General features: G+C 65.7%; 29 protein-coding genes and 4 pseudogenes. 16 read left to right on the top strand and 17 right to left on the bottom strand.

Annotated elements, in window-relative coordinates; translation table 11 throughout:
- Positions 1 to 270, top strand: a 270-nt coding sequence (locus WJW29_RS06700; RefSeq protein ID WP_075243407.1) for an IS5/IS1182 family transposase, incomplete at its 5' end; no start/stop codon positions are given.
- Between the two features lie 142 nt (positions 271 to 412).
- Here the strand turns inward: WJW29_RS06700 and WJW29_RS06695 are convergent.
- The 13 genes and pseudogenes from WJW29_RS06695 to pqqA form a co-directional block, all read right to left on the bottom strand.
- Entirely contained in the window at positions 413 to 3,121 is a 2,709-nt protein-coding gene (locus tag WJW29_RS06695; RefSeq protein WP_113084400.1) for a TonB-dependent receptor, read from the bottom strand.
- A gap of 101 nt (positions 3,122 to 3,222) precedes the next feature.
- Positions 3,223 to 3,447 carry a glucokinase gene (locus tag WJW29_RS06690; RefSeq protein WP_012445340.1) on the bottom strand — a complete coding sequence of 75 codons (225 nt, stop codon included), beginning with the start codon at positions 3,445 to 3,447 and terminating at the stop codon, positions 3,223 to 3,225.
- Between the two features lie 43 nt (positions 3,448 to 3,490).
- Positions 3,491 to 3,918: pseudogene (locus WJW29_RS06685) on the bottom strand (glucokinase).
- Positions 3,843 to 4,154 carry a glucose kinase gene (locus tag WJW29_RS06680; protein WP_250637369.1) on the bottom strand — a complete coding sequence of 104 codons (312 nt, stop codon included), beginning with the start codon at positions 4,152 to 4,154 and terminating at the stop codon, positions 3,843 to 3,845. Before WJW29_RS06680 ends, WJW29_RS06685 begins: the two are co-directional and overlap by 76 nt.
- Positions 4,155 to 4,562: 408 nt before the next feature.
- Positions 4,563 to 6,077, bottom strand: coding sequence for a PhoPQ-activated protein PqaA family protein (locus tag WJW29_RS06675; protein WP_041182063.1), 1,515 nt, complete (start codon positions 6,075 to 6,077; stop codon positions 4,563 to 4,565).
- Between the two features lie 428 nt (positions 6,078 to 6,505).
- Positions 6,506 to 7,018 carry a hypothetical protein gene (locus tag WJW29_RS06670; RefSeq protein WP_011408171.1) on the bottom strand — a complete coding sequence of 171 codons (513 nt, stop codon included), beginning with the start codon at positions 7,016 to 7,018 and terminating at the stop codon, positions 6,506 to 6,508.
- 62 nt (positions 7,019 to 7,080) lie between these two features.
- Complete coding sequence (pqqE, locus tag WJW29_RS06665) at positions 7,081 to 8,199, bottom strand: pyrroloquinoline quinone biosynthesis protein PqqE (RefSeq protein ID WP_011408172.1); 1,119 nt, start codon at positions 8,197 to 8,199, stop codon at positions 7,081 to 7,083.
- Positions 8,196 to 8,351: pseudogene (gene pqqD, locus WJW29_RS06660) on the bottom strand (pyrroloquinoline quinone biosynthesis peptide chaperone PqqD); the annotation flags it as partial. The gene pqqE and the pseudogene pqqD (WJW29_RS06660), both read right to left, overlap by 4 nt.
- On the bottom strand, positions 8,347 to 12,795 hold the full coding sequence (avrBs3, locus tag WJW29_RS06655) for a type III secretion system effector avirulence protein AvrBs3 (RefSeq protein ID WP_011407859.1): 4,449 nt from the start codon (positions 12,793 to 12,795) through the stop codon (positions 8,347 to 8,349). The gene avrBs3 and the pseudogene pqqD (WJW29_RS06660), both read right to left, overlap by 5 nt.
- A pseudogene (gene pqqD, locus WJW29_RS06650) lies at positions 12,789 to 12,923 on the bottom strand (pyrroloquinoline quinone biosynthesis peptide chaperone PqqD); the annotation flags it as partial. The gene avrBs3 and the pseudogene pqqD (WJW29_RS06650), both read right to left, overlap by 7 nt.
- Positions 12,920 to 13,672, bottom strand: coding sequence for a pyrroloquinoline-quinone synthase PqqC (gene pqqC, locus WJW29_RS06645; RefSeq protein WP_041182064.1), 753 nt, complete (start codon positions 13,670 to 13,672; stop codon positions 12,920 to 12,922). The pseudogene pqqD (WJW29_RS06650) and the gene pqqC, both read right to left, overlap by 4 nt.
- The gene (gene pqqB / locus WJW29_RS06640) at positions 13,669 to 14,568 is read right to left on the bottom strand and encodes a pyrroloquinoline quinone biosynthesis protein PqqB (RefSeq protein WP_011258497.1); all 900 of its coding nucleotides are present in this window, start codon (positions 14,566 to 14,568) and stop codon (positions 13,669 to 13,671) included. The genes pqqC and pqqB overlap by 4 nt, the downstream gene beginning before the upstream one ends.
- A gap of 83 nt (positions 14,569 to 14,651) precedes the next feature.
- Entirely contained in the window at positions 14,652 to 14,732 is an 81-nt protein-coding gene (pqqA, locus tag WJW29_RS06635) for a pyrroloquinoline quinone precursor peptide PqqA (protein ID WP_002812057.1), read from the bottom strand.
- 289 nt (positions 14,733 to 15,021) lie between these two features.
- Here pqqA and WJW29_RS06630 point away from each other — a divergent pair, with 289 nt between their 5' ends.
- Positions 15,022 to 17,208 carry a bifunctional (p)ppGpp synthetase/guanosine-3',5'-bis(diphosphate) 3'-pyrophosphohydrolase gene (locus WJW29_RS06630; protein ID WP_012445331.1) on the top strand — a complete coding sequence of 729 codons (2,187 nt, stop codon included), beginning with the start codon at positions 15,022 to 15,024 and terminating at the stop codon, positions 17,206 to 17,208.
- A gap of 268 nt (positions 17,209 to 17,476) precedes the next feature.
- Positions 17,477 to 18,919 carry a hypothetical protein gene (locus tag WJW29_RS06625; protein WP_027703398.1) on the top strand — a complete coding sequence of 481 codons (1,443 nt, stop codon included), beginning with the start codon at positions 17,477 to 17,479 and terminating at the stop codon, positions 18,917 to 18,919.
- A 332-nt stretch (positions 18,920 to 19,251) separates the two neighbouring features.
- On the opposite strand, the gene WJW29_RS06620 is transcribed toward WJW29_RS06625, so the two are convergent.
- A complete protein-coding gene (locus tag WJW29_RS06620) occupies positions 19,252 to 21,354 on the bottom strand; it encodes a glycosyltransferase (protein ID WP_011408177.1) in 2,103 nt (700 codons plus the stop codon).
- Positions 21,355 to 21,595: 241 nt separating this feature from the next.
- Here WJW29_RS06620 and mrcB point away from each other — a divergent pair, with 241 nt between their 5' ends.
- From mrcB to WJW29_RS06595, 5 genes are all read left to right on the top strand, one after another.
- Positions 21,596 to 24,040, top strand: a complete 2,445-nt coding sequence (gene mrcB, locus WJW29_RS06615; RefSeq protein ID WP_011258501.1) for a penicillin-binding protein 1B — start codon at positions 21,596 to 21,598, stop codon at positions 24,038 to 24,040.
- 13 nt (positions 24,041 to 24,053) lie between these two features.
- Complete coding sequence (locus WJW29_RS06610; RefSeq protein WP_011408178.1) at positions 24,054 to 24,578, top strand: hypothetical protein; 525 nt, start codon at positions 24,054 to 24,056, stop codon at positions 24,576 to 24,578.
- Positions 24,579 to 24,777: 199 nt separating this feature from the next.
- Positions 24,778 to 26,805, top strand: a complete 2,028-nt coding sequence (locus WJW29_RS06605; RefSeq protein WP_011258503.1) for an ATP-dependent DNA helicase — start codon at positions 24,778 to 24,780, stop codon at positions 26,803 to 26,805.
- 13 nt (positions 26,806 to 26,818) lie between these two features.
- Positions 26,819 to 27,538 (top strand): tRNA (adenosine(37)-N6)-threonylcarbamoyltransferase complex dimerization subunit type 1 TsaB, encoded by a 720-nt coding sequence (gene tsaB, locus WJW29_RS06600; protein ID WP_011408180.1) that lies wholly within the window; start codon positions 26,819 to 26,821, stop codon positions 27,536 to 27,538.
- Positions 27,535 to 28,449: an ADP-ribosylglycohydrolase family protein gene (locus WJW29_RS06595; RefSeq protein WP_011258505.1), complete on the top strand. Its 915-nt coding sequence runs from the start codon at positions 27,535 to 27,537 to the stop codon at positions 28,447 to 28,449. Before tsaB ends, WJW29_RS06595 begins: the two co-directional genes overlap by 4 nt.
- Before the next feature lie 293 nt (positions 28,450 to 28,742).
- Here the strand turns inward: WJW29_RS06595 and WJW29_RS06590 are convergent, their stop codons facing one another.
- Together WJW29_RS06590 and gshB are read right to left on the bottom strand one after the other, a co-directional pair.
- On the bottom strand, positions 28,743 to 29,618 hold the full coding sequence (locus WJW29_RS06590) for a TonB family protein (protein WP_011258506.1): 876 nt from the start codon (positions 29,616 to 29,618) through the stop codon (positions 28,743 to 28,745).
- Positions 29,615 to 30,565 carry a glutathione synthase gene (gshB, locus tag WJW29_RS06585; protein WP_011408182.1) on the bottom strand — a complete coding sequence of 317 codons (951 nt, stop codon included), beginning with the start codon at positions 30,563 to 30,565 and terminating at the stop codon, positions 29,615 to 29,617. Before gshB ends, WJW29_RS06590 begins: the two co-directional genes overlap by 4 nt.
- A 249-nt stretch (positions 30,566 to 30,814) precedes the next feature.
- Between gshB and pilG the strand changes: the two genes are divergently transcribed.
- The 8 genes from pilG to WJW29_RS06545 all read left to right on the top strand — a co-directional run bounded on the left by pilG (position 30,815) and on the right by WJW29_RS06545 (position 43,863).
- Positions 30,815 to 31,216: a twitching motility response regulator PilG gene (gene pilG, locus WJW29_RS06580; protein WP_005913706.1), complete on the top strand. Its 402-nt coding sequence runs from the start codon at positions 30,815 to 30,817 to the stop codon at positions 31,214 to 31,216.
- 17 nt (positions 31,217 to 31,233) lie between these two features.
- Complete coding sequence (locus WJW29_RS06575; RefSeq protein WP_011258508.1) at positions 31,234 to 31,596, top strand: response regulator; 363 nt, start codon at positions 31,234 to 31,236, stop codon at positions 31,594 to 31,596.
- The gene (locus WJW29_RS06570; protein WP_003482487.1) at positions 31,596 to 32,126 is read left to right on the top strand and encodes a chemotaxis protein CheW; all 531 of its coding nucleotides are present in this window, start codon (positions 31,596 to 31,598) and stop codon (positions 32,124 to 32,126) included. Before WJW29_RS06575 ends, WJW29_RS06570 begins: the two co-directional genes overlap by 1 nt.
- A 39-nt stretch (positions 32,127 to 32,165) precedes the next feature.
- A complete protein-coding gene (locus WJW29_RS06565; RefSeq protein WP_011258510.1) occupies positions 32,166 to 34,202 on the top strand; it encodes a methyl-accepting chemotaxis protein in 2,037 nt (678 codons plus the stop codon).
- A 113-nt stretch (positions 34,203 to 34,315) separates the two neighbouring features.
- On the top strand, positions 34,316 to 41,269 hold the full coding sequence (locus WJW29_RS06560) for an Hpt domain-containing protein (RefSeq protein WP_113084401.1): 6,954 nt from the start codon (positions 34,316 to 34,318) through the stop codon (positions 41,267 to 41,269).
- A 7-nt stretch (positions 41,270 to 41,276) separates the two neighbouring features.
- On the top strand, positions 41,277 to 42,479 hold the full coding sequence (locus tag WJW29_RS06555) for a chemotaxis protein CheB (RefSeq protein ID WP_011408184.1): 1,203 nt from the start codon (positions 41,277 to 41,279) through the stop codon (positions 42,477 to 42,479).
- A 33-nt stretch (positions 42,480 to 42,512) separates the two neighbouring features.
- A complete protein-coding gene (locus WJW29_RS06550) occupies positions 42,513 to 42,989 on the top strand; it encodes a chemotaxis protein CheW (RefSeq protein WP_011258512.1) in 477 nt (158 codons plus the stop codon).
- Positions 42,990 to 43,239: 250 nt separating this feature from the next.
- The gene (locus WJW29_RS06545) at positions 43,240 to 43,863 is read left to right on the top strand and encodes a GNAT family N-acetyltransferase (RefSeq protein ID WP_011258513.1); all 624 of its coding nucleotides are present in this window, start codon (positions 43,240 to 43,242) and stop codon (positions 43,861 to 43,863) included.
- Positions 43,864 to 43,874: 11 nt separating this feature from the next.
- Here the strand turns inward: WJW29_RS06545 and WJW29_RS06540 are convergent.
- Positions 43,875 to 44,112 (bottom strand): annotated as a pseudogene (locus WJW29_RS06540) (IS630 family transposase); the annotation flags it as partial.

The following is a 44,112-nucleotide window of genomic DNA, read 5'->3' as shown; positions in this document are numbered from 1 at the left end:
CATCTGCTGATGGATCGCGCTTACGAAGGCAATGAAACCCGCCAGTTGGCGCTCGATCTTGGCTTCGTGCCGGTGGTTCCGCCCAAGTCCAATCGGGTCGATCCTTGGGAGTACGACAAGGAAATGTACAAGCGGCGCAACGAAGTGGAGAGGCTGTTCCGTCGCTTGAAGGGCTACCGACGGATTTTCACGCGCTTCGAGAAGCTGGATGTCATGTTCCTTGGCTTCCTCAGCTTCGTTCTGGTCGTTGATGGGCTTCGGATGTGTTAACAGGCCCTAATAAACCGTAGCAAGCAGTCGCTCGGTCGGCGTGGACGGCGCACTCGGAACCGGCGCGTACAAGGGAGACGCGCCGATTCCGAGCATCGGCCGCGCTCGCCTGGCCGTGAGCGCGGGCATGTTGCCAGCTGCGCTAAAACTTCAGATGCAGGCTGGCCATGTAGCGGCGTCCACTCCTGTAGCGGCCGGTCAGATGGTCCTTGTCGCCCAGATACTGCAGGTATTGCTCGTCCAACAGGTTCTGCGCGTCGACCTGCAGCGACCAGTTCGGGCTGAACGCATAGCCGACGCTGGCGCAGAGTTCGGCGTAGTCGTCCACGCTTGCCGGAGCCGCACCGGCCACATACCCGCCCGCCAGATAGCTGTCGCGCCAGTTGTAGGTCAGCCGTGCATTGAGTGGGCCTTTTTCGTAGTACGGGCTGAAGGCGATGCTGTTGCGCGATTGATAGGGCAGGGCATCGCCGGTGTTGTTTTCGCCGGCAGCATAGGTGTAATTGGCGGTCAGGCCGAAGCCGCTGTCGCCGAACGGCTGCTGGAAGGAGATGTTGAAGCCCTTGACCTTGCCATCGCCGGCATTGCGCGGCCGCTGGATGCTGTAGTCGCAATAGCCGTCGGCGGTACAGCCATTGCTGCCCACCAGCTGCGCCCAGCTTTGCGGTGCGGTATCGCGCAGTGCGTTGTATTGGCGTTCCACGCTGGCGCTGGTGTCGATGTAGTTGTTGATCTTCTTGTAAAACAGCGACCACGCCACCACCGCTTGTTGCGCGAAGTAGTACTCGGCAGAGAGGTTGAAATTCCAGGATTCATACGGCGACAGCTCTGCATTGCCGCCGCTGCCGGTCAACGTGGTGTCGTTGAGAAAGGTGTTGTTGACCATCTGGTTGTACGGTGCCCAGGCGATGACCTTGGCCGCAGCGAAGCGGAATACCCAATCGTCGCTGGTGTCGTACGACAGCGTCAGCGAAGGCAGCAGAAAGTCTTCCTTGCGGGTACGGGTCTGCCACAGGCTATCGGCGTTGGCGAGCGAGGGCGTACCGCTGTAGACGAAGCCGCTGCCTTCAGTCTTGGAATCCACATAGCGCACGCCGAGATTGCCGCGCAGACCGCCGCCGGAAAAGTTCAGCTGCGCATAGGCCGCGTTGTTGGTCTGCTCCAGCGCCCAGCTATTGTTGAGATAGCTGGCCGGGTCGGGGGCGTTGTCGTCGATCGGACTGTTGCGGATCCAGTTCAGCACATTGTTGCGGCCCGCCTGCACATGCTGGCCGTGATCGGGATAGAAATCCTGCAGATCGGTCAGCCCGATGGTGCCGACATCGGCCAACTTGCCTGGGGTGACGCCGCCATCAACATTCAGTTCGAAGCGCTCGTCATGCTTGCCGTGGCGCACGCCGAACAGCAATTGATTGAATACCCCATCGAACTGCAGATTGAAATCCAGCTGGCCGTACGTGTCTTTGCTCTCGGTGGAAAAAATACCTTTGTTGCCGAACCAGCCGCCGGCCGAACCCCAGTTGGCTGGGTCGCGTGCCGCCGCCGGATCGTCGAAGCGGATGCCGCGGCGGGTGTCCCAGCTGAAACCGCCGTTGTAGAACGGCTCGATGAAGTATTGCGAGAGATCGTTGTTCTCGGACTTGCTCTGTCCCACCTGTCCATTTAAACCCCAAACGTCGCCGCGGAAGGCACCGCGCAAGTCCAGCCCTTTAGTGGTTACTTCCGATTCGCGTACGTTGTTGTCGTAGATCACCGTGCCGCCTAGCGGGCTGGCATTGGCATTGGCATTGGCACTGGCATTGGCATTGGCATTGGCATTGGCATTGGCATTGGCATTGGCATTGGCATTGGCACTGGAGTGACCACTGGTGACCACCCCGTTACGGACGCCGCCGAGCTGGTCCACCGCGGCCACCGTCCCGGGATTCCAAGTGAGAAAGCTGTACATCGACTGGTTGTAGTTGTCGAAGTTTTCGTTGATGTACAGGCCGCTTAGATTGAACTCCAGCGCATCGCTGGGCGTGAGCTGCAGGTTGACCACGGCACTATCGCGCTCGCGATCCTGCTGGAACCAGGCCGCGTTGATGGAGTTCGGCACATCCGCATCGGCCGGCACGCCACCTGCGGCATTGGCGAAGGTCCTGGCCGGTACATAGCCAAAGACTTCCATGCCGCGGCGGTCCACGCGTTCTTCGTAATGCTGCGCCGACACTGCGATGCCGAAGGTCTCGGCCGCGTTCTTCCAGCTGTAGAGCAGTGCGGCGTTTGGTTTGTCCTGACTGGCTTGGTCGCTATCGCTGTAGCCGATGGACGCGGCCACTTCGTTGACCTTCAGATCCAACGGCTGTCGTGTATGCATCAGCACCGTGCCGCCCAGGCTGCCTTCGGTGAGGCGCGCTTCGGACGACTTGAGGATTTCTGCACGGCCCAGGATCTGCGGGGCCAGCAAGGTGTAATCGAAACCGCGGCTGGGCTGTTCGCCGTACAACCAGATCGCCTGTGCGAGCGGGTGCCCATCCAGGAACGACAGATTGAGGCTGGGGTCGGTGCCGTCGATACTCACGCGCTCGCCTTGCCCGAAGCGTCTGTCCAAGGTGACGCCGGGAATCTGCGAGAGCGCTTCGGCCACGTTGGTACTTGGGAATTTGCCGATGTCCTCGGCGGTGATCGCCTCGGAAATGCCGGTGTTGTTGCGTTTGGTATCGAGCGATTTTTCCAGGCTGGCACGGATGCCGACCACCTGGACGGCGTCCAGATCGGTGGCTTGCGCACCAGCGCTGTCCTGGGCTTGCGCAGCGAATGCCAGCGACATTGCAATGGCGCTGGGCAGCAGGGTCGTGCTGTATTTCATGATGTCTCTCCTCATCACGCACAGGGATGGACGGCGGGCTGCTGCTCGCCGGATGCGGGTCTTGCAGACGCGTGCTCGGGGTAGAGCGCGTAGTGGATCGCTTACGCCAGGTGAGTATGGTGTTGCAGATACCAGTTCGCCGCGCCAAGCACGCCCAGTTGCCCGTGCTCGACCAACCTGATCGGGATACGTTCGAGCACTGCGCGCATGTTGCCCTTGGCCAGAAAGCGTTCGGCGAATGTGCTGCCGGCCAGGAACTGGCCGATCGTCGGCAGGAAACCATCAGCCAGATAGATACCGCCGGCAGCGTCGCAGGCCAGCGCCATGTCGCCGACCGCGCTTCCAAGCAGGCCGCAAAAAAAGCTGCAATCATGCGCGCGCCAGCGCATCGTCTTCGTACAGCGCCGCGTGCGTCACGGCGGCGGGCAGGCGATGACGCGGTGCTGCGGCATGCAGCTCGCACACGGCGTGATCCAGATGCAGCAGACCCGGGCCGGAGAGTACGTGCTCAAGCGGCAGATAGTGCCGGCCGCGTAACAGGAGTTGCAGCAATGCGCGTTCTTGCTCACGCGTGCCGGCCAGCGCGAGCTGACCGGCTTCGGTGGCCAGCACGAGATCGCGCGCGGCGTGGCATCGATCCACACTGCTGCCCCCAAACCCGTGCCGGGGCCGACCACCAGAATCGGCCCGGTGGTGCGGGCGTGGCGCGGCGTAGGCCCGCTCAGTTGCAGCACGGCCCGTTGTTCCATCTGCGGTGCCGGGTAGGCGACTGCGTCGAAGTCGTTGACCAGGTGCACGTTGCGCACCGTGAGCGCGGCGCCGATGCGGCTTGGCGAGATCGTCCACGGCAGGGTGTTGCTGAGAGGAAGCTGCCATCGTCCAGTGCCACGCCGGCGTTGGCGATCACCACCGCATCGACAGCACGCTGTTGCTGCAGAAAGTCCCCGAGGATGGCTTCCAGACTGGCGTGTTCGGCGCAGCGATAGCTGCGGTAATGCGATAGCGCGATCGCTGCATCGCTGGCCTGCACCATATGATCTAGACGCACATGCGCGCCGCCGACATCGGCAGCGATGAAGCTGGTAGCAACCGGGACAGCGGGCGAAGCAGAGACGTCAGCGGAACGCGAAATCGCAGCCACATTCAGTCCTTCGGTCCGTCTGGTGGCCGATGCCGTCAGCGAGTACGGGCCTGTGTAGAAGTCGGTGACAACGATGTTAATGGATCAGTTGGGTTGGATCGATCTTGCTGGCGTGCTCAAGTGAAAAAATGTGCAATTTGGCGTTGTCTGTGCGGACTGCGTTGCGCAAGGCGGACAAATACGTCCAACGCACACCGTGGTCAAATACCAGGCGGGCCCGGTAAGCGCGTGCGTTGCGCTCAGCTGGCCGCCACGCGTTTTAGTCGGCTGTCGCTAACTCCCGAAACGTCAAAGCGTGCTTCAACGCACAGCAGCACCGCTGGTCGCCCCAGGCAACGTGCTGCAGGCCGCGTGGTCGGTGGGCGGCGCCTGGGTGGGGTAGCGCTGCTTGCCGAGCACATAGGTCTGGCTGGTGGAAACAAACCCATCCGCGTAGGTGGCTTCGACGAAGTACGCGCTCCAGCCGTCGTCCGGAACCTGGACCGGCACCGAGACCGTGCCGCCGTTGGCGTGTGCAATAGGCGTGGAGCTGTAGCGAATGCCGCAGGCGTAGCGAAAGTCGCGCGCTTGCGGATTGGTCGCGCTCCACAGCTGCAGCTGCGTTGGCGGCTCGGAGGAGCGGAAGCGGATCTGCGGCGCCTTGCCCGGATGCAAGGTATCGCTCACCTGCGGCAGCGGGCGCTGCTGTTGCAGCCGCGTGATAAACGGCGCCAGAGTGTCGACGATGGAGGCGCGGATGTTGTGCGCGCTGTTGGGCAGTACGCGCAGCGCCTTGATGCCCGGCAGCGCGTTGTAGAAGAACTGGGTGTTGTCCGGCAGGAAGAAATCGTCGCCGCTGGCATTGACGATGTACTTGGGTACTGCCAGCCGCTTGCGATAGGGGGTGTCCAGATAGCGCAGTGGATCCTGCAACTGCACCAGTTGCGCGAAGGCCGGCGTCTGCAGTTGCGAGGTGATGCCCTGTTTCGCGTAGGCGTCGAAGGCAATCGGCCAATTGCCGCCATAAGTACGCGACATATGCTCCAGCACTGCCGGCATGTTGAGGATGTCGATCACGAACGGCACCACCGCCTCCACACGCTGGTCGGCGATGGTGGCGTGCCAGCTGGCCCAACCGCGTTTGGAAGCGCCGGCAAGGACGAAGCGATGGATTCGCAACGGTGCCAATTCGCGCTCGGCAAGGCTCATGGTGCGTGCAATCGCAGCGGCCATCGGCACATGCAGCGGCATGGTCATACGTTGCTGCGGCGCTTTCAGAAACAGCGACCAGGTATAGGCCACGCTGTCATCTTCGCGACGTGGGTTGGCATCGCCTTGGTAGTTGAGCGCTTGGTTGGGAATATCGCTGAGCGCGATCACCACGGTGCGGGTGCGCTGCGCCAAGGCCGCCAATGCCTCGGGCGGCAGTTCGCTGGACGGCTGCGCTGTGCTGCCATCCAGCGGATGACGCGTGCCGTTGGTTGAGATCAACACAGCGCGGGTAGGCAGCGCCTCTTTCGGCACGTAGATCGCCACGTCGTGCTGCCAACGTGCCGGCGTGACCAGTCCTTCGGGCGACCAGTCTTGCGAGGTCAGCAGGTAATCGCGCCGCTCGACACCGGTAACGTTGCTGGTGCCAACGCGCGTGTAGATCAGTGGCTGTTGTTCGATGGCGTCGTGGTAACACACCAGCGCCTGGGCGAAGCCCACCTCGGGTGCACGCGCGCAGCGCTCCACCGGTGGCGCGGCAGGAACGGCTGAATCAGCGGGCGCGACGCCTGCGAAAAACATCAGGGACGTCAGCAAGGCGACGCTGCAACGGGTCATCGGGCACATGCATATTCTCCGTATGTCGGGCGGCGGCCCGCGTGTTTGCGGGCAATCGCGCGGGAAAGACGTGGCCAGCAGGCGCGTCAGCTGGGTGTGTTGGGCGCAGTGTGAGCGGAAGTGTACGTGGTATCTAGTGCTACCGAGCACCGCAGCTATCGCTGTCGCGCAGGGGCTGCGTCTTCACTGATGCTGAGTGCGATGATCGCGTGCGTCGCTTCAGCTGCGCCGAGCGTGGTGGGGTCGCGGCCAGGTTTGCGGCTCGTCTGCCGGGATCAACGCTAACTTGCGCGTGCACTGCTCTGCAGCAGGCGATCAATGCAGCGGTGGCAGTTGCATGTCACGGGCGCAACGCGTGGCGGCCGGATTCGCGTAGCGCGTGTCACTTCCAAGCGCGGCGCCCGCCATCGGCAGCCGCGCGATGTGAGCTCGTGGGCTTACTTGATCCGCCGCACCTTTGCCGGTGTGTTGTAGCCCTCGATCTGCAGATACCACACGCCGACCAGACCCGGCTTGATCTTGACCTTGGGGGCGTCCTTGCGCACACCGGACAGGCTGGCAGCATCGGTCTGCTCCCACTGCTGATCGTTCGCCAGCGTGTAGACGCTCCCCTTCGAAAAGCCCCTGAACTCGCCAACCAACGTGCTCTCGATCGGCTCCTTGCTGCCGAAGTCGAAGAAACCGCGGTTCTTGACGATCACTTCCTGGCGCCCGGCTTCCTTGGCCTGTTCGACCACCACCGCGGCCTCCTTGGCGACCTTGCCTTGCAGCCAGTCATTGAGCGCGGCCAGCTCGCTGGCATTGAGCTTGTCCAGGCCGGCGGCCTTGAATTGTTCGGCGCTCATTTGCGATTGCAGATCGCCTTGCACCGCGCGTTGCGCCAGGGCGGGGGCGGCATGCAATGCCAGGGTCAGACAGACCAGCAAGGGAATGCGGCGCACGCGCGACATGGAAGCCATCCAAGGAAGAAGACGCGGCTAGTGTAGACGCTGTTGACGCGGGCCGATGCGGCTTACTCCAGCGTGTCGGCGGTGGCTGGGGCCGGGCGTTCGGGGCGGCGGTAGATGAACTCCGGCGCCGGCGCTGCCGCCTCACGCTCGGCAGTCGCGCGTACCTGTGCATGTGCGGGCGAACGTTCGCACACCGGGTCCAGCGTGGCGGCATTGCCGCTGAGCGCCAGCGCCTGGCAGCGGCAGCCGCCCCAGTCGATCTCGCGCTTGGGGCAGCCCTGGCAGACCTCCGGCATCCACGCGGTGCCACGGAAGCGCACGAACGCCTCGCCGTTGTTCCAGATATCGGCCAGCGCGCGCTCGCGCAGATTGTCGAAGCGCATGCCCTCGATGGTTTCGGCGGCATGGCAGGGCAGCACATCCCCGCGCGGAGAAATATTGACGAAGCGCTGGCCCCAGCCGCCCATGCAGGGCTTGGGCTGGCGCGCGTAGTAATCGGGAGTGACGAAATCGATTGCCAGGCTGTCGCCGAGCTCGCGACGCGCGGTGTCCACCGCGTCGATGGTGGCCATCAGTTGCTCGCGGCTGGGCATGAGCGCAGCGCGATTACGCAGGCCCCAGCCGTAGTACTGGGTGTGCGCCACTTCGATGCGCTCGGCCTGCCATTCCAGCGCCAGCGCGATCATGCCCGGCACGCGCTCGGCGTTATGACGGTGCAGCACCGCGTTGATCGTCAGCGGCAGGCCGCGCGCGCGTACGGCTGCAGCGAAGTCGCGCTTCTTCGGCAGGCTATTGCGGTAGCCCGCGATGCGGTCGGCGCCGGCTGGATCCACGTCCTGCACGCTCAACTGCACGTGTTCCAGCCCGGCTGCCTGCAGTTGGTCCAGCATCGGCTCGCCGCCAGCGACACCGGAGGTGATCAGATTGCTGTACAGCCCCAACGTGCGCGCATGCGCCACCAGCTCGGGCAGATCCTTGCGCAGCATCGGTTCGCCACCGGAAAAATGCGCTTGCAGCACACCCATCTCGGCGGCCTGCTCCAGCAAGGAGCGCCAGCCGGCGGTGTCCATTTCTTCACGCAGCGCGGCCAGCGCAATCGGGTTGGAGCAATACGGGCACGCCAACGGGCAGCGGTGGGTCAGTTCCAGCAACACCGACAGCGGTGGCGGCGCAGTGGTCATAGCCGCAGCAGACGTTTCTGCTGCAGGGTGGCGGTGAGTTCGATCACGTCGGCTTCGATATCCGCCGCGTCCGCATCGAACTCTGCAGCCAGCTCCTGTGCGATCTGTGCCAGCGAGCGCGTGCCGTCGTAGCGTTGCGCGACCACCTCAGATCGTCCCTCCGACTGAGCCTGACTGAGGCAATAGCTCCATCAACCATGCGAGCTCCTCTTCGTTGAATGCCGGGAAATCATCCGCTGCCCCTGCGAAGGGGGCCGCATCTTGTTCCCACAGCACGGTGCTGGACGCTGCCAGGTCGGCAGCGATGGGCGTACCAGGATCCGGGAGGCCGCCCCCGATCCTGGTACGCGGGCGTTTTACCCTCCAGCTGAGGGGCAAATGCAGCGCATCGTGCTGTTCGGGAACGCGCACCTCGAAAGAGTGCTGTGCGGAGGGGCCGGTGACAGCACGATCCGATCGGGACCGTTTACGGCTGCTTGCCCCTGTCTGATCTCCCTCGTGCATTGGGCTAGGCGCATCAAGGTCACGCTCCAGCGAATCGGCGAATGCATGCAAAGACGCCTGATCCGGTGTTTGAGCTGAAGTAGGGGACGGTTTGGCCCTTTTCATCCCTGATGCCTGGAGGATACGGTCCCAACGCTGTGAGGCTGGGGGGAGCGTTCCACCGCGGGCTTCGAGTTCGGTGACGCCCACTCTGCGAAAGAGCTGTACCAACCCGTTCCTGCTCATCCCGAACTGCGTCATGGCGTCATCGAATGCTTGCGCTGGGTGGGAGTGGCTCTGGAAAAAACCAAGCACGCGCACCACGTGCGCGAGGTCGGGAACGTGATGGGACGTGCGTTCGGGAATGCGGCGATTGATTCTTCTGATCAATTCCGGCGCGTGCGGCAATCCCTTTTTCACTGCATCCAGGGCAGGACGTCCGCCGAGGCAGGCCAAGGCGACGAGGTGGTCGTTGGTCAACGCGGCCAACGCCGGATCAGGGCGAGATAACTGGGCAACAATGCTCTCCAGCGCCTGCTTGCCGCCATTGCTGGCGATGGCCACGACCTGGTCCGGGGTCAGGCCATGGTCCTGGCACAGCACCGGCAACAGCCGCTGCACCGTCTCCAGCGCCTGCTTGCCGCCGCCATGGCTGGCGATGGCCACGACCTGGTCCGGGGTCAGGCCATGGTCCTGGCACAGCACCGGCAACAGCCGCTGCACCGTCTCCAGCGCCTGCTTGCCGCCGTTATTGTTGGCGATGGCCACGACCTGGGCCGAGGTCAGGCCATGGTCCTGGCACAGCACCGGCAACAGCCGTTGCACCGTCTCCAGCGCCTGCTTGCCGCCGCCATGGCTGGCGATGGCCACGACCTGGTCCGGGGTCAGGCCATGGTCCTGGCACAGCACCGGCAACAGCCGCTGCACCGTCTCCAGCGCCTGCTTGCCGCCATCGTGGCTGGCGATGGCCACGACCTGGTCCGGGGTCAGGCCATGGTCTTGGCACAGCACCGGCAACAGCCGCTGCACCGTCTCCAGCGCCTGCTTGCTGCCGTCATTGCTGGCAATGGCCACCACCTGGTCCAGGGTCAGGCCATGGTCCTGGCACAGCACCGGCAACAGCCGCTGCACCGTCTCCAGCGCCTGCTTGCCGCCAATATGGCTGGCGATGGCCACCACCTGCGCCGGGGTCAGGCCATGGTCCTGGCACAGCACCGGCAACAGCCGCTGCACCGTCTCCAGCGCCTGCTTGCCGCCATCGTGGCTGGCGATGGCCACGACCTGGTCCGGGGTCAGGCCATGGTCCTGGCACAGCACCGGCAACAGCCGCTGCACCGTCTCCAGCGCCTGCTTGCCGCCGTTATTGCTGGCGATGGCCACGACCTGGTCCGGGGTCAGGCCATGGTCCTGGCACAGCACCGGCAACAGCCGCTGCACCGTCTCCAGCGCCTGCTTGCCGCCAATATTACTGGCGATGGCCACCACCTGATTACTGGCGATGGCCACGACCTGGTCCGGGGTCAGGCCATGGTCCTGGCACAGCACCGGCAACAGCCGCTGCACCGTCTCCAGCGCCTGCTTGCCGCCGTTATTGTTGGCGATGGCCACCACCTGGTCCGGGGTCAGGCCATGGTCCTGGCACAGCACCGGCAACAGCCGCTGCACCGTCTCCAGCGCCTGCTTGCCGCCATTGCTGGCGATGGCCACCACCTGGTCCGGGGTCAGGCCATGGTCCTGGCACAGCACCGGCAACAGCCGCTGCACCGTCTCCAGCGCCTGCTTGCCGCCATCGTGGCTGGCGATGGCCACCACCTGGTCCGGGGTCAGGCCATGGTCCTGGCACAGCACCGGCAACAGCCGCTGCACCGTCTCCAGCGCCTGCTTGCCGCCATCGTGGCTGGCGATGGCCACGACCTGGTCCGGGGTCAGGCCATGGGCCTGGCACAGCACCGGCAACAGCCGCTGCACCGTCGCCAGCGCCTGCTTGCCGCCATCGTGGCTGGCGATGGCCACGACCTGGTCCGGGGTCAGGCCATGGTCCTGGCACAGCACCGGCAACAGGCGCTGCACCGTCTCCAGCGCCTGCTTGCCGCCATTGCTGGCGATGGCCACCACCTGGTCCGGGGTCAGGCCATGGGCCTGGCACAGCACCGGCAACAGCCGTTGCACCGTCTCCAGCGCCTGCTTGCCGCCGCCATTGCTGGCGATGGCCACCGCCTGCGCCGGGGTCAGGCCATGGGCCTGGCACAGCACCGGCAACAGCCGCTGCACCGTCTCCAGCGCCTGCTTGCCGCCATCGTGGCTGGCGATGGCCACCACCTGGTCCGGGGTCAGGCCATGGGCCTGGCACAGCACCGGCAACAGCCGCTGCACCGTCTCCAGCGCCTGCTTGCTGCCGCCATGGCTGGCGATGGCCACCACCTGGTCCGGGGTCAGGCCATGGTCCTGGCACAGCACCGGCAACAGCCGCTGCACCGTCTCCAGCGCCTGCTTGCCGCCACTGCTGGCGATGGCCACCACCTGCGCCGGGGTCAGGCCATGGGCCTGGCACAGCACCGGCAACAGCCGCTGCACCGTCTCCAGCGCCTGCTTGCCGCCATCGTGGCTGGCGATGGCCACCACCTGGTCCGGGGTCAGGCCATGGGCCTGGCACAGCACCGGCAACAGCCGCTGCACCGTCTCCAGCGCCTGCTTGCCGCCGCCATTGCTGGCGATGGCCACGACCTGGTCCGGGGTCAGGCCATGGGCCTGGCACAGCACCGGCAACAGCCGCTGCACCGTCTCCAGCGCCTGCTTGCCGCCACTATTGCTGGCGATGGCCACCACCTGGTCTGGGGTCAGGCCATGGGCCTGGCACAGCACCGGCAACAGCCGCTGCACCGTCTCCAGCGCCTGCTTGCCGCCGTTATTGCTGGCGATGGCCACCACCTGGTCCGGGGTCAGGCCATGGGCCTGGCACAGCACCGGCAACAGCCGCTGCACCGTCTCCAGCGCCTGCTTGCCGCCGTTATTGCTGGCGATGGCCACCACCTGCGCCGGGGTCAGACCATGGGCCTGGCACAGCACCGGCAACAGCCGCTGCACCGTCTCCAGCGCCTGCTTGCCGCCATCGTGGCTGGCGATGGCCACCACCTGCGCCGGGGTCAGGCCATGGGCCTGGCACAGCACCGGCAACAGCCGCTGCACCGTCTCCAGTGCCTGCTTGCCGCCATCGTGGCTGGCGATGGCCACCACTTGGTCCGGGGTCAGGTTCAGGGGGGCACCCGTCAGTGCATTGCGCGATGCATGCACTGCCTCCACTGCGGTCACGCCGCCACGTTTTGCAATCTTGAGAAGTTGGCCTGTGTCCAACTGTAACGGCGGACCTCTCAACTCCCCCGCCTTCGTGAACAAGGCCTCCAGGGCGCGTGCGCCGGACCACTGTTTGCCGACGCCAACGATGTCTTCGTGTGTCGCCTCTGGCAACGCCGTGATTATGTGCTGATACGTGACAGCGACGGTCCCTAACGCTGCCGGGTGTTGGCTGAGCGCAACGATGTGCGCGTGTGTAAACCCATGGCCCACCAGTGCCTCGTGGTGCTGCGCCACTGTCGAACGCACCTTCGGTTTGATCTTCTCTTGCTGCTGCTGACTGTAGCCGAGCGTGCGTAGATCCACCTGCGCGGCCGGCGAAGCGTCGGAGGGTTGCGCCGCACGCCGTCGCGGGGCCGGCTTGGCGCGCGGCGGCCGCGCGGCAGTGACAGCGACACGCACGGTGGGTGGCGGGTCATCGGCTGCACGCAGACCCGATTGCACCTCATCCCACTCTGCTGGGGCAGCCGCTGTATGCGGCGTGCCGACGGCAGGCATCGAATCAAGAAGCGATGTATCAAGAAGCGACGGATCGAACTGACGGAGCAGATCGCTGAAGCTGCCCGCCGAGAACGCAGGCGAGGGCGCAGGGGGAGATGGCAGCCGGGTCCGGGACATCGTCCGCCGAGCGGGCAAGCCATCCAGGGGGCCGCCAGCAGGCGGAGCCCCCCCCCGATCTGCAGTCGGCTGAACCCTATCCGGTTGGGGTCCGGGCAGAAGCTCGCGGGCAGGACTTGGCGTGCGCGAACGAATGGGATCCATAATGCGATCTCGTCCAGCTCGACCACGCGTTCGGGTGCGAGCAGCACCCACTGATCACGTGTGCGGTCGTGCTGCAAGCGCACGCCTGCACGCAGGGCCGGCTGGCTATCGCGAGTAATGCTGCTCACGCTGCGACCCGGCTGGCGTCGCGGTCCGGCACGAAGGCATCCGGCCACACGATGCCTGGGGTCACGTAGGCCACATGCAATGCATCCAACTGCGCCCACAGCACCGAGCACTTGAAGTGCAGGGCTGCCTTGACCAGCGCTTGCTTTTCGACCGTATCGGCATGTTGCTTGACGTAATCCAGCGCGAAATCCGAATCGCGTGGCGCCTCGGTCAAACGATGCTCGAAATAGGCCAGCGCGTCGGACGACACGAAGTCGTAATGCTTGAGCATGCCGGCCACGCGCTGGCCGATGATGTTGGGCGCGAAGAGTTCGGTCAGCGACGAGGCGATCGCTTCGAGCAGGCTTTTTTCGCTTACGAACTGCAGATACGCCTGCACCGCAAAGCGGGTACCGGGCAGCAGCGCGCGCCCGGATTCCACCAGCGTGCGGTCCAGGCCCAGCGCGTCGGTCAGATGCAGCCAGCGCGCGATGCCGCCATCGGTGGCGCTGTTGCCGTCGTGATCGACGATGCGTTGGCGCCAGATCCGCCGCAGCGCCGGGTCTTCCATGCGCGCCAGGATCGCGGCGTCCTTCAATGGAATGCAGCGCTGGTATTCGAAGCGGTTCAAGGCCCAGGCCTGCACCTGCCCACGATCGAGCTTGCCGTGATGCAACAGCGCATGGAATGGATGCTGGTCGTGATACAGACGCGCACCGATGGCACGCAGGTCTGCTTCCAGTTGATCGGGGCTGAGCAGCGCACTCACAGAGCGATCTCCAGGCCGTCGTGGGCAACTTCCCAACCGCTGGCACGCGCGGTGGCGAACTCGGGCGACTGGGTGTTGAGCACGGGATTGGTGGTGTTGAGATGGATGAAGATTTTGCGCGCCACGTTCAACGGCGCGAATGCGGCGATCGTTCCCTCAGGGCCGTCGATGCTCATATGGCCCATGCGTTGGCCGGTTTTCTGGCTGATGCCTAGCTGCACCATTTCGTCGTCGCGCCATAGCGTGCCATCGAAGAACACCAGCTCGGCGCCGTGCAGTCGGGCGCGCAAGGCGTCGGTCATCGCCGCGCAACCGGGGATGTAATGCACGCGGTGCTGGCTATCGTCGATGGTGAGCCCAAGTGTTTCTTCTTGAGAGCCAGCCAGATCGCCGCCGCTGCGCGATTCCATGAACAACGGCACCTTGCCGGGCACAGAGAATGGGGTCAGCTGCAGCCCGCTTACTGTCAGTGGCGCGTTCAGCGTGAATGGCTGCCGGCTCACGTACTGCGGGTTCACGGCGTCGAAGATCGGATTCTGCGCGAGCAAGTCCAGCACGCGGCGGCTGGCATGCAGCGCGAACGGCTGGCTTTCGCGCATCGAGAGTAGCCCCGCGATGTGGTCGATCTCGCCGCTGGTCAGCAGCACCGCCTTGATCGGCGAATGTCGTAGTCCCTGCTGCGGCCACAGGGCAGGCGTTGCGAGAATTTGTTGGCGGAAATCGGGTGAGGCGTTGATCAGCACCCAACGCTCGCCGTCTGCGCTGACCGCGATGCTGGCCTGGGTACGACGTTGGGCACCGTCTGCTTGCTGCCACGCCCGCAGACTCGCGGGTGTATGGCAATTCCACTGCGGGTGCCCACCGCCGGCCGCCGATCCCAAAACAATGATGCGCATGGAGAGCTGTGACCTAAATCTGCCGGCAACTGCCGGTCATGCATCACACGGAAGGCGGCAAGGTGAGTATGAAACGTGCAGGATCAAAACTCGCCGGAGACGTAGCAGTTGATTTCGGCGCCACAATTGACTTCACGAACGACAGGCTTCTTCCAGGTCTTCATTCGGCTACCTCGCAGTTGGGAAAACGTCGCGGGTTGCTGGATGCAACCGGCGAAGTGGCCTGAGCATAGGCAGGCGGTTTGGCGCAGTTGTAAAGGGCATGTAAAAAAATGCGTCGGTGCCGATTTTCGTTTGCGGCGCTATTCCGCTTTCCAGGCCGAGCGGTTATGAATCAAGACGTTGCCGGGTGAACCTGGCATAAGCACCAGACCCTTCTCGCATTGCGAACGCGGTACCACCACGCGTTGTGGAGAAGGTGACGCGCACGTTACCGTAGTCATCAGCCATCTGTTGGTGCCCGCCACCGTGTCCACTGTTGTGACCAGTTCCTCATTCGATCGCCTGCAGGCTTTGTTGCAGCGCCCGGCCGTGGCCTCCATTTCCCCGGCATTGCGCGAAGCGTTGGCGCGGGCCTGGCAGGAGCTGCCGCCCGCGCAGACCGATAACGTGCCGTGGGCCCTGCTTGGCGACACCCTGGACGCACTGGCGCTGCTGGCGGCCGACGAGGCCACATTGATTGCAGCATTGCTGTTCGATCTGCCCGCGCTGCGCGGCGCGGTGACCGACCTGCCGTGGCAGCCGGCGGAGCGGCGGGTGGCAGTGGAAGGATTGCTGGATGGCCTGGATGCAGCCGATCAGGTCTGGGCGCTGCATGCCGGGCGCGAGGCCGGGCGCAACAGCGAAGGGTTGCGGCGACTGCTGCTTTCCATCATCCACGACCTGCGCGTGGTGCCGATCCTGTTGGCGCGGCAGCTGTCGCGCATGCGTGTGGCCGACCGTCTCAGTAAAGAACAGCGCCATGCACTGGCCCAACTCACGCGCGACATCCACGCGCCGCTGGCGAACCGGCTGGGCATCTGGCAGGTGAAGTGGGAGCTGGAAGATCTGGCGTTCCGGCATCTGGAGCCTGACACCTATCGCCGCATCGCCCGCGAAGTGGACGAAACCCGCGTGGCGCGCGAGCGCTATCTGGAAGCGGTCAAGCGCACCTTGTCGGCGGCGCTCGCCCAGCAGGGCCTGCGCGCAGACGTCAGCGGGCGGCCCAAACACATCTACAGCATCTGGCGGAAGATGCAGAAGAAGCGGCTGTCGTTCGATCAGCTATACGACATCCGCGCGGTGCGGGTGATGGTCGACGATGTGGCGGCCTGTTACGCCGCGCTGGGCGCTGTGCATTCATTGTGGGCGCCGGTGCCGAGCGAGTTCGACGATTACATCGCCCGGCCCAAGGCCAACGATTATCGCTCGCTGCATACCGCGGTGGTCGGCCCGGAAGGGCGCACGATCGAAATCCAGATCCGCACCCATGAGATGCACGCCCAGGCCGAACTCGGCGTGGCTGCGCACTGGAAATACAAGGAAGGCGGCAAGGGCGGCGAAAAGGCCTTCGACCGCAAGATTCTGTGGATGCGCCAGCTGCTGGAACAGGTGCAGGAAGGCGAGCACGGCGAACTGGCCGGCGCGCTGGATGCCGAGCTGATCGAAGACCGCGTGTATGCGCTGACCCCCAAGGGCGAGGTGATCGATCTGCCGCAAGGCGCAACGCCGCTGGATTTTGCGTACCACGTGCACACCATGGTCGGGCATCGCTGCCGCGGCGCGCGCGTCAACGACCGCATCGTGCCGCTGACCTACCGGCTGCGCAGCGGCGACCGTGTGGAGATCATGACCGCGAAGGAAGCGGACCCGCGCCGCGACTGGTTGCTGGCCTCCAACGGTTTTCTGGCCAGCGGGCGTTCGCGCGACAAGGTGCGTGCGTGGTTCCACAAGCTGGACCGCGCGCGCAACGTGCAGGCCGGCAAGGATTTGCTCGATCGCGAGCTCAAACGCCTGGGCCTCCAGCATGCGGATCTGAGCGTGGCCACGCGCAAATTCCACGCCGACACCATCGACGATTTGTATATCCAGGTGGCATTGGGCGATACCGGGCCGAATCAGGTCAGCCGCGCATTACTGGAAGCCGAGCGTGCCGCCTCGCAGCCGGCGGTACCGGCGCCCCCGCGGCCGACTGCGCGTCGCGAGGGGTTGGGCAAATCCAAATTCACCGTGGAGGGCGTGGGCAACCTGCTGGTGCAGCTGGCGCGGTGTTGCCAACCCGTGGCGGGCGAGCCGATTGCCGGTTACCTCACCCGCGGCCGCGGCATCACCGTGCATCGCACCGATTGCGCGGCATTGGCGCGCTTGGCCGCCGCCCACCCGCAGCGGGTCTTGCCGGTGGAGTGGGGCAAGGCCGGCACCGGCTACGAGGTCGATGTGCAGGTGCGCGCGGTGGACCGCCGCTGGCTGCTCAAGGACATCACCAACCTGATCGCCCAGGAAGACGCGCACGTGCTGGAAATCAATAGCGACAACGTGCGCGACACGGGCAGGGCGCAGCTGCGCTTGCGCCTGAAGGTGAGCGATTACGACCAGCTGTCCGGACTGCTTGGCAAGCTGGACGCGCTGCCCGGAGTGAGCGAGGTACGGCGGCTAGGCTGAGCGCGCCGAAAATTTTGCTGGCGCCCATCGATTGGAAACAAACAGCACGCAAGGGACGTGAGTTGTGCTTGCCTGCCGAATCCCGAATCCCGAATCCCGAATCCCGAAGAGCCCACACCGCCTTCGCAACCCACACCGCTACCATAAGGCGGTGAACGCCCCCCCGTCAGGTCGCGCCAAGGATGGACGCCACCGCATGTCTCTGCTCCCGCGCTGGGTCAGATCGCCCCGTCTCTGGGTGCCACTGCGCAGTCGTGCGCTCTGGCGCGTGGTACTGGCCTTGTGCGCCTGCCTGTTGCTGACCGTGGTCGTGCTGCGCAAGCCGCTGGCCGATTGGCTGTGGCCGGACACGCGCATCCAGCAATTGCTGCAGCGGGGCGATGCCGCATTGGCCCGCGGCCAGCTTAGCGCTGCCCATGGCAGCGGTGCGCGCGAATTGTTCGCCGCCGCGCTTGCGTTGGATAGCGACCGTGGGGAAGCCCGTGCCGGGCTGGCGCGGACCGGCGCTGCCGCAGTGGTGCAGGCGCGTGCGGCAATCGCGGCCGGCGATGTCGCAGCAGCGCAACGCAGGCTGGCGCTGGCCACCGCCCTGGAAGCGCCGCAGGCACAGATCGCCCCAGTGGCCGCGCGGCTGCACGCGCTGCAGGCGCGCCGGGTCGGGCTGGATGCCTTATTGGCGCAGGCGGCGATGGCCCAGCAGCAAGGTCGCCTGGACGGCACGCCCGACAGCGCGTTGCCGCTGTACCAGCGCATCCTGGCCCTGGCGCCCGATCGCACCGACGCCCTGGAAGGTCGCGAAGACGCCTTGACCGATCTGTTGGCGCAGGCACGCCACGCATTGGCGCGCGATGCGCTCGGTGAGGCGTCGGCGTTGCTGGCCGCAGCCAAGCGTTACGACGCCGGGCATGTCGACATGCCGCTGACCGAAGGCCAGTACCACCGCGTGCTGGAACAACGCCGCCAACGTGCACAGGCCTTGCTACGCCGTGGCCGCCTGGCTCCGGCTGCGCGCGATTTCAACGCGGTGCTGGTGGCCGAGCCGGACGATGCAATCGCCCAGCGAGGCCTCGATCAGGTGGCGGACGAGTACGCCGCACAAGCTAGCCGGCAAGCGGCGGATTTTCACTTCGACGATGCGCTGCAATCAGTCCGTCAGGCGCAGCTGCTGGTGCCGGGCGCTACATCCATTGTGCAGGCCGAGCAGGCGATTGCGCGCGCGCGAGACGCCCAGCGCGGCCCAACCGCGGGCCTGTCGCGCGGCACCCGCGAGCGCCGTCTGCGGGCATTGCTGCAGCGCGTTGCCGATGCCCAAGCGCAGCAACACTGGATGACCCCGCCTGGCGTCAGCGCCTACGACGCGGTACGCGCCGCGCAGGCGCTGGCACCGCGCGATCCGCGCGTGCTGCAGGCTGCGGCGCGCGTGGTGCCGGCAAGCCAGCGTTGTTTCGAGGACGAACTGCGCAACAATCGCCTGCGTGCCGCGCGTGGGTGTCTCGATGCCTGGCAGGCACTGACACCCAATGCCGATGCCCTGGCCGGCGCGCGTCGCCGCCTTGCACAACGCTGGGTTGCGGTCGGAAGCGAACGGCTGGGCCAGGAGGACGCCGCATTCGCCCGCCGTGCGCAGGACGAAGCGCACCAACTGGATCCCGAACTGCCGGAATTGGCGGAGTTCACGCGACGGGTCAAGGCCGTCGCCGAGCAGCGTTGAGTGGTTGCTGGCGGTGTCGGCAACTTCGGAGCTTGCCGAACCTGTAACTCAAACGAGGCTTCAAAGCCCCTATCCGATGACATCGCAAGCGCCGGAACTGCGGGGCGAGCGCACGCGCGACACGCTGTGTCGCCTCTAAAACAAAAGCGCAGTGAATCTGCTAAGCGCACTCCTTCCCCCACCGGGAGAAGGTGCCCTGAAGGGGCGGATGAGGGTGCGTGCGAAGCCTGGCGATCGGTCTCCATGCCGATGGATGAATGATCAGTCAGGCGGCGCATTGTGCGGTGGTGCGGCGCACAGGCTCCGTCCACCCTCCGCACACAACCACCTGCTCACTCCGCAATAAACAACGCCCGCACCGTCGCGCGCGCTGCATCCAGCGAAAAATACTCGGCCACGTTGCGCAAGCCGTTATCGGCCAGACGCTGCCACAGCGCTGCGTCCTGATACAGACGCACGATCGCAGCGGCGAACGCGTTTGCATCGTCGGCCACGCACACATCCTCGCCATCGCGCAGGTGCATGCCTTCCACCGCGCAGGTGGTGCCCACCACCGGCTGGCCGTGCGCCATGCTCAGATTGATCTTGCCTTTGACGCCCGCGCCAAAACGCAGCGGTGCCACCGCGATACGTGCGTTGTCCATGAACGGAACCAGATCCGGAACGTGACCGTGCAGCTGCACGCCGGTGCACTCGTCGGCCAACAATTTCAAGGCGTCAGGCAGGTCGGCACCGATACAATGAAACACCACATCGGGCAGCTGTGCACGGACCTGCGGAAAGATGGCGCTGATGAACCACTGCACCGCATCCACATTCGGCGGATGACGAAAGCCCCCGACGAACACCAGGTCGCGGCGTTGCGCGAAGCTGTGGCCACTGCCGGCGACGTCATGCAGGTTGGAAAGCAGGGCCGTGCGAATGTGCGGCGCATCTGTGCGCAGTTGCGCCTGTTCTGCGGCCGACACCAGCAAGGTGACATCGGTGGCCGCCATGATCTCGAGCTCGCGCAGGCGGGTGCGTTCTGCGCCATGCAGCAGATTGGCATCGCCAGCCACCTCGGCACCGCGGCGTTCGCGCAGGTAATGCAGGTCGACGGTATCGAACAAGGTGCGCGCCTGTGGCGCGTATTGCTTGAGCAACGGCAGACAGGCATGTGCGACGTGGTGGCGTACCAGTAGCACCACCGCAAACCGCGCACCGTGCGTGCGCAGCCAGCTGCCGACGCCTTCGAGAAACGGTGCGTACCAGACTTCGGCGCCGAGTTGCTGTAATGCCTGCGTATGGCGCCCGGCATGTTCGCGGCGGGTCGGCACGAAGACAACGTGGGCGCCTTCTTCGCGCAGCAGGCGGATCAGGTTGAACTGCCGCAGCGAGCCGGAATCGCGGTCCGGCTGCGGTACGCACTCGTCCAGGATCAATACCTGGCGCTGGCCGCGGTGCAGCAGTGCAGGCCCGGGCACGGTGCCCACCGGCAACTGCGCTTTAAGCGCCTGCTGCCACTTTTCGGCAAAGACGTTTTGATTGCGCACCTGATAGGCCTTCACCCCGGTGCGCGTATCGGTGCCGTTGCTGGTGCCCTCGTCATGCACCACCACGCTGGCCGGCTGCACCAGCACTTGGTAACCCGCTGCACGGACCGCAAACGCCAGATCGGTGTCTTCGTAGTACGCCGGCATGTAACGCCGATCCAGCCCGCCCAGCGTCTGCAACAGCGTGCGTGGCAGCGCGATGGCCGCGCCCGAGCAGTAATCCATCGCCCGCACATATGCATAGCGCGGGTCGTCGGACGATTCGAAGCGGCCGTAACTCCAGGCGCTGCCATCGCCGAACACCACGCCGCCGGATTCCTGCAGCCGCCCGTCCGGGTAGACCAGTTGCGCGCCGATCAGGCCGGCGCTTGGATGCTGGGCAAAGGTGTCGATCAACCGATCCAGCCAGCCGGGCTGCGGAATGGTGTCGTTGTTGAGCAGCACCACGAAATCGCCACGCGCCAGCGCAATGCCGTCATTGCAGGCGGCAATGAAGCCACCGTTGCTCGCACGCAGGTGATAGTGCAGGCCGGCAACTTGCGGCAATTGTTCGGCGGTGGCGTCGCTGCTGCCGTCGTCCACAACGATGATTTCCACATCCACCAGCGGCGGATGCGCCGCCAGCGAGCGCAGGCAAGCCAAGGTATGTGCGATGTGGTTGTAGACCGGAATCACCACCGACACCCGCGGCGCGGCGCTGTGCGGCAGCGCAAATGCGGCGAACGGGGCGGGTTGCGGCAGCCACAACGGCGTGCCGAGCGCGACCGGCGGCGCCTGCGTGTGGACGCGAATACGCTGCCAGGTGGCGCGCCAGCCGCGCGTGCGCATGCTGGCCATGCTGCGGTGGATCAGGCCAAGGATGCGATTGAACAGATAGCGCGCATCGGCCAAAGACATCGACATTGCGTTGGAACTCCAGCGTGGTATGGCAGTGAAACGTGGCGAGCAGAGCGCGGGGGCGAGGCAATTGGTGCGTCTGCCAACGCAGTGTACGAGCCGTGCCCGCTGCTGCCGAGAACACGTCGCTCCCAGCGAAGCGGCGTTGGTCGTTTTGTTAGCGGCTCTTAACGGTCGACGGGTGCGGTGGGTCACAGCCATGACAGCGCTGCGCTAGACTCGCCGGACTCTACATCCTCGCATTCCTGTGCCCCGACGCCACGACAACGACGCTCCCGACGATTTCGAGGACGATACCAACGCGCAAGGCTCCCGCTGGCAACGCAGACTCATCGTCTGGGGATTTGCCGCGTTCGCGCTGGCGCTCGGTTTCCTGATTCCCTATACGGTATATCTGAACAAGCAGGTCACCCAGCGCTTCGGCGAGTTGCGTTGGCAGATCCCGACCCGCGTGTACGGGCGGCCATTGGTGCTGGTGCCCGGCATCGCGCTGGATGCGGCCACGCTGAAGACCGAGCTGGATGCGGCGTCGTACAGTGACGACGGTCAGGCGAAGCTGCCTGGCACCTATCAGCAGGACGGCAGCCGCTTCACCATCGCCAGCCGCGGCTATATCGATGTGGATGGGCATGTGCCGGCGCGCCGTATCGACGTCAGCCTGGCGGGCGGGCGCGTGGCCACGCTGCGCGACGCCGGCGACCGCAAAGCGCTCGAAAGCGCACGCCTGGACCCGGCGCGCATTGCCACCCTGTACGGCCAAAAGCAGGAAGAACGCCGCCTGGTGCGCATGGAAGAAGTGCCCGAGCTGCTGGTCACCGGCCTGCAGGCGGTGGAAGATCGCGACTTCAACAGCCACCACGGCATCGATCTGAGTGGCATGGTGCGCGCGGCCTGGATCATGGCGCGCTCCGGCGGCCAGGTTCGCCAGGGTGCCAGCACGCTGACCCAGCAGTTGGCCCGCAGCGGCCTGCTCGGCATCGGCAAGGAACAGACGCTGACGCGCAAGTTCAACGAGATCCTGTACGCGGTGATCATGGAGGCGCGTTACGACAAGCGCACCATCCTGGAGGCCTATCTCAACCAGGTGTATCTGGGCCAGCGCGGCGGGCAGGCGATCCACGGTGTGTCGTCGGGCGCCGAGCTGTGGTTCGGCCGCGAACTCAATTCGATGACCACCGAGCAGATCGCGTTGTTGATCGGGCTGGTCAAGGGGCCGTCGTACTACGACCCGCGGCGCAACCCGGAGCGCGCGCTGGACCGGCGCAATTTCGTGCTCGGCAAGCTGCACGAAAACAACCTGATCAACGACGCCGAGTACAAGCGCGCGCTGGCCGCGCCGCTGGGCGTGCCCACCGAGCCCGGCCTGGTCGCAGCCAATCGTTTCCCCGCCTATGTGGACTTGGTGCGGCGCCAGCTGGCGCACGATTACCCGGAAGGCGTCCTGCAGGGCGCCGGCATGAGCGTGCTCACGGGCATGTCGCCGTCTGCGCAGGCGTATGCCGAAGGGGCGGTCACCGGCACCATCAAGCGGCTGGACAACAAGAAGCGCCCGCCGCTGCAGGCCGGGCTGGTGCTCACCGACGTGCACAACGGCGATGTGCTGGCGGTGGTCGGCAGCCGCGAGGTGGCCAAGCCGGGCTTCAATCGTGCGGTGGAAGCGCAGCGGCAGGTGGGCTCGTTGCTCAAGCCGTTCGTGTACATGCTGGCGCTGGCCTCGCCGGACCGCTGGGCGCTGTCCAGCTGGGTCGACGACTCGCCGGTCACCGTGCAGCTCAGCCGCGGCAGGACCTGGTCGCCCGGCAATTCCGACAACCGCAGCCACGGCACTGTGCGTCTGGTCGATGCGCTGGCGCATTCCTACAACCAGGCCACGGTGCGGGTGGGCATGCAGGTCGGCGCAGACCGCATCGCGCAACTGATCCAGGTCTTGGCCGGCATCAAGGCCGAGCCCAATCCGGCCTTGATCCTGGGCACGACCGACCAGAGCCCGTATGGCATGGCGCAGCTTTACCAGTTCCTGGCGGCCGGCGGCGAGATCCAGCCGCTGCACGCGGTGCGCGGTGTGCTCGATCCGCAGGGCAAGCTGCTCAAGCGCTACGACAAGACCCCGGCACCGGCGCAGGAAGGCGATTCGGTGGCTGCCAACCTGATCAGCATCGGTCTGCAGCAGGTAGTCAGCAACGGTACCGCGCGCCAGCTGCTGGGCGATGGCCTGGGTCGCTTGTCGTCGGCCGGCAAGACCGGTACCTCCAACGATGGTCGCGACAGTTGGTATGCCGGCTATACCGGCGACCACCTGGCGGTGATCTGGATGGGCAACGACCAGAACGCCGAGACCGGCCTGTATGGCGCCACCGGCGCGATGCGGGTGTGGTCGAGCATCTTCGCCCGCCTGCCGAGTGCGCCATTGAAGGTCAGCGGCAGAGGCCTGGATTGGCAGTGGGTGGACGCCAGCGGTACCGGCGTGACCGACCCCGGTTGCCCGGGCGCGCGCCAGTTCCCGTTCGTGGTCGGCTTCACGCCGGCCTACGCCCCGTGTGCCGGCAATGCACCATCGATCGAAGCTGCGCCCGGCGAAGCGGCCGCACCCGCCGAACAATCCAGCGGCGGTGGCTGGCGCCGCTTCTTCGGTCTGGAAAAGAAGCCCGAACAACCCGCCCCGGCGCCTGCCACGGCCCCACCGGCGCATTGATTTGGAGTCACCCATGAACCGAATGCACCGTTTGCTGGTCATGATCGCCGTATCGGCCGCAGTCACCGCCTGCGTCACCGCACCGCCCGCACCGCCACCGACGCCGGTGGACCCGACGACCCCGACCCAGCGGCTGTTGCTGATCGAACGCGACGCTGGCGTGGACGACACCGAGCTGTCGGTGCAGCCGCTGCGCGACCCGCAGGTCGATGATTTGCGCGACACCTCAAAGAGCAAGCGTCAGGCCGGCGATCTGGCCGGCGCCGCCGCGGCGCTGGATCAGGCGCTGGGCCTGGTGTCGGGCGACCCGGCGATTCTGCAGGAACGCGCAGAAGTGTCCGTGCTGCAGGCCGACTGGCCGGCCGCCGAGCGCTTCGCCAAGCAGGCGATCGCGCTTGGCTCCAAGACCGGTCCGCTGTGCCGTCGCCACTGGGCCACCATCGAGCAGTCGCGGCTGGCGCGAGGCGAGAAGGAGAATGCTGCCTCGGCCAGGGCGCAGATCGCTGGCTGCACGGTGCCGGGCCTGAAGCGGTACTGAGATCTGCCACTCGGCGGGGCGTACCGCCTGACGACAGACCACCGGTCGCTGACGGAATCGCGTCTGGCGTGAAGCGGGTGTTGGGCATGCAGTGCGGGCAGCGTGCCTGCGCCTGGCTGCACTCCGTCACGTACACCCAGCCGCATCACTGCGCACGCGCTAGGCTGTCGCGCTTCCTCTGCGCTTTCCGTTTGGTCTCATGTCCCAACTTGCCACTGTCAGCATCGAAGCGCTCAGCGAGGGTGGGGCGCTTGCGCGTCAGCTCGACGCCTTCGCGCCACGTGCTGCGCAGTTGCGCCTGACCGGAGCGATTGCCGAGGCATTCGAGCAGCGCGATGTGTTGCTGGCAGAGGCCGGCACCGGCACCGGCAAGACCTACGCCTATCTGGTGCCGGCGCTGCTGTCCGGGCTCAAGACCATCGTTTCCACCGGCACGCGCGCGCTGCAGGATCAGCTGTTCCATCGCGATCTGCCGCGCGTGCGCGCCGCGCTGGGCGTGGGCCTGCGTAGCGCGTTGCTGAAGGGCCGCGCCAACTATCTGTGCAAGTACCGCACCCAGCAGGCGCGCGGTGAGCCGCGCTTTGCCACGCCCGAACAGGTCTCGCAGTTCCAGCGCATCGTGGCCTGGAGCGGGCGCACCCAGTCCGGCGACATGGCCGAACTCGAAGCCTTGCCCGACGACTCGCCGCTGCTGCCGATGGTGACCTCCACCGTCGACAACTGCCTGGGCACCGAATGCCCGTTCTATAGCGAGTGCTTCGTGGTGCAAGCGCGCCAGCGTGCGCAAGCGGCCGATCTGGTGGTGGTCAATCACCATCTGCTGCTGGCCGATCTGGCGCTCAAGCAGGAAGGCTTCGGCGAAATCCTGCCTGGCGCGCAGGCCTTCGTCATCGACGAAGCGCATCAATTGCCGGAGCTGGCGGCCAATTTCTTCGGCGAAAGTTTCGGCATGCGGCCGTGGCAGGAGCTGGCGCGCGACTGCATGGTCGAAGCGCGCCTGGTGGCCGGCGCGCAAGCCAGCCTGCAGGCGCCGATCCTGGCTCTGGACGACGCCTTGCGCAGCCTGCGCGCCGGCATGGAGGGGTTGCCGGCGCGTGGCACGCAATGGCGTGCGCTGGCCAAGCCGCAGGTGCGCGAAGGGTTCGACGCGGTGCTGTCGTCATTGGCACGGTTGGGCCAATCCCTGCTGCCTTTGCGTGAGGCCTCGCCTGGCTTCGATGGCTGCACCGCACGTGCGCAAGAAGCCTTGAATCGCCTGTCGCGCTGGTTGGGCGAAGACGTGTCAGTAGCTGATTTCGCGCAGGATCCGCCAGAAGAGACCGTCGACAACGATGTGCTCTGGTACGAACTCAGCCCGCGCGGCTTCCGCTGCCAGCGCACGCCGCTGGATGTATCCGGCCCGTTGCGCGAGCATCGCGAAAAATCGCATGCAGCCTGGGTATTCACCTCGGCCACGCTGGCGGTGGGCGGCGAGTTCGACCACATTGCGCAGCGTCTGGGTTTGAATGATCCGGTGACCTTGCTGCAACCCAGCCCGTTCGATTGGGCGCGTCAGGCCTTGTGCTATCTGCCGCCGAACCTGCCCGATCCGGCCGCACGCGGGTTTGGCACTGCGCTGATCGGTGCGTTGACGCCGGTGCTGGAAGCCTCCAAAGGCCGTGCGTTTCTATTGTTCGCCTCGCACCGCGCGCTGCGCGAAGCGGCCGAAGCCTTGCGCGGTGCGCCGTGGCCGTTATTCGTGCAGGGTGAGGCGCCGCGCGCGACCTTGCTACAGCGCTTCCGCGATTCCGGTAACGGTGTGCTGCTGGGCTCGGCCAGTTTCCGCGAGGGCGTGGACGTGGTCGGCGATGCCTTGAGCGTGGTGGTGATCGACAAGCTGCCGTTCGCCGCGCCCGACGACCCGGTGTTCGAAGCGCGCCTGGATGCGATTCGCCGCGAGGGCGGCAACCCGTTCCGCGACGAGCAGCTGCCGCAGGCGGTGATCGCGCTCAAGCAGGGCGTGGGTCGACTCATTCGCAGCGAAACCGACCGTGGCGTGCTGGTGCTGTGCGACCCGCGGCTGGTCAACAAAAGCTATGGACGCACCTTCATGAAATCGCTGCCGCCATTTGCGCGCACCCACGCCATAGCCGATGTGCAAGCGTTTTTTGGTGTTGCAGAGGCGGTGGGCGACAATGGCGTACTCGCGTTGCCGTTCGGCGATGATCGATCTTCTTATTCTTTCTGACTGCGGCCCTGCCATGAACGTCCTCGCCTTCGAGACCTCCACCGAAGCCTGTTCCGTCGCCGTGCACGTCGACGGTCGCGTGATCGAGCGCTTCGAACTGGCGCCGCGCCGCCACGCCGAACTGGCGCTGCCCTGGGCCGAGCAGCTGCTGGCCGAGGCAGGTATTACGCGCCGCCAGCTCGATGCGATTGCGGTCGGCCGTGGCCCTGGCGCGTTCACTGGCGTGCGTCTGGCGATCGGCATTGCGCAGGGCATCGCCTTGGCGCTGGATGTGCCGGTGCTGGCCGTTTCCACGTTGCAGGTGCTGGCCCTGCGCGCGCCGGCCGAAGCGAGCCATGTACTGGCCTGCATCGATGCGCGCATGGGCGAGGTGTATGCCGGTGTCTTCGCGCGCGGTGACGACACGGTGCTGGAACTGGCGCCGGAAGTGGTCTGCGCGCCGGAAGCACTCGTGCTGCCCGATACGGCGCAGCGCATGGCCGCTGTCGGCACCGGTCTGGCGGCTGCCGATGCGCTGCTGCAACAGCGCTTTGCGACGCGCCTGACCAGTGTCGATGCCGCCGCGCTGCCGCGTGCCGCCGATCTGCTCACGCTCGCGGTGCCGGCCCTGCGGCGCGGCCAAGGCGTGGCGCCGGAGCGGGTGGAGCCGGCCTACCTGCGCGACAACGTCGCGCTCACCCTGGTCGAGCAACAGGCCGCCCGCGCCGCGAAGGCGGCCGGCGCATCGCCATGACCGATGCTGCCCGGCATGCGCGTTTTCGCGGTTGCCTGCTCGGTCTGGCGGTGGGCGATGCGCTAGGCACCACGCTCGAATTCTGCGCGCCGGGCAGCTTCACGCCGATCGACGACATGCACGGCGGCGGCCCGTTTGCCTTGCGGGCCGGGCAGTGGACCGACGACCCCTCGATGGCCTTGTGCCTGGCGCATAGCCTGCTGCATCGGCAGGGCTTCGACGCGGCCGATCAGATGAACCGCGATTGCAATTGGTACCAGCACGGTCAGCTCAGCAGTACCGGTGCCTGCTGCGATATCGGTGCGACCGTGCGCCAGGCGCTGGAGCGCTATCTGGATGGCGGCCCGGCCTTCGGCGGCGGCACCGATCCGCGCTCGGCTGGCAATGGTTCGTTGATGCGGCTGGCGCCGGTGGCGATGTATGACGCGCAGTGTCCTGACCAACTGGCCGATCGCGCGGACGACAGTTCGCGCACCACCCATGCCGCTGCCGAAGCACTGGATGCCTGCCGGCTGTTCGCGGTCCAGCTGCGCGCCGCGCTGCTTGGAGGCACGCGCGATCAGGTGCTCCATGCGCAACCGGAAACGTCGCTGACGCCTGCAGTCCACGCATTGGCGATCCGCGACCATGTCGCCGTGCCCGCCGCGCAGATCTGCGGTATGGGCTATGTCATCGATTCGCTGTCGGCAGCGCTGTGGTGTTTCGCCACCACCGAGAGCTGTGCCGAGGCCGTGCTGCGTGCCGCCAACCTGGGCGACGATGCGGACACCACCGCAGCGATCTGCGGGCAGCTCGCCGGCGCGTTTTACGGCATCGACGGCATCCCGGCCGCCTGGCGCGAACGCGTGCAGGATGCGGCAGAGATTGTTGTGCTGGCAGACCGGTTGTACGAGGCGGCGTCAGTGGCCTGAGGCCGCAGCCACGATTCAACGGACCGGCACGTATGCAGCACGCTGTAGGTGAAGCGCCGGCGTCGTGCTTGCGGCCCTTGATGGGGGGGGGCGGCCCGATCAGGCGTGATTGCGGTGCCAGACTGGTGCACGCGCGTGGCGGTGTGCGTGCTGTCTCTGCCTCGCTATCGCAGTGGACGCTGTGCGGATCGCGCGCGTCGCCGCAGCGGCCTTGCCGCCGCATTGCAGTGTTTATCAGGTCAGCGCCGCCAGGGTGTGGCGCGATGCGCGGCGCAAGCAACGCGCCCGCTACCTCAGCGATCGTCGTGCAGCTCGCCGCCGGGCAGGAACAACCAGGTGCGCGTGACCTGCAGGATGTCCACATCGTCCTTGGTCTTGGGCAGCGGCGGGAACGGCTGCGCCAGTTGCACCAAGCGTAATGCGGCATCGTCGAGCAGCGGAACCCCGCTGGAGACCAGCACGCTGCTGCTTTCCACGCTGCCGTCGCGGCGCACGCCCACGTTGATGACGACCTTGCCGCCCAGCCGGCGGCGGCGGGCGTCGTCGGGATAATTCAGATTGCCCACGCGCTCGGCGCGGTCCACCCAGGCGCGTAGATAGTTCGCATATGCGTATTCGCGGGTGCTGGCCGAGACGAACTTGCGGTTCGGGCGTTTGGCGTACTGCTCGGAGCGCAAATGCACTTCGGCTGCGAGCCGGGCCATTTCGGCATCGCGCTGCAAGCGTTGCGCATCTGCAGGAGTGAGTGGGTCGGTCTGCGGATTGGGTTGTGGCGTCGGCACGGCCTGCTCGCCGCGACGGCTGGTCACCACGCGGGTCTGGGTCGGCGCCGGCGCGTTCACGCTGGTGGCGCGTTGTGCCTGTGGCGCCAGCCCGGTGCGGTCCTGTGGCACCACGCCCGGCTGGCTGTCGCGCGGGCGCTGCGCGGTGTCGTGATTGCCGCCGCCCTGCTGGTTGGCCTGGGCCAGGAAGTCGGCCTGCTTGGGCGTCAACGGTGTGCTGGTCTGGCTGAAGATCACATCCAGGGTTGGCACCAGTGGCGCGTCTTCGCTGACCGCAAACACCACGCCCAGGATCAGCACGCCGTGCAACAGCAGCGAGATCACCAGCGTCATCATCAGCCGGCGACCGTCGTCCATCGGTGCCGGCAGCGCCGCGGCCGTGCTCATTGCGCGGCGCCTGCCTCGATCGCGTCGAACAGCAGCCCGGCGATGTTCAGGCCGAACTGGGCATCCAGCTCGCGCACGCAGGTGGGGCTGGTGACGTTGACCTCGGTCAGGTAATCGCCGATCACATCCAGGCCCACGAAGCGCATGCCGCGGCGGCGCATTTCCGGGCCCACCTGAGCCGCGATCCAGCGGTCGCGCTCGGACAACAGCCGGCCTTCGCCGCGCCCGCCGGCCGCCAGGTTGCCGCGGAACTCGTCGCCCTGCGGAATCCGCGCCAGGCAGTAATCCACCGGCACGCCGTCCACCAGCAGGATGCGCTTGTCGCCGGCGCTGATGTCGGGGATGAAGCGCTGCGCCAGGGTCAGCTTGCGGTTGCCGTCGGTCAGCGTTTCCAGAATCACGTTGAGGTTGGGGTCGCCGGTGCCGCTACGGAAGATCGAGCGCCCGCCCATGCCGTCCAGCGGCTTGAGTACCGCCTGACCATGCTCCAACACAAAGGCCTTGAGCGCGGCGGCATCGCGGCTGACCAGGGTGGGCGGGCAGCACTGCGGAAACAGCAGCGCTGCCAGCTTCTCGTTGTAGTCGCGCAGGCCCTGCGGGTCGTTGACGATCTGCGCGCCGGCGCGCTGCGCCACGCTTAGCACCTGGGTGTCGTAGACGAACTCCGCATCCACCGGCGGGTCCTTGCGCATCAACACCACCTGGCCGGGGCCGAATTCCAGCTCGGCGAACTCGCCCAGCGTGAACCAGTTGGTCTTGTCTTCGCGTACGCTCAGCGGCGCGACCTGCGCCACCGCGCGGCCTTCGCGCAGGCTCAGCCCGCCCGGGCGCACGTAATGCAGGCGGTGGCCACGGCGCTGGGCGTCCAGCAGCATGGCAAACGTGGTGTCTTTGGCGATCTTGATGGAGGCGATGGGATCCATCACCACGACGACGTCGAGCGACATGGGGCTAAACCTTTCGAACAAGCTGCCGATGGTAACTTGCCGATGGTAACTTCAAGCGATGGGCGATGGCGCGCCCGGCGGGTCGTAGTGCGCGACTTGCCGGCCGGGACGCGCCCAGACGTGGTCGGAACGTCCGCCTGGCGGGGCCCCGGCAATGCGCCCTTGACAGTCGATGCTGGTCTTGGGATATACATGCAGTTTCGTAGCGACGTCGGAAGGGATGACGCGTCGCGCGCCTGGGGATATGTGATGAGTGAAAACATTGCTGCGGGTGGGGAACTCGCAGGACTCAAGGTGATGGTGATCGATGATTCGAAAACCATTCGCCGCACCGCCGAAACGCTGCTGAAGCGGGAAGGTTGTGAAGTAGTGACAGCAACGGATGGTTTCGAGGCACTGGCCAAAATTGCGGACCAGCAACCTCAGATCATTTTTGTTGACATCATGATGCCGCGCCTGGATGGCTACCAGACGTGCGCGTTGATCAAGGGCAACCAGCTCTTCAAATCGACGCCGGTAATCATGTTGTCGTCCAAGGATGGGCTGTTCGACAAGGCACGCGGCCGCATCGTCGGTTCCGAGCAATATCTGACCAAGCCGTTCACCCGTGAAGAACTATTGAGCGCAATCCGCACGTACGTCCACGCCTGACCAGGGGGAAAGGCAACATGGCTCGAATTGTATTGATCGAGGACTCGCCCACCGACAGCGCAGTCTTCAGTCAATGGCTGGAAAAAGCAGGCCATACGGTCGTCGCCACCGATAACGCAGAAGAGGGACTTGAGCTGGTTCGCAGCCAGGTGCCCGATCTTGTGTTGATGGATGTGGTGTTGCCCGGCATGAGCGGCTTCCAGGCAACGCGTGCACTTGCACGCGACCAGGCTACCAAGGACATCCCCGTGCTGCTGGTCAGCACCAAGGGCATGGAAACCGACAGGGCCTGGGGTTTGCGACAAGGTGCCAGCGACTACATCGTCAAGCCGCCGCGCGAAGACGATTTGATCGCGCGCATCAGACAACTGGTGCGTTGATGCGCTCTCCATTCGATATTCTCGAAGACTACGAGCGTCGTAGTCTTGCGCACGCCACGCCGCTGCCGGAACGCCAGTTCTCTGCAGATATCTGGCGCGGCGTAGGTTACCGCGTCGGTACCCGGCGATTGGTTTCTGACTTCCGCGAAGTGGCGGAAATCGTGCCGATGCCGCCAGTGACTCCGGTGCCGGGCGCACAGCCCTGGCTGCTGGGCGTGGGCAACCTGCGCGGCAATCTATTTCCGGTGATCGATCTGAAGCAGTTCCTGGAGGGCCGTCGCACGGTGCTGCAGGAAGGCCAGCGTGTGCTGATCATGCGTCAGAGCGGCGGCGACGTCGCCCTGACCATCGATGAGCTGTACGGCCAACGCAGCTTCGAGCAGGTCCAGGCGGTGGAACCCGGCGAGTTGGCGCAAGGCCGCTACGCCCACTTTATCGACCGTGCCTTCCGCAACGAGACGCAGGACTGGGGGGTGTTTTCCCTGGCCTTGCTGTCGCGCACTCCTGAATTCCGGCAGGCCGCGGCCTAAGCCGCGACCCTGCCACGTCATACAGATCGAGGTCGAACCATGAGTACCGCCCCGGACGCCCGCAAGACCAACAAGCTCGGCAGCGTCAGCACCAGCTTCTGGCTTGGCTTGCTGGTGTTGTCGATGATCGTGTTTGGCGCCAACACCGGCGTCGCGACCTGGCAGAGCAGTCATCTTGCCGGCGCCGGTGTTAGCGCGGCCGACTTGCAGGTGCTTTCGCAGCAGCTGGCTAACCAGGGCCGCGAAGCGGTCTCCGGCGACACTAAGGCATTTGCCGCGTTCAAGGAGACCAAGGGCCGCATCGACAGCACGGTCAACGATCTGGATGGCCGTTACGGCCAGGAAGGCCCGATCGCCAGCTCGATGTCGCAGCTCAAGGCGACCTGGGTGCCGCTGAGCAAGAACGCCGATCAGGTCATCGCCAGCGAACAGGCGGTGCTGGCGATCGCAGTCAACGCCAACCGCTTCTCCGGCAGCGTCCCGCAATTGCAGGCGCAGTTGAACGAAGTGGTGCGTGCGATGACCGTCAGCGGCGCGCCGGCTTCGCAGATCTACAACACCTTGCAGCAGGTCGTGGTAGCCGGAACCATGGCGCGGCGGGTGACCGAAATCCGCGCCGGCGAAGACGATGCGGTCGCGTCCGGCGACGCGCTGGCACGCGACTCGGTGGTGTTCACGCAGATGCTCGAAGGCTTGCGCGCAGGCAACGAGGAACTCGGCATCGCCGCGGTCCGAAACCCGGCCGCGTTGTCGGCGCTGGAACAGTCGCAGGCCCAGTGGACGAGGATGAAGAGGGACGTCGACGCCATCCTCGCCAACTCGCGCAACCTGTTTGCCGCGCAGTCCTCGGCTGCCGCGCTGACGGCTGGCTCCAGCAAGATGCTCGACGACAGCAAGAAGCTGTTCGATGCGTTCTCTTCGTTCGGTTCGGTGCGCGACACGCGCCTGTTCCCGAACTTCTGGCTGGGCGTGGTGTCCGGCCTGGTCGCGCTGCTGGCGATCATCGGCTTCGTGTGGAGCTCGGTGCGCGTGCGGACCCGCGAGCAGGACGTGCGCTACCAGTCGCAGGTGGAATTCAACAGCCGCAACCAGCAGGCGATTATGCGGTTGCTGGACGAAATCAGCTCGCTCGGTGAGGGTGACCTGACGGTGAAAGCCTCGGTGACCGAGGACATGACCGGTGCCATCGCCGACGCCATCAACTACGCCGTGGACGAACTGCGCCACCTGGTGACCACCATCAACGACACCTCAGCCAAAGTGGCCGTGTCGACCCAGGAAACCCAGGCCACGGCCATGCAGCTGGCCGAAGCGGCCGGCCAGCAGGCCAACCAGATCACCACTGCTTCCGAGCGCATCAGCGAAATCGCTGCCAGCATCGAACAGGTGTCGCGCAACTCCACCGAGTCGGCCGAAGTGGCGCAGCGCTCGGTGGTCATCGCCGCCGAAGGTGCCGGCGTGGTGCGCGAGACGATTCAGGGCATGGATCAGATTCGCGACCAGATCCAGGAAACCTCCAAGCGCATCAAGCGGCTGGGCGAATCCTCGCAGGAAATCGGCTCGATCGTGGAACTGATCAACGACATTTCCGAGCAGACCAACATCCTGGCGCTCAACGCTGCGGTGCAGGCAGCATCGGCCGGCGAGGCCGGCCGCGGTTTCGCCGTGGTGGCCGACGAAGTGCAGCGCCTGGCAGAACGCACCTCCAGTGCGACCCGACGCATTGAAGGTCTGGTGCAGACCATTCAGGCCGATACCAACGAAGCGGTCAGCTCGATGGAGCAGACCACCTCCGAAGTGGTGTCCGGTGCGCGCCTGGCCGAAGACGCCGGCACCGCGCTGACCGAAATCGAGCGCGTGTCCAACGCCTTGAATAACCTGATTAAGAACATCTCCATCGCCGCGCACCAGCAGTCGGCCGCGGCGACGGATATCACACAGACCATGGGCGTGATCCGTCAGATCACCAGCCAGACATCGCAGGGTGCGGAGCAGACGGCCGAATCGATCGGCAACCTGGCTCAGCTCGCTGCCGATCTGCGCCGTTCGGTCGCCGACTTCAAGCTGCCGGCGTGACAACGACGCGGAACGGGAAAGGATCAGCAGATGGCGCCTAGTAGCGTTACGTCGATGCAGAAAGTGACCGGTTGCTGCGCTAGCGGCAAGTCGGTCGTAGTCAGGGGGCTGCAATGAGCGCGCTTCGCGATGCGATGAGTCACGCCGCACTGGGCTGGGTCAAGCCAGAGCTGGACGAGACGTTGCGCCAGGCGCGCAACGAGATCGAATACTTTGCCGAAGAACCGTCCGACACCAGTCGGATGCGGTTCTGCGCCGGCTATCTGCACCAGGTGCAGGGCACGCTGCGCATGGTCGAGTTGTATGCGCCGGCGATGGTGGCCGAAGAGCTCGAGCTGCTGGCCCAGGCCGTGCAGGTGGGCGAGGTCGCCGACCGCGATGAAGCCTGCGCCATGCTGATGCGCGGCACCGTGCTGCTGCCCGATTATCTGGAGCGCTTGCAGAACGGGCACCGCGACATTCCGATCGTGTTGTTGCCGCTGCTCAATGAGATCCGCGCCACCCGTGGCCAGCCGGGTCTCAACGAGAGCGTGCTGTTTGCGCTCGACCCGCAGTCGGGTGTCGCCACCGAGGCCGAGCTGGATCACGCGCGCGGTAGCTTGAGCGGGCGCAATCGCGAATTGCTCGACACCGTTGGCAATGCGGTCAAGGAAGAATTGCTGCGCGTCAAAGATGCGCTGGACCTGCATCTGCGCACCGGCGGTGACATCGCCAAGCTGCAGACCCAGGTCAAGGATCTGGGCAGCGTTGCCGACACCCTGGGCATGATGGGCCTGGGTGTGGCGCGCAATGTCGTCGTGCAGCAGCGCGATGCGTTGGCGCGCGTGGTCGATGGCCAGACCCAGATGGACGACAACGTGCTGCTGGATATCGCCGGCGCGCTGCTGTACGTGGATGCCTCGCTGGACGATCAGGTGGCCAGCCTTGGCGCCGATCCGGGCGATGGCACCGAAGTCATCAACAGTGCCAACTCCTCGGAAGTGCGCCGCACGGTCGATGTGCTGGCGCAGCAAGCGATCGCCAACTTCGGTGCGGCGCGCGAGCACTTCGTCGCCTTCATCGAAACCAACTGGGACCATGCCCGCCTGGCCAATGTGCCGCACCTGCTCGGCGAAGTCGGCGGTGCATTGCGCATTCTCGAATTGCCGCAGGCTGCCGATTATCTGGAAGGCGTGCGTGGTTACGTCGATCTGGAACTGATCTGCAAGCAGCGCGTGCCCAGTGGCCGACAGCTGGATACGCTGGCCGATGCGATGGCCAGCCTGGAGTACTATCTGGAAGCCCTGCGCGAGCGCCGTCCCGGCCGCGAGGAGATTCTGGACATCACCCGCAACAGCCTGGAAACGCTGCGTTATTGGCCGCTGCCGTCGGGCGAGCCGTCCGATTTGCCGATCGGTGCCGACCAGCCGGGCAGCGTGGCCGAACCGCAGACGGTGGCCGCCACGCCGTTGCAGCATGCGGACACGCCGCAGGCCGCCAACGATGCCGCGCCCACGCCGTCGCTGGAATGGGTCAACGAAACCGTGGTCGAAACGCCGTTCGCTGCCAGGGTGGTGCACGACACCGGCGCCGCCGCGACCGATACGATGTTTTCGTTCGACCCGGTTGCCGCTGAAGAAACCGTGTCCGGCCAGTCGCATGTGCCGTTCACCGTGGCGCCGCTGGATCTGTCCGACGACGGCGCGCAAGCGCCCGGTGACTGGCAGCTGGAAACCACCGAGCAGGTCGCGCCAATCGCCACCTCTGCGTTCGACCCGGTGTCGGCCGAGCAGGATGGCAACGAGGTCGTGCAGGTCAGCTATACCGTGGATTTGAGCGCGCTGGAGCAAGAGCACGCTGCCGAGCCGGTGGTTGCCGAAGACGCGCCGCTGCAGATCGAGCAGATCGCGCTGCCTGGCGATGCCGAGCAGACCGAAGCGCCGTTGGATTTCATTGCCGAGAACGCAACGCGTCGTGCGCAGACCAGCATCGAAGATGCGTTTTCGCCGCCGCCGCTTCCGCCGCAGGAACTGGAAGACCCGTTCGTCGAACCCGTGCAGGAGCCGCAAGACGCACCGTGCGAAGCAACAGCCGAGGCCACCGCTTCGCGCGTGCAACAGGCGGTGGTCAGCGAGTTCGAACTGGACGACGCATCCGCCGCGTTCCTGGCCCCACTCGATGCAGCGGCCGCGCAGTTCGATGTGCAGCAGCCGCAGGCGACGACTGTCCCGGCCGACGCTGAAACCGCGCAGGCATCTTCCGAACCCGTGTCCAGCGAAGGTACTCAGGCTGCGACCGCCGCTGATGCCGGCATTTTCGGCGGCTTCGGCGACAGCGATATCGACGACGATATCCGCGACGTCTTCCTGGAAGAATTCGACGAAGAACTGGTCAACCTGGGCCAGTTGTTGCCGGTGTGGCGCGCCGCGCCGAACAACCCGGAACACCTGCGCCCGATCCGCCGCGTCTTTCACACCCTGAAGGGCAGTGGGCGCTTGGTCGGTGCCAGCGTGCTCGGCGAGTTCAGCTGGAAAATCGAGAGCATGCTCAACCGCGTGCTCGATAATTCGCGACCGGCCAGCCCGGCGCTCGTGGCGATGGTCGAATTGGCGTACGACGTGCTGCCGCAGTTCAACGCCGCGCTACGCAACCAGGGGCGCATCAACGCCGACCTGCCGGAAATTCAGGCCATTGCCGAGCGCGTTGCGGCAGGCGAAGAGGTCTACTACGTGCCCGCAGCCGCGGCGCCGGTGGCAGACGCCGGCGCGATTCTGGCAGCAACAAGCGTGGTTGCCGCCAGCGGTGGAACGCCGGCTTCGGTGGACAGCGTGCTGCGCGAGATCCTCGAAGCCGAGGTCGCCACCCATCTGGACACGGTAAACGGGTGGCTGCAGGCCAGCCAGGCCGAGCCGCAGTTGCCGACCGAAGAACTGCTGCGCGCCGTGCACACCATGAGTGGCGCGTTCGCGATGACCGACGTGCCGGAAATCACGTTGGTGACGACGCCGGCCGAAAGCTACGTCAAGCGTCTTCTGGCCGCCTCGGTCACACCGTCGGCCGCCGGCTTGGATGCCATTGCCGCCACCGCTGCCGCGATTGCCACCACGGTGACGGCACTACGCGCCGATGCGCCGTTGATTCCCTCGTTTGCACCGTTGACCGAGCGCTTGCGTGCGCTGGTGGACACCTTGCCGGAAGCGCAGTGGCCGCCGCAGGTGTTCCTGGACGAGCTGGACGATGTCGATGCACCCAGCGACACGGTAGACGACAACAATGCCTCGGTCGAACTGACCGGTGCGCAGGATCTGTCGCAGTACCTCGATGCTAGCGCGCTGCCCTTCGACGCGCCCGCACCGGCGCAAGACACCGAAGACACACAGCCGCAGTCGGACGACGCGCCGATTGCCGTGGACGCGTTGGCCGATGCAGAAGCCGAGCACGATTCGGCGCTTGCCGTGGACGCGCCTGCATCGCACACAGTCGACGATCTCGGTCACCTTGCCTCGCACGAACACGTCGATGCGTCTGCCGAATCCGCGCATGCACCGAGCGACGACGCGCTGGTCCCGGCTGTTGTCTCTGCGCAGCTTGCCGATGCGATCAGCACCCATGCCGACACCGTTGCGGTAGAAGAGCCAGCCGACGCAGAAGCCGCGTTGGGCGATGCACAAACGCTGGCTGCGGCCGATGCCGAGCAGGCCACGGACACGCATGCGCAGCACGTGCCGACGCACGACGATCAGGGTGCAGCAGGCGCTGACGACGCGGTCGAGAGCAGCGAAGCACTTGCGTCCGTGTACACAGGCACGGCATTGGCTGAAGACGCTGACGCAACCAACGCGGAAGACTGGACGCCGGGAACCCCGGCGCTGGACAGCGTGCCGACCGACCAGGAAGGCCACGCGGCCGATCAGCTTCGCCACGAACACGCGGACACGCACGAACACGCCGGCGAACAGCCGGCAGACGAAGCGGCGCAGCACGGCGACGCCGCGCTGCCGCATGCTGGGCAGTCGCATACCGGAGAACAGCAGCACGCCGAGGTCGCCGCGCCGCTGGGCGAACACGCAGACATCGAAGCGTACGCGTCGTCGGATCAGCAGGTGGATTCGGGCGAGTCCGCAGCTTCGGACGCGCAGTGGCATGCAGGCGAGCAGGTGCCATCGGAGCAGGACGTCGAATCCAGCGAGCAGCTGCAGACGGACGCGCATTCCGACGAGCACGCTGGCGAAGCCGAACACGCTACGGAACACGAGCGTGCCGAGGCCGAGCATGCGGAAACCGACCACTCTCGAACTGAGCAGGCCAACGCCGAAGTCATGCCCGATCACACCGTCGAATCGGTGCAGGCATTCGAAATGGCGCATGCAGCCGATCAGGTGGAAGAATCGGGCGATCCGCAGTCCGATACCGCACCACAACTGCACGACGCACAGGCTTCAACCTCCGAAGACGCGACGCATGCCGACGCGCATGCAGCGGCCGACGCGATTGCCGCAGCCGAGCACGTCGAGCACGCAGAACACGCAGAACATGAGGAACATGAGGAACATGCGGACGCTAGCGAACACGCCGTTGCCGACCAGTACGCCGACGACTCCGCAGAGCACCGCGCAGCCGCCAGCGATCGCGCCGCAGCCGACCACAGCGCAGCAGAGCCGGAAGACACCAACACCACTGCAGCCTTCAGCGCACCGGTGGAAGAGGCCGCGCCTGTCGAGACGGCGAGCAACGACGCGGGTGCGGCATTCGATATCGGCCCGCTCAACTTCGATCAACTCGACGGCGAGCTGGTCGACATCTTCGTCGAAGAAGGCCGCGACCTGCTGGACCATTGCGATGGCTTGATCGCCCGCATGCGCGAAGTGCCGGAAGACCGCGATGTCCTCAACGGACTGCAGCGCGATCTGCACACGCTCAAGGGCGGTGCGCGCATGGCCGGCATCAACGCCATCGGCGACCTCGGTCACGCGATCGAATCGCTGCTTGAAGCCGTAGCGGCCAACCGGACCGACATCGACCGCGACGACGTGCGTCTGTTCGAGCGCGGCTTTGATCGCCTGCACCAGTTGTTGACCCGCACCGGCAAGCACCGCGCCGTGGCGATGCCGACCGATCTGGTGGAAGCCTTCGAAACCCGTACCCGTGGCCGCAATGCCGCCCCGCCCAGCGACGCCGATGTCCGCGCGATCGCCAAAGTATCGGTGGAACCGGCACCGCTGTCCGCGCCGGTTCCGGTGGAAGGCCAGACCGAAGAAGGCTTCCTGCCGCGCGTGCAGCAGGAGCAGGTACGCGTGCGCGCCGACCTGCTCGACCGTCTGGTCAACCACGCCGGCGAAGTGGCGATCTACCGCTCGCGCCTGGAGCAGCAGTTGGGCGCGTTCCGCGGCGCCATGGGCGAATTGGATCGCACCAATGCCCGTCTGCGCGACCAGTTGCGCCGTCTGGATCTGGAGACCGAAGCGCAGATCGTGGCGCGTTATCAGCGCGAACAGGATCAGGGCGATCGCACCTTCGATCCGCTGGAACTGGACCGCTTTTCCACCCTGCAGCAGCTCAGCCGCGCGCTGAACGAATCGGCGGCCGACTTGGGCGGCTTGCAAGGTGTGCTGGAAGATCTGTCGCGTCAGTACGACGGCTTGCTGCAACAGCAGTCGCGCGTCAGCTCCGAACTGCAGGACGGCCTGATGCGCGCGCGCATGGTGCCGTTCGAGGGCTTGGTGCCGCGGTTGCGTCGTGTGGTGCGTCAGGCGGCCAGCGACACCGGCAAGCAAGTGCACCTGCTGCTGGAAGGCACCCAGGGCGAACTCGATCGCAACGTGCTCGATCGCATGGTCGCGCCGTTGGAACACATGCTGCGCAACTCGGTGGCGCACGGGCTGGAAACGCCCGAGCAACGCCGCGATGCGGGCAAGCCGGAAGAAGGCAGTATCGCGATCCGTCTGCGCCGCGAAGGTTCGGAAATCGTGCTGGAAGTGGCCGACGACGGCGCCGGGTTGGACCGCGAGGCGATCCGTCGCCGCGGCGAACAGCGCGGCTTGATCGAGCCCGGTCAGGAGCTCAGCGATGCCGAACTGGATGGACTGATCTTCGCCTCCGGTTTCAGCACCTCCGAGCAGGTCAGCCAGCTGGCTGGCCGTGGCGTGGGCATGGACGTGGTGCGCAACGAAGTGCGTCAGGTTGGCGGCTCGGTGGACATCCACTCGGTGCGCGGCCAGGGCGTCACCTTCACCTTGCGTCTGCCGCAGACGCTGGCGGTCACCCAGGCGGTGTTCGTGCGCATTGGGGAGACCACGTTCGCAGTGCCGGTGGGTTCGGTCAGCGGTATCGGCCGCATCTCGCGCACCCGTTACGAGTCGGGCGAGGGTGGATATCACTACGCCGGCGAAGAGTACGTGCTGCATGACCTCGGCTCGCTGGTCGGCCAGGCCGCCGCGCGTGCCGATGGCCAGGCGCAAGTGCCGTTGTTGCTGGTGCGTGCGGGCGATCTGCGCGCCGCGGTGGCAATCGATCAGGTGCTGGGCAACCGCGAAATCGTGGTCAAGCCGGTGGGCCTGCAGATCGCGTCGGTGCCCGGTATCTACGGCGCCACCATCACCGGCGATGGCCGCGTGGTGGTGATTCTGGACGTCGCGCCGCTGGTCCGTCGTTACCTCAGCCATCCAGCGCGTCAGACGCTGGAAACGCAGACCGAAGCGCAGCGTCAGGTGCCGTTGGTGATGGTGGTCGACGATTCGCTGACCATGCGCAAAGTCACCGGCCGTGTGCTGGAACGTCACAACCTGGACGTCACCACCGCCCGCGACGGTGTCGAGGCGCTAGAACTGCTCGAAGAGCGCGTGCCCGACCTGATGCTGCTGGATATCGAAATGCCGCGCATGGACGGCTACGAACTGGCGACCGCGATGCGTGCCGACCCGCGCTTCAAGGCGGTGCCGATCGTGATGATCACCTCGCGCAGTGGCGAAAAGCATCGCCAGCGTGCCTTCCAGATCGGCGTGCAGCGTTACCTGGGCAAGCCTTACCAGGAGTTGGATCTGATGCGAAACGTGTATGACCTGCTGGGGATCGCCCGTGTCCGAGACTAATGGCGCAATGGGAACTCCGGTTGCTTTGCTGGGTCGTCCGGGGCAGGCGCGCGAGCGCCTGCGCGAAGCGCTCGTCTTGGCTGGTGCGCAGGTGGTGCTGGAAGACGAGCCATCGGCGGTCGACGTGCAGATGCTGCGCGACGCCGAGCCGGTGGCGGTGCTGGTCGCACTCGAGCCGTTGATCGAAGACGCACTCGAAGCGCTGGAGCCGGCTTTCAACATGCCTGGCGTCACCGTGATCTTCGACGAGGCCGAACTAACGGTGCGTCGCGAGGGCTGGGAAGCGCAGCGTTGGGTGCGCCATCTGGCGGCAAAACTGCACGGCCACGCCGACGTCTTGCCACCGGGCACCGAAAGCGAACCATCGCTGCAGCCCGAGCCGGGTCTGGCGCTGGCCTCGCGCCAGCATTCGGACCTGCAGCTGGATCAACACCTGGAAGCCGCCGCGCATGCGTTCGAAACCGTGCCCAGCGATGCCTTGTGTGCGCGTGCATCCACGCATGACGCTGCGCCAGCCGCTTCGGAAAAGCCGGGTTTGACCCTGAGCGATTCCAGCACCTGGGGCTTGCTGGACGAAGTGACCGTGGTGGTGCGCCCGCGCGCCGAAGCACATGTGTCTTCAGCGGATGTGTCTTCGCTGTCGACCGGCGGATTGTCGCTGGTGGATCTGGAGCACAGCGGCAGCGTCACCGGCGCAGTGTTGGTGATGGCCGGCATCGGCGGGCCCGATGCGATCCGCCGTCTGCTGGCCGCATTGCCGCCGGAATTTCCGCGCGCGGTGCTGGTGCGCATGACCCTGGATGGCGGCCAGTACGGCAACCTGGTGCGGCAGATGGGGCGTGTGTCTGCGCTGCCGGTCGAACTGGGTGAGGCGGGGCAGGTGGTCGTGCCGGGCAAGGTGTATGTGCTCTCCGACGAGGTCGGCGTGCACCAGCATGCTGGCGCGCTGGCATTCGTGTCGCCGGCCGACCCGGCCGGTCTGATCGCTGCGCTGCCGCCGGCCGACAGTGCGGTGCTGATGCTCAGCGGTGCCAACGAGGCGATGGTAGAAGCATCGCTGGCATTGGCGGAGCAGGGCGGCTGGTTGGCCGGCCAATCCATCGACGGCTCTTACGACCCCGCCGCCGCCGCGCGGCTGGCGCGGCAAGGCATTCTGACCGGCGATCCTGCGCAGTTGGCGCAGGCGCTTGCACAGCGTTGGCCGGCATAAGCCGGGCGTTTCCTTTCGAATCGGAATCATGCGATGAGCTACGCCAATAACGACGAAATCCGCGGGGTCCTGATCCAGGCCGGACAGGAGCGTGTGCTGCTGCCGAACGCGACGGTGGCCGAGGTGATGTCGCGCGTGGCGGTCGAACCGCTGCCCGACATGCCGCATTGGGTGGTCGGGCGTATCGACTGGTACGGCTGGAAAGTGCCGCTGCTGTCGTTCGCACGCCTCAGCGGCATGGGTGAAGAGCCCACCGCAGTCAACAACAAGGTCATCGTGTTGAAGGCATTGGGCGGTAATCCGGCGTTGCCGTATTTCGCGCTGCTGAGCGCCTCGTTCCCGCAACTGATTTCGGTGCCGCGCGACGGCCTGCTGGCCGACGCATCGGAAGACGCGTTGCCCGAGGGCGTGCACATGCGCGTGCTGCTGGGCGAGCAAAGCGCTCTGTTGCCGAACCTGGACGCCATCGAAGCGCAGGTCGGTCAGGTGTTTGCGGCAGCTGCTGCCTGAGCGCGGTTGGTGCAGTGACTGTGCTCGCCGACAGGCGAGCGCAGTGGCACAGTGCAGCAGACGCCGGTTGCACTGATTGATCGGTGATGACTGCGTTGGTTGCAGTCGGGTGCTTTAATTCACGCACGGGATGAGGCACTGCGTTTCGGAGATGGCTTGCGGAGCGTGATCTCTATGCATCAGGTGGATGTGCACGTCGCAGAGAGATTGCACGCCTGTTTGAAGCGCGCATGTTGAGCGCGCAGCGGCCATGAGTCTTCCGGTATTTGCGCCGGTGCGGCACGCCGACGGCGTGGTGCTATGCGATCTGGCCGTTGTCGACCCGGCTGCAATGGCCGACTACCACACGCGTAACCGTGCGCACCTGGCCGATGCGATGCCGCTGCGGCCGCCTGTGTTCTACACCGTCGAGGGTTGGCGCCGCCTGTGTATCGCATACCGCAGCGCAGTGCCCGGCGAGCGTGAGTTGCAACTGGTGTTGCTGCAGGGCGAGCAGGTGATCGGCACCACTGGGTTCACCCAGATCCAGCGCGGCGCATTCCAGGCTTGCCACATGGGCTACGGCCTGGACGCCGCGCAGCAGGGGCGTGGCTTGATCCACTGGGCAGCCACGCAAGCAATTGCATTTGCCTTCGGCCCGCTCGGCCTGCATCGGGTGATGGCGCAACACGTTCCGGAGAATCTGCGCAGTGCGCGTGTGCTGAAGCGGCTTGGCTTCCAGATCGAAGGTTATGCGCGGCGCTACCTGCAATTGAACGGCCACTGGCGCGACCATGTGTTGACCAGCAGGTTGCGCGAGGACGACACATCTGGCGAAGGCGCAGTGGATGGTCAGCCCGGTTTAGGGCGCAGCGCCCGAGAGCTCGAGCCGTAATTCATCGGCGGCTAGTGTGGCGTTCCGTTGATAGCTTTACAGAGCCGTTCGATCTTGGCGAGGATCGAGTCAGCGGTCGCAGTCCATTTGAACGGTCGCGGATTTTGATTGTAGTGCTCCACGAAGGCGTTGATCTTGCGCTTTAGGTCAGCCACCGAGTCGAAGGAGCCGCGCCTGATCGCCCGTTGGGTGATCAGGCCGAACCAGCGCTCGACCTGATTGAGCCAGGAGCTGTAGGTCGGCGTGTAA

The sequence above is a fragment of the Xanthomonas sp. JL1 genome, assembly GCF_038405005.1.
This window is presented reverse-complemented; position numbering and strand designations above follow the sequence as displayed.

What these genes read in the sequence shown, in the direction of transcription:
- gshB (WP_011408182.1), bottom strand. Translation starts at nt 30,565, where the DNA reads ATGTCGCTCGACGTCGTCGTGGTGATGGATCCCATCGCCTCCATCAAG.
- tsaB (WP_011408180.1), top strand. Translation starts at nt 26,819, where the DNA reads ATGAACGTCCTCGCCTTCGAGACCTCCACCGAAGCCTGTTCCGTCGCC.
- WJW29_RS06545 (WP_011258513.1), top strand. Translation starts at nt 43,240, where the DNA reads ATGAGTCTTCCGGTATTTGCGCCGGTGCGGCACGCCGACGGCGTGGTG.
- WJW29_RS06695 (WP_113084400.1), bottom strand. Translation starts at nt 3,121, where the DNA reads ATGAAATACAGCACGACCCTGCTGCCCAGCGCCATTGCAATGTCGCTG.
- WJW29_RS06565 (WP_011258510.1), top strand. Translation starts at nt 32,166, where the DNA reads ATGAGTACCGCCCCGGACGCCCGCAAGACCAACAAGCTCGGCAGCGTC.
- WJW29_RS06590 (WP_011258506.1), bottom strand. Translation starts at nt 29,618, where the DNA reads ATGAGCACGGCCGCGGCGCTGCCGGCACCGATGGACGACGGTCGCCGG.
- WJW29_RS06555 (WP_011408184.1), top strand. Translation starts at nt 41,277, where the DNA reads ATGGGAACTCCGGTTGCTTTGCTGGGTCGTCCGGGGCAGGCGCGCGAG.
- WJW29_RS06575 (WP_011258508.1), top strand. Translation starts at nt 31,234, where the DNA reads ATGGCTCGAATTGTATTGATCGAGGACTCGCCCACCGACAGCGCAGTC.
- WJW29_RS06675 (WP_041182063.1), bottom strand. Translation starts at nt 6,077, where the DNA reads ATGTGCCCGATGACCCGTTGCAGCGTCGCCTTGCTGACGTCCCTGATG.
- WJW29_RS06680 (WP_250637369.1), bottom strand. Translation starts at nt 4,154, where the DNA reads ATGGTGCAGGCCAGCGATGCAGCGATCGCGCTATCGCATTACCGCAGC.
- WJW29_RS06595 (WP_011258505.1), top strand. Translation starts at nt 27,535, where the DNA reads ATGACCGATGCTGCCCGGCATGCGCGTTTTCGCGGTTGCCTGCTCGGT.
- pqqB (WP_011258497.1), bottom strand. Translation starts at nt 14,568, where the DNA reads ATGCGCATCATTGTTTTGGGATCGGCGGCCGGCGGTGGGCACCCGCAG.
- avrBs3 (WP_011407859.1), bottom strand. Translation starts at nt 12,795, where the DNA reads ATGGATCCCATTCGTTCGCGCACGCCAAGTCCTGCCCGCGAGCTTCTG.
- WJW29_RS06620 (WP_011408177.1), bottom strand. Translation starts at nt 21,354, where the DNA reads ATGTCGATGTCTTTGGCCGATGCGCGCTATCTGTTCAATCGCATCCTT.
- pqqE (WP_011408172.1), bottom strand. Translation starts at nt 8,199, where the DNA reads ATGACCACTGCGCCGCCACCGCTGTCGGTGTTGCTGGAACTGACCCAC.
- WJW29_RS06670 (WP_011408171.1), bottom strand. Translation starts at nt 7,018, where the DNA reads ATGTCGCGCGTGCGCCGCATTCCCTTGCTGGTCTGTCTGACCCTGGCA.
- WJW29_RS06570 (WP_003482487.1), top strand. Translation starts at nt 31,596, where the DNA reads ATGCGCTCTCCATTCGATATTCTCGAAGACTACGAGCGTCGTAGTCTT.
- WJW29_RS06605 (WP_011258503.1), top strand. Translation starts at nt 24,778, where the DNA reads ATGTCCCAACTTGCCACTGTCAGCATCGAAGCGCTCAGCGAGGGTGGG.
- WJW29_RS06550 (WP_011258512.1), top strand. Translation starts at nt 42,513, where the DNA reads ATGAGCTACGCCAATAACGACGAAATCCGCGGGGTCCTGATCCAGGCC.
- WJW29_RS06560 (WP_113084401.1), top strand. Translation starts at nt 34,316, where the DNA reads ATGAGCGCGCTTCGCGATGCGATGAGTCACGCCGCACTGGGCTGGGTC.
- pilG (WP_005913706.1), top strand. Translation starts at nt 30,815, where the DNA reads ATGAGTGAAAACATTGCTGCGGGTGGGGAACTCGCAGGACTCAAGGTG.
- pqqA (WP_002812057.1), bottom strand. Translation starts at nt 14,732, where the DNA reads ATGAAGACCTGGAAGAAGCCTGTCGTTCGTGAAGTCAATTGTGGCGCC.
- WJW29_RS06610 (WP_011408178.1), top strand. Translation starts at nt 24,054, where the DNA reads ATGAACCGAATGCACCGTTTGCTGGTCATGATCGCCGTATCGGCCGCA.
- WJW29_RS06690 (WP_012445340.1), bottom strand. Translation starts at nt 3,447, where the DNA reads ATGGCGCTGGCCTGCGACGCTGCCGGCGGTATCTATCTGGCTGATGGT.